The 57,347-nt window shown below is 71.9% G+C and carries 49 protein-coding genes (2 of these 49 cut by a window edge); 30 read left to right on the forward strand and 19 right to left on the reverse strand.

Annotated elements, in window-relative coordinates:
• Window positions 1-641 carry the end of an aminotransferase-like domain-containing protein gene (locus C503_RS0108475; RefSeq protein WP_018681759.1) on the forward strand. Its footprint begins 691 nt before the window's first position, so 641 of the gene's 1,332 nt are visible here — the last part of the coding sequence; its start codon lies off the left edge, out of view; it ends in the stop codon at window positions 639-641.
• A 66-nt stretch (window positions 642-707) separates the two neighbouring features.
• On the opposite strand, the gene C503_RS0108480 is transcribed toward C503_RS0108475, so the two are convergent.
• A complete protein-coding gene (locus C503_RS0108480; protein WP_018681760.1) occupies window positions 708-1,781 on the reverse strand; it encodes an alpha-hydroxy acid oxidase in 1,074 nt (357 codons plus the stop codon).
• 328 nt (window positions 1,782-2,109) lie between these two features.
• Between C503_RS0108480 and C503_RS0108485 the strand changes: the two genes are divergently transcribed.
• From C503_RS0108485 to C503_RS0108525, 9 genes are read left to right on the forward strand one after another with little or no spacing between them, the layout of a single operon-like run.
• Window positions 2,110-3,540: a class I adenylate-forming enzyme family protein gene (locus C503_RS0108485; RefSeq protein WP_018681761.1), complete on the forward strand. Its 1,431-nt coding sequence runs from the start codon at window positions 2,110-2,112 to the stop codon at window positions 3,538-3,540.
• 7 nt (window positions 3,541-3,547) lie between these two features.
• Window positions 3,548-3,823, forward strand: coding sequence for an acyl carrier protein (locus C503_RS0108490; RefSeq protein WP_018681762.1), 276 nt, complete (start codon window positions 3,548-3,550; stop codon window positions 3,821-3,823).
• 1 nt (window position 3,824) lies between these two features.
• Window positions 3,825-4,073 carry a hypothetical protein gene (locus tag C503_RS0108495; protein ID WP_026316095.1) on the forward strand — a complete coding sequence of 83 codons (249 nt, stop codon included), beginning with the start codon at window positions 3,825-3,827 and terminating at the stop codon, window positions 4,071-4,073.
• Window positions 4,066-5,118 carry a beta-ketoacyl synthase N-terminal-like domain-containing protein gene (locus C503_RS0108500; RefSeq protein WP_018681764.1) on the forward strand — a complete coding sequence of 351 codons (1,053 nt, stop codon included), beginning with the start codon at window positions 4,066-4,068 and terminating at the stop codon, window positions 5,116-5,118. The genes C503_RS0108495 and C503_RS0108500 overlap by 8 nt, the downstream gene beginning before the upstream one ends.
• On the forward strand, window positions 5,115-5,762 hold the full coding sequence (locus tag C503_RS0108505) for a beta-ketoacyl synthase chain length factor (protein WP_018681765.1): 648 nt from the start codon (window positions 5,115-5,117) through the stop codon (window positions 5,760-5,762). The genes C503_RS0108500 and C503_RS0108505 overlap by 4 nt, the downstream gene beginning before the upstream one ends.
• Window positions 5,759-7,366: a class I adenylate-forming enzyme family protein gene (locus tag C503_RS0108510; RefSeq protein WP_018681766.1), complete on the forward strand. Its 1,608-nt coding sequence runs from the start codon at window positions 5,759-5,761 to the stop codon at window positions 7,364-7,366. Before C503_RS0108505 ends, C503_RS0108510 begins: the two co-directional genes overlap by 4 nt.
• A complete protein-coding gene (locus tag C503_RS38635) occupies window positions 7,363-8,631 on the forward strand; it encodes a beta-ketoacyl-[acyl-carrier-protein] synthase family protein (protein ID WP_018681767.1) in 1,269 nt (422 codons plus the stop codon). The genes C503_RS0108510 and C503_RS38635 overlap by 4 nt, the downstream gene beginning before the upstream one ends.
• A gap of 31 nt (window positions 8,632-8,662) precedes the next feature.
• Window positions 8,663-9,691 (forward strand): 4-hydroxyphenylpyruvate dioxygenase, encoded by a 1,029-nt coding sequence (hppD, locus tag C503_RS0108520; protein WP_018681768.1) that lies wholly within the window; start codon window positions 8,663-8,665, stop codon window positions 9,689-9,691.
• Window positions 9,688-10,593: a phytanoyl-CoA dioxygenase family protein gene (locus tag C503_RS0108525; RefSeq protein ID WP_018681769.1), complete on the forward strand. Its 906-nt coding sequence runs from the start codon at window positions 9,688-9,690 to the stop codon at window positions 10,591-10,593. The genes hppD and C503_RS0108525 overlap by 4 nt, the downstream gene beginning before the upstream one ends.
• A 527-nt stretch (window positions 10,594-11,120) precedes the next feature.
• Here C503_RS0108525 and C503_RS0108530 read toward each other — a convergent pair.
• Genes C503_RS0108530 through C503_RS0108545 form a run of 4 tightly spaced genes read right to left on the reverse strand, consistent with a single transcriptional unit; the run spans window position 11,121 to window position 14,289 of the window.
• The gene (locus C503_RS0108530; protein WP_018681770.1) at window positions 11,121-11,885 is read right to left on the reverse strand and encodes an ABC transporter permease; all 765 of its coding nucleotides are present in this window, start codon (window positions 11,883-11,885) and stop codon (window positions 11,121-11,123) included.
• 12 nt (window positions 11,886-11,897) lie between these two features.
• The gene (locus tag C503_RS0108535; RefSeq protein WP_018681771.1) at window positions 11,898-12,851 is read right to left on the reverse strand and encodes a daunorubicin resistance protein DrrA family ABC transporter ATP-binding protein; all 954 of its coding nucleotides are present in this window, start codon (window positions 12,849-12,851) and stop codon (window positions 11,898-11,900) included.
• On the reverse strand, window positions 12,848-14,017 hold the full coding sequence (locus C503_RS0108540) for a glycosyltransferase (RefSeq protein ID WP_018681772.1): 1,170 nt from the start codon (window positions 14,015-14,017) through the stop codon (window positions 12,848-12,850). Before C503_RS0108540 ends, C503_RS0108535 begins: the two co-directional genes overlap by 4 nt.
• On the reverse strand, window positions 14,014-14,289 hold the full coding sequence (locus C503_RS0108545) for an acyl carrier protein (RefSeq protein ID WP_018681773.1): 276 nt from the start codon (window positions 14,287-14,289) through the stop codon (window positions 14,014-14,016). The genes C503_RS0108540 and C503_RS0108545 overlap by 4 nt, the downstream gene beginning before the upstream one ends.
• A 179-nt stretch (window positions 14,290-14,468) precedes the next feature.
• Between C503_RS0108545 and C503_RS0108550 the strand changes: the two genes are divergently transcribed.
• The 11 genes from C503_RS0108550 to C503_RS0108600 all read left to right on the forward strand — a co-directional run bounded on the left by C503_RS0108550 (window position 14,469) and on the right by C503_RS0108600 (window position 26,288).
• Window positions 14,469-15,833, forward strand: a complete 1,365-nt coding sequence (locus C503_RS0108550) for a condensation domain-containing protein (protein ID WP_018681774.1) — start codon at window positions 14,469-14,471, stop codon at window positions 15,831-15,833.
• Entirely contained in the window at window positions 15,830-16,762 is a 933-nt protein-coding gene (locus tag C503_RS0108555) for a 3-oxoacyl-[acyl-carrier-protein] synthase III C-terminal domain-containing protein (RefSeq protein WP_018681775.1), read from the forward strand. Before C503_RS0108550 ends, C503_RS0108555 begins: the two co-directional genes overlap by 4 nt.
• Before the next feature lie 17 nt (window positions 16,763-16,779).
• Window positions 16,780-17,094 carry a phosphopantetheine-binding protein gene (locus C503_RS0108560; RefSeq protein ID WP_169514515.1) on the forward strand — a complete coding sequence of 105 codons (315 nt, stop codon included), beginning with the start codon at window positions 16,780-16,782 and terminating at the stop codon, window positions 17,092-17,094.
• Entirely contained in the window at window positions 17,094-17,972 is an 879-nt protein-coding gene (locus tag C503_RS42660) for a hypothetical protein (protein ID WP_018681777.1), read from the forward strand. The genes C503_RS0108560 and C503_RS42660 overlap by 1 nt, the downstream gene beginning before the upstream one ends.
• Window positions 17,969-18,640, forward strand: a complete 672-nt coding sequence (locus C503_RS38640; protein ID WP_018681778.1) for a 4'-phosphopantetheinyl transferase family protein — start codon at window positions 17,969-17,971, stop codon at window positions 18,638-18,640. The genes C503_RS42660 and C503_RS38640 overlap by 4 nt, the downstream gene beginning before the upstream one ends.
• Entirely contained in the window at window positions 18,634-19,515 is an 882-nt protein-coding gene (locus C503_RS0108575; RefSeq protein ID WP_018681779.1) for a class-II aminoacyl-tRNA synthetase family protein, read from the forward strand. Before C503_RS38640 ends, C503_RS0108575 begins: the two co-directional genes overlap by 7 nt.
• Complete coding sequence (locus tag C503_RS0108580) at window positions 19,512-20,486, forward strand: thiamine pyrophosphate-dependent dehydrogenase E1 component subunit alpha (protein WP_018681780.1); 975 nt, start codon at window positions 19,512-19,514, stop codon at window positions 20,484-20,486. The genes C503_RS0108575 and C503_RS0108580 overlap by 4 nt, the downstream gene beginning before the upstream one ends.
• 28 nt (window positions 20,487-20,514) lie before the next feature.
• Window positions 20,515-21,492, forward strand: coding sequence for an alpha-ketoacid dehydrogenase subunit beta (locus tag C503_RS0108585; protein ID WP_018681781.1), 978 nt, complete (start codon window positions 20,515-20,517; stop codon window positions 21,490-21,492).
• Window positions 21,486-22,913 (forward strand): condensation domain-containing protein, encoded by a 1,428-nt coding sequence (locus C503_RS38645; RefSeq protein WP_018681782.1) that lies wholly within the window; start codon window positions 21,486-21,488, stop codon window positions 22,911-22,913. Before C503_RS0108585 ends, C503_RS38645 begins: the two co-directional genes overlap by 7 nt.
• A 114-nt stretch (window positions 22,914-23,027) precedes the next feature.
• The gene (locus C503_RS0108595) at window positions 23,028-24,851 is read left to right on the forward strand and encodes an FAD/NAD(P)-binding protein (RefSeq protein WP_018681783.1); all 1,824 of its coding nucleotides are present in this window, start codon (window positions 23,028-23,030) and stop codon (window positions 24,849-24,851) included.
• A 105-nt stretch (window positions 24,852-24,956) separates the two neighbouring features.
• Window positions 24,957-26,288 (forward strand): class-II fumarase/aspartase family protein, encoded by a 1,332-nt coding sequence (locus C503_RS0108600; RefSeq protein WP_018681784.1) that lies wholly within the window; start codon window positions 24,957-24,959, stop codon window positions 26,286-26,288.
• 41 nt (window positions 26,289-26,329) lie between these two features.
• Here the strand turns inward: C503_RS0108600 and C503_RS0108605 are convergent, their stop codons facing one another.
• From C503_RS0108605 to lanKC, 4 genes are all read right to left on the reverse strand, one after another.
• Window positions 26,330-27,505, reverse strand: a complete 1,176-nt coding sequence (locus C503_RS0108605; RefSeq protein WP_018681785.1) for a GNAT family N-acetyltransferase — start codon at window positions 27,503-27,505, stop codon at window positions 26,330-26,332.
• 71 nt (window positions 27,506-27,576) lie between these two features.
• Window positions 27,577-27,708: a hypothetical protein gene (locus C503_RS48455; protein ID WP_018681786.1), complete on the reverse strand. Its 132-nt coding sequence runs from the start codon at window positions 27,706-27,708 to the stop codon at window positions 27,577-27,579.
• A 30-nt stretch (window positions 27,709-27,738) separates the two neighbouring features.
• Complete coding sequence (locus C503_RS0108615) at window positions 27,739-28,929, reverse strand: MFS transporter (RefSeq protein ID WP_018681787.1); 1,191 nt, start codon at window positions 28,927-28,929, stop codon at window positions 27,739-27,741.
• A gap of 3 nt (window positions 28,930-28,932) precedes the next feature.
• Window positions 28,933-31,680: a class III lanthionine synthetase LanKC gene (lanKC, locus tag C503_RS38650; protein WP_018681788.1), complete on the reverse strand. Its 2,748-nt coding sequence runs from the start codon at window positions 31,678-31,680 to the stop codon at window positions 28,933-28,935.
• A gap of 190 nt (window positions 31,681-31,870) precedes the next feature.
• On the opposite strand from lanKC, the gene C503_RS0108625 reads away from it, so the two are divergent.
• Genes C503_RS0108625 through C503_RS0108635 form a run of 3 tightly spaced genes read left to right on the forward strand, consistent with a single transcriptional unit; the run spans window position 31,871 to window position 36,426 of the window.
• Complete coding sequence (locus tag C503_RS0108625; protein WP_018681789.1) at window positions 31,871-34,651, forward strand: AfsR/SARP family transcriptional regulator; 2,781 nt, start codon at window positions 31,871-31,873, stop codon at window positions 34,649-34,651.
• A 54-nt stretch (window positions 34,652-34,705) separates the two neighbouring features.
• The gene (locus C503_RS43130; RefSeq protein ID WP_018681790.1) at window positions 34,706-35,392 is read left to right on the forward strand and encodes a helix-turn-helix domain-containing protein; all 687 of its coding nucleotides are present in this window, start codon (window positions 34,706-34,708) and stop codon (window positions 35,390-35,392) included.
• Window positions 35,377-36,426, forward strand: coding sequence for a trypsin-like serine peptidase (locus C503_RS0108635; protein ID WP_018681791.1), 1,050 nt, complete (start codon window positions 35,377-35,379; stop codon window positions 36,424-36,426). Before C503_RS43130 ends, C503_RS0108635 begins: the two co-directional genes overlap by 16 nt.
• A gap of 35 nt (window positions 36,427-36,461) precedes the next feature.
• Here the strand turns inward: C503_RS0108635 and C503_RS0108640 are convergent, their stop codons facing one another.
• From C503_RS0108640 to C503_RS0108665, 6 genes are all read right to left on the reverse strand, one after another.
• Window positions 36,462-39,200: an NACHT domain-containing protein gene (locus tag C503_RS0108640; protein ID WP_020608206.1), complete on the reverse strand. Its 2,739-nt coding sequence runs from the start codon at window positions 39,198-39,200 to the stop codon at window positions 36,462-36,464.
• Between the two features lie 141 nt (window positions 39,201-39,341).
• Complete coding sequence (locus tag C503_RS0108645) at window positions 39,342-42,122, reverse strand: NACHT domain-containing protein (RefSeq protein ID WP_156893082.1); 2,781 nt, start codon at window positions 42,120-42,122, stop codon at window positions 39,342-39,344.
• Window positions 42,123-42,403: 281 nt separating this feature from the next.
• Window positions 42,404-43,327, reverse strand: coding sequence for a TAXI family TRAP transporter solute-binding subunit (locus C503_RS0108650; RefSeq protein WP_018681792.1), 924 nt, complete (start codon window positions 43,325-43,327; stop codon window positions 42,404-42,406).
• Window positions 43,324-44,688, reverse strand: coding sequence for a sensor histidine kinase (locus C503_RS0108655; protein WP_018681793.1), 1,365 nt, complete (start codon window positions 44,686-44,688; stop codon window positions 43,324-43,326). Before C503_RS0108655 ends, C503_RS0108650 begins: the two co-directional genes overlap by 4 nt.
• Before the next feature lie 3 nt (window positions 44,689-44,691).
• Window positions 44,692-45,351, reverse strand: coding sequence for a response regulator transcription factor (locus C503_RS0108660; RefSeq protein ID WP_018681794.1), 660 nt, complete (start codon window positions 45,349-45,351; stop codon window positions 44,692-44,694).
• Between the two features lie 2 nt (window positions 45,352-45,353).
• The gene (locus C503_RS0108665; protein ID WP_018681795.1) at window positions 45,354-46,643 is read right to left on the reverse strand and encodes an MFS transporter; all 1,290 of its coding nucleotides are present in this window, start codon (window positions 46,641-46,643) and stop codon (window positions 45,354-45,356) included.
• Window positions 46,644-46,804: 161 nt separating this feature from the next.
• Here C503_RS0108665 and C503_RS38660 point away from each other — a divergent pair, with 161 nt between their 5' ends.
• Window positions 46,805-47,305, forward strand: coding sequence for a DUF3995 domain-containing protein (locus C503_RS38660; protein WP_018681796.1), 501 nt, complete (start codon window positions 46,805-46,807; stop codon window positions 47,303-47,305).
• A gap of 52 nt (window positions 47,306-47,357) precedes the next feature.
• On the opposite strand, the gene C503_RS0108675 is transcribed toward C503_RS38660, so the two are convergent.
• A complete protein-coding gene (locus tag C503_RS0108675; protein ID WP_018681797.1) occupies window positions 47,358-47,573 on the reverse strand; it encodes a hypothetical protein in 216 nt (71 codons plus the stop codon).
• Between the two features lie 310 nt (window positions 47,574-47,883).
• Here C503_RS0108675 and C503_RS38665 point away from each other — a divergent pair, with 310 nt between their 5' ends.
• Entirely contained in the window at window positions 47,884-49,068 is a 1,185-nt protein-coding gene (locus C503_RS38665; protein ID WP_169514516.1) for a helix-turn-helix domain-containing protein, read from the forward strand.
• Window positions 49,065-49,577, forward strand: coding sequence for a flavoprotein (locus C503_RS0108685; protein ID WP_156893083.1), 513 nt, complete (start codon window positions 49,065-49,067; stop codon window positions 49,575-49,577). The genes C503_RS38665 and C503_RS0108685 overlap by 4 nt, the downstream gene beginning before the upstream one ends.
• Before the next feature lie 13 nt (window positions 49,578-49,590).
• Here C503_RS0108685 and C503_RS0108690 read toward each other — a convergent pair whose 3' ends face one another.
• A complete protein-coding gene (locus tag C503_RS0108690) occupies window positions 49,591-52,182 on the reverse strand; it encodes a LuxR C-terminal-related transcriptional regulator (RefSeq protein WP_018681800.1) in 2,592 nt (863 codons plus the stop codon).
• 106 nt (window positions 52,183-52,288) lie between these two features.
• A complete protein-coding gene (locus tag C503_RS0108695; RefSeq protein ID WP_018681801.1) occupies window positions 52,289-53,974 on the reverse strand; it encodes a condensation domain-containing protein in 1,686 nt (561 codons plus the stop codon).
• 404 nt (window positions 53,975-54,378) lie between these two features.
• Here C503_RS0108695 and C503_RS0108700 point away from each other — a divergent pair, with 404 nt between their 5' ends.
• Window positions 54,379-55,275, forward strand: a complete 897-nt coding sequence (locus C503_RS0108700) for a pentapeptide repeat-containing protein (RefSeq protein WP_018681802.1) — start codon at window positions 54,379-54,381, stop codon at window positions 55,273-55,275.
• Here the strand turns inward: C503_RS0108700 and C503_RS48460 are convergent.
• The gene (locus tag C503_RS48460; RefSeq protein ID WP_018681803.1) at window positions 55,166-56,263 is read right to left on the reverse strand and encodes a hypothetical protein; all 1,098 of its coding nucleotides are present in this window, start codon (window positions 56,261-56,263) and stop codon (window positions 55,166-55,168) included. The two genes, C503_RS0108700 and C503_RS48460, sit on opposite strands and share 110 nt — an antisense overlap.
• On the opposite strand from C503_RS48460, the gene C503_RS0108710 reads away from it, so the two are divergent.
• Complete coding sequence (locus C503_RS0108710; protein ID WP_018681804.1) at window positions 56,262-57,173, forward strand: HipA family kinase; 912 nt, start codon at window positions 56,262-56,264, stop codon at window positions 57,171-57,173. The genes C503_RS48460 and C503_RS0108710 overlap by 2 nt on opposite strands.
• A protein-coding gene (locus tag C503_RS0108715; protein WP_018681805.1) for a DUF3037 domain-containing protein crosses the window boundary here: on the forward strand, window positions 57,157-57,347 show its 5' end (the start). 205 nt of this gene lie beyond the right edge of the window; only the first 191 of its 396 coding nucleotides appear in the window; it begins with the start codon at window positions 57,157-57,159; its stop codon lies off the right edge, out of view. The genes C503_RS0108710 and C503_RS0108715 overlap by 17 nt, the downstream gene beginning before the upstream one ends.

Genomic DNA, 57,347 nt, shown 5'->3' on the forward strand with positions numbered 1-57,347 from the left:
GCTACGTCATCGAGGACAACCCGTACGGGCTGTTCACCACCGAGGACGTGCTCACCCCGACCCTGAAGTCCCTTGACACCGCCGGTGTCGTCATCTACATCGGCTCGTTCGCCAAGTCCTGTTTCCCCGGCGCGCGCGTCGGTTACGTGCTCGCCGACCAGGACGTCGTCACCCGGGACGGGCACACCGAGCCGCTCGCCGAGTCGCTCGCCAAGATCAAGAGCATGACCACGGTGAACACCTCCGCGCTCAGCCAGGCCGCGATCGGCGGGATGCTGGTGCGGTCCGGGTGCGCGTTGCGCGCGGCGAACCGGGACACGATCGCGTTCTACCGGAACAACATGAAACTCATGCTGGCCGAGCTGTCCCAGCACTTTCCGCCCGGTTCCGGTGTCCGGTGGAACAGCCCGACCGGCGGGTTCTTCGTGGTGGTCACCGTCCCCTTCGTCGCCGACGACGCCGCGCTGGAACGGTCCGCGCGGGAGTTCGGTGTGCTCTGGACCCCGATGAGCACCTTCTACCTGGACGGCGGCGGGCTCGACCAGCTCCGCCTGTCGTGCAGCTACGTCGAACCGGAGCGCCTGCGCGAGGGCGTGCGCCGGTTCGCCGGGTTCGTCGCCGCCCACACCGCCCGGGAGTGAGTGGTCCCGGGCGGCGTGGTCGGTTCGGTTCGCACAGTGGAAGAGTCAGCGTTGGGTGTTCGTTCGTCAGGCCAGGATCGTGCGGTCCACCCGGGCCAGTGCGGTCCTGCCGGTCAGGGCCATGGCCTCCGTCAGTTCGTCGCGCAGCAGGGTGAGGACGTCCAGCGCGCCCTCGGCCCCCGAATGTGCCAGTCCGTAGAGGACCGGACGGCCGATCAGGACCGTGTCGGCGCCCAGCGCCAGCGCCTTGAGCACGTCCGTCCCGGTGCGCACGCCGCCGTCGACCAGCACGGGCATCCGGCCGTGCACCGCGTCGACGATGCCGGGCAGCACCTCGACGGTCGCGGGCGCGCCGTCGAGCTGGCGGCCGCCGTGGTTGGACACGACGATCCCGTCCACGCCGTGCTCGACGGCCAGCTCGGCGTCCTCGGCCGTCATGATTCCCTTCAGCACCAGCGGAAGCGTGCTGCGCTCGCGCAGCCAGGACAGGTCCGACCAGGTGATCGTGGGATCGAACCGCTCCCGCGAGTGCCGTTCGATCGCGGACGTGCCCGCCTCCGTGACATGGCTGGCGGCCATCAGCGCGGGGTCGACATTGACCGCGCGGACGTCCGGCGGCAGGGTGAAACCGCTGCGCAGGTCACGGAACCGCCGCGCCACCCTGGGCGTGTCGACGGTCAGTACCAGCGCGCCGTAGCCCGCGGCCTCCGCCCGGCCCACGAGATCCAGCAGCGCGCCCCGGTCGCGCAGCCAGTAGAGCTGCATCCACAGTGGACCGGTCGCGGCCGCCGCGATCTCGGCGAGGTCGGTGCTGGCGAACATGCCTGCCACGAACAACGCCCCGGCGGCTCCGGCCGCACGGACGGTCGCGAGTTCACCGTCCGGATGGACAAGCCGGTGGTAGGCCATCGGGGCCACCCCGAGCGGCGCGGCCAGATCGGTGCCGAGCAGCGTGGTCCCGGTGGCGCAGTGCTCGACGTCCACCAGCGCGCGCGGCCGCAGCCGCAGGTCGGCGTAGGCCGTGTGGTTGCGGCGCAGTGTCCACTCCGCGCCAGAACCGCCTGCCACATATCCCAGGACATCGCCCGCGAGGGTGGATTCCGCCAGTTCGATGTAGTCCGCCACGCGTACCGGTTTCACGCTGGTCCCTTCTGTTTGGTCCATTCGGTGGAATGCCGCCGCGATATCCTGTCATCCGCTGACCATGATTTCCAATAGCTAGCCCGCAAACCGCGCAACGATCACCACCCGGTCGCCGTACCGCTCTGTCCTCATGCGTCCACTCACGGTATACCCGCAGGTGGCGGCCCTGCTGAAGAGTCGGCACGAGTGTGCGTAATTAGCCCTTTCGGCCGACCTTGACGCTCTTCGCTCCATATGCGATTGTTTCGGTCAGTCAGCAAGAGGAAATGACATCAATACGGCGATCGGCGTAGCCGAAGTCTCCGGTGCAAATGCGAAGGAACCGATGACCGGCGTGGATCTTTCCTGGGCGAATGCGCCCGGCGACGGCCGGGCCCTGGTCGACGACCTGCTGCTCGCGGGCCAGGACGACGAGGTCTGCCTGCGCTTCGAGGACCCGGTCCGCCGGTCCGCGTTGCGCGCCCTGGTGGCCGAGCGCGAGGCGGAGCTGCGGGCCGCGGGCCTGGTCGCGGGCGGGACTGTCGCATTGCGACTCCCGCCGTCCCTTGCCTATGTCGGCTACCTGCTGGCGGGCTGGCGGATCGGCGCGCAGGTGAGCCTGCTCGACCACCGGCTCACCCGGCACGAGGTCGACGGCGCGCTCGACCGCATCGGCGCGCAGTACCTGGTCGACGCCGTCGAGATCACCGGGCACCGGCTGTGCGGCTACGCGCAGGTGGTCACCGAGGTGTCCGCGTGTCCGGGCGGCCGGGCCGCGACCACCGCGCATTCGTTGGTGCAGTTCAGTTCCGGCTCCACCGGCGCGTCCAAGGTGATCGCCCGGACGGCCGCCGACCTGGCGTACGAACTGGACCGCTACGACCGCCTTTCGGACTTCCCCCGCGCGGGGGAGCGGGTGGTGCTGCTGGCGTCCATCGTGCACGTGCTCGGCCTGGTGGGCGGTCTGCTCAACGCCCTGCACGCGCACGCCGAGCTGGTGTTCCCGCGCAGACTGACCGCGGACGGCATCCTCGCCGCGGTCGCCGCGGGCGACACCCCGGCGACCGTGCTGGGCGTCCCGTTCCACGCCGAGTTGCTGACGTCGTCCACCGACCCGACGCCGCTTCCGCAGCTGCGCCGCATGATCGTGGCGGGCGAGCTGGTCCGTCCCGGTGTTCCGGAGAAGTTCCGGGACAGGTTCGGCGTTCCGCTGGGGACCATGTACGGGATGACCGAGATCGGGGTCATCGCGACCGACCTGTCCGGCGGGTTGCGTCCCGCGGTCGAACCGACGCACGGCATGCGGTTCCAGCTCCGCGAGGGCGAGCTGTGGATCGCCATGCCCGCCTCGCCGTACGTCGGGCTCGCGGACCCGACGCGGTTCGTGGATGGCTGGCTGTGCACGAAGGACGCCGCCGACCTGGACCCCGACACCGGCCGTGTGACCATCCGCGGTCGGCTGGACTCGCAGGTGTCGATCGGCGGGCTGAAGGTCGACCTCACCGAGGTCGAGCAGACCATCGCCGGGCTGGCCGCGGTCCGCGAGGCCGTCGTGCTGCACGACGCAGGCGTCCGGGCGTACCTGAGCCTGGTCGACGGCGGCACGGTGGACGAGGTCAAGGCCGCGCTGGCCGAGCAGCTCGCACCGTTCAAACGACCGCGCGAGCTGGTCGTGCTGCCGGTGCTGCCCCGCACGGCCACGGGGAAGATCGTGCGCGTTCCCGCCGTGCTCGCGGATGCCGCGAGCGGGGCCGCGCGGAACAACGGAGAAGGGTGAGGCGGCCATGCAGGAGCAGTTGCGGGAGTTCGTGCTCGACGCGTTGCGCGAGATGAACTACGACGTCAGCGAGGTCACCGGGGACACCGACCTCGGTCCGGCCGGGCTGGACCTGGAGTCGCTGGCGCTGGCCGACCTGGCGGTGCAGATCGAGGACGCCTACCACATCAAGTTCGGCGACGACGACATGGAGTCGCTGGCGCTGATGACGCTGGACGAGTTCGTCGGGGCGCTCGCCGCTCGGCTGTCCACTGTGGAGTCGACGGCCGAGGTCGCGTCCTGAGATGGGCGGGCCAACCCCACCGGACCGCCACCAGGTGGTCGCCATGCTCGCCGGGTTCGGCGACCGCGGCCCGGACCAGGTCGGCGAGGTGCTCGACTCGCTGGAGCTGACCTGGCTGGTCGCCCAGGTCGAGCAGCGCTACGGCGTGGAGCTGGAGCTGTCGGACGAGGTGTTCGCGGGCATGGGCACGGTCACCGGCGCGGTCGACACCCTGGCCACCGCGCTGGACCGGGCGCGCGGCGATGGCTGACGCAGCGGTCGCGGTCACCGGCATGGCGGCGCGCACGGCCTTCGGCCGCGACGAGATCGCCCTGCTGGGGGACGCGTTCGCCGGGGTGCCCGCGTTCGCCCCGGTCACCCGGTTCGGCACGGACGGCCGCCGCACCACGCACGCCGCCACCCTGGCGGGTGACCCGGTGCTCGCCGACGAGCTGGTCGCGGTGATCGAGGAGGCACGCGGCGGCCTGCCGTCGGTGCCGCTGCTGCTCGCCGCGCACGCCGACGCGGGCAACGCCGCGCTGGCCGCCGAGGTGGCCACGCGGACCGGTGTGTCCGGTGTCGCCCGCGTCTACACCGGCGCCTGCGTCGCGGCCTCCTCCGCGCTCGCGGACGCGGCGACGATGATCGTGACCGGGCGTTGCGACCGGGTCCTGGTCGCCGCCGGGTACCTGGTGGAACCGGCCACGTTCGCCATGTTCGACGCGGGCCGCGCACTGGCCCGCGATGGTCGGGTGCGGCCGTTCAGCGCGGGCAGGCAGGGCATGGTGCTCGGCGACGGTGTCGCGGCCGTGCTGCTGGAGTCCACATCGGTCGCCACCGGGCGGCCGCTGGCCCGGCTGGCGGGCTGGGCCCGGGGCGGCGACGCTTACCACGTGTGCAAGCCGAAACCCGACGGCACCGGGCTCGCCAGGGCGATCGGCACCGCCCTGTCCCGTGCCGGGGTGACGGCCGCGGAAGTCGGCTACGTCAACGCGAACGGCACCGGAACGGAATTCAACGACGCCGCCGAGGTCGCCGCACTGCGGCTGGTGGGGCTCGACTCGGTTCCGGTCAGCTCGACCAAGTCCACGCACGGACACGCGCTGGAGGCGTCCGGCCTGGTGGAGTTCGTGGTCACCGCGCACGCCCTGCGCTCGGGCACGCTGCCGGTGAACTCGGGCTACCTGGGCGCGGATCCGGAGTGCGCGCTGGACCTGGTGATCGACCAACCCCGGTTCACCCGACCGGATTACGCCCTGACGGTGAACGCGGCCTTCGGCGGGGCCAACACGGCGTTGTTGCTGGAGGCGGCATGAGCACCACCCTGTCTCCCGGCGAATCCACCGCACAGGTCACCCCGGGTCCCCGGGCCGAAGCGATTCCGCTCGGGGCGGGGGCGAGTGCGCGGCTGGCCGTGGTCACCGTGCCCACGGTGCCCACCGTGCCGACTGTGGACGACGGGCCGACCGTGCTTGCGAGCGCGCGGTGGCCGGAGTCCGATGAGGACACACTGCCCGCGATCGCCGGGTTCGTCGTGTCCACGTTCAACCCCTTGGTCGCCGAGGTCGCCGAACGCTGCCTCCGCGGCTACTACGGTGCACCGCCCGCCACGATCGGGCGGACCGCCGTCGTGCTGGCGAGCGTGCGCGGGGACGTCACGACCGCGGACACCGTGGCCGCGGCGCTCGCGGCGGGCAAACGGGTGCCGCCGTTGTTGTTCTTCCAGTCCAACCCCAACGCCGTGGTCGGGTATGTGACCTCGCGGTGGGGGATGACCGGTCCGGTGGTGTGCACCAGCCCCACCGGAGAACCGATGGCGGACGCCATGGCGTCCGCCGGGCTGTTGTTCGCCGCGGACGAGGCGGACGCGGCGCTGGTGATCGTCGCCGAGCAGGCGAGCGGGGCAAGTGACAGCGACCGGGCGGCGGCCGTCCTGGTCACGGCGAGGGGACGGGCATGACCGCCAGCAACATCCGGGCCCGACTGGCCCGCGACCCCGACCTGGGCGCGGGCAACGTCCTGACCACCCTGATGGGACTCGACTCCGGCCACGACCGGCCCGCGTTCACCTTCGACACCCCGGTGGAGCACATCCCCGCGTGGACCGCGCTCACCGTGCGGCAGCTGGACGAACGCGTCCGCGCCCGCGCCGCCGCGCTGCACGCGCTCGGCATCGGCAGGCGCGACCCGGTCGCGGTCACCGCCACCGGTGCCGCCGACAACATCCTCACCTTCCTCGCCCTGGCCCGGCTCGGTGCCATCCCCGCGCTGATCAACGCCAGGCTGGCGCCCGAGATCACCGCGCTGTACGTGACCAGGCTCAAGGCGGTCGGCGTGCTCGCCGACGCCGCCCGCCGGGAAGCACTGGCGCCGCACGGGCTCACGCTGCTCGCCCCGATCGAGGATCTCGGCGCGGCGAACCCGGACGACGCTCCCGAGCCGTACCGGTTCTTCCGGGACGACCCGGTCGCGATCACGCACTCGTCCGGGACGACCGGTGTGCCGAAGGCCGTGTTGCACTCGCACGCCAGCCTCTACGCGGCCATCCACCACCGGCTGCGCATGCCCAAGGCACAGGGCACCGACCGCATCCTGTCGGTGCTGCCCGCCCCGCACGCGGCCACGCTCATCGCGCTCAACCTGGCGCTGTCCAGCGAGAGCGAGCTGCTGGCGATCTCCACCCAGACCGGCCCGGCGGTGGTCGACGCGATCGAGCGCTGGCGCCCGGCCTGCGTGCTCGGCTTCGCCGCCACCTGGTCGGAGATGGCCAAGACCGACCTGCGCGGCCGCGACCTTGACTCGGTGTCGCTATGGTGGAACACCGGCGACTGCGCGCACGAGGCGCACATCCGCCGCCTCATCTCGCACGGCTACCGCACCGTGTCCACAAGGGAGGGACGGGTCCGCAGGCCGGGCTCGGCGTTCATCGACGGCCTGGGCTCCAGCGAGATGGGCCACTCGCACTTCTTCATCACGCACACCACCGACACCGACCGCTACGGCCGTTGCATCGGCCGCGCGCACGCGTTCGCCGAGCCGGTGGTGCTCGACCCCGACGGCAACGAGCTGCCCGCCGGACAGGTGGGTGAGCTGGGCACGCGGTCGCCCACCCTGTCGCCGGGGTACTGGAACGACTCGGTGACGACCCACCGGACCAGGGTGCGCGGCTACTTTCTCACCGGCGACCTGGTCTACCGCGATGAGGAAGGCTACTTCTACCACGTCGACCGCCTCGTCGACTCGGTGGACCTCGGCGGCGGCAAACGGCTGCACACCGCGCTGTCCGAGGAACGCGTGCTCAACGCCTGCCCCGACGTCGCCGACTGCACCGTGGTCGCGGTCCGTACCGACGACGGCGTGGTCACCGACGTGCTGCTGCAACTCGACCCGGCCGCCGACCCCGGCGCCGACCGCGCGGAGGCGATCCGGACCGCGCTCGGCCCGGACGTGGCCGCGACCCTGCGGGAGATCGTCGTGGTCGACGAGGAGCGCATTCCGTTGGGTCCCACCGGGAAGGTCCGCAAGGTCGCCCTGCGGGAGCAGTACCTGCAGGCGGCGCGATGAGACCCGCCGCCGCGATCACCGGCATCGGCCTGGTCACGCCGCTGGGCCGCAAGCCGGGCGACGTGTTCGACGCGCTGTGCGTCGGACGGTCGGGCCTGGTCACCCCGCCAGCGGGACACCCGCTGGCCGGGCTGCTGGACGTCGCGGGCATCGCGCCGGACATCGACCCGACCGAGGTGCTCGACGCCAAGCAGGCCCGCGCGGTCGACCGGTTCGTGCTGTTCGCCCTGGCCGCCGCCGACGACGCGCTGGCCGACGCGCGGATCACCGTGGGCACCGACGTCGACCCAGAACGGGTCGCGGTCGTCGTGTCCTCCGGCGGTGCGGGCCTGGAGACCTACGAGCAGTACGCGGCGCTGCGGCGGGCGAGCGGCCGGGCGAAGGTCAGCCCGTATCTACTGCCCGGGATGCTGTCGAACATGGCGGCCGCGCGGATCGCCATCAAGCACGGCATCCGCGGCTACAGCTCGGCCATCGCCACCGCCTGCGCGGCGGGCGCGCAGTCCATCGCGGAGGGACTGCGGCTCATCCGCGGCGGCGAGGCGGATGTGGTGGTGTGCGGGGGAAGCGACACGGCCCTGCACCCGACGGTGGCCGCCGCGTTCGCCAATGCCTGGGCGCTGGCGCGGAAGTGGGCCGACCCGACCGCCGCGAGCAGGCCGTTCGACAAGCGGCGCAACGGTTTCGTGCTCGGCGAGGGTGCGGGCGTGCTGGTGCTGGAACGCGCCGAGTTCGCCGACGCCCGCGGCGCCGCGGGCTACGCGAGCCTGAGCGGCTGGGGCATGACCACCGACGCGCACCACCCGACGACCCCGCGTCCGGACGGCGCGGGCGCGATCGCCTCGATGCGCCGGGCGATCACCGATGCCGGACTGGCACCGTCCGATGTAGACTATGTGAACGCGCACGGCACCTCGACGCCGCTCGGCGACGCCGCCGAAGCCGTCGCCGTCCGGTCCGTGTTCGGCGCCGACACCCCGGCGGTCAGCTCGATCAAGGCCCTGACCGGGCACATGCTCGGCGGTTCCGGCGCGGTGGAGGCCGCGGTCACCGCCCTGTCGGTCACGGCGAATCTCTTACCCCCCACGCACAACCTGGACGACCCGGACCCGGAGTGCGCGCTCGACCACGTGCGCGGCGCGGCCCGACCGGGACCCGTCCGCGCCGCCCTGTCGAACTCGTTCGCCTTCGGCGGCCACAACGTCAGCCTGCTCATCGGCGCGCCAGGCACCCGACTGACCCGTACCACCACCCCGGCGGCGTAACCGCCAACCACCGGCATCCCAGAGGTCCACAATGCACGTTCACGCGATTGACCACGTCGAGTTCTACGTCGGCGACGCCGACGCGGTGTCCGCCAGGCTGCGCGCCGAGTACGGCTTCCGGCTGCACGGGCACCTGCGCGAGCACCCCGGCGCCCGCTCGGTGCTGCTCAGCCAGGGCGACATCCGGCTGGTGGTGACCTCCGCCCTGGACGACTCGCACCCGGCCGCGGGCTACGTCGTGGAGCACGGCGACGGCCTGGCCACCATCGCACTGTCCACCGACGACCCGGCGGCCGCGCTGGCCGAGGCGGTCACCCGCGGCGCGGTCGTGACCGACGGCCGGGTCGGTGGCTTCGGCGATGTCGGGCATGTCTTCGTCCGGCCCGGCGAGCTGTTCGCGGGTGCGGACGTGTCCGAAGCGGGGAAGGACACGGCTGAGGACACCTTGTCCCTTTTGGACGCGATCGACCATGTGGCGGCGGTGGTCGGCGGCGGCGAGCTGGACCCGACGGTCGACTACTACGAGAACGTGCTGGGCTTCAAGCAGATCTTCGAGGAGCGCATCGAGATCGGCGGCCAGGCGATGAACTCCAAGGTGGTGCAGAGCATCTCCAAGGAGGTCACGCTGACCCTGTTCGAGCCGGACACCGACGCCGAGCCCGGCCAGATCGACGACTTCCTGGCCGCCCACCACGGTTCCGGCGTGCAGCACCTGGCGTTCCGCACCGACGACATCGCCACCGCGGTCCGTACCCTGTCCGACCGCGGCGTCACCTTCCTGACCACCCCGGCAGGCTACTACGACGCCCTCGCCGAGCGGGTCGACCACGTCGCCGTGCCGATCCCGACGCTGCGCGAGCTCAACGTGCTGGTCGACCAGGACAACGAGGGCGAGTTGTTCCAGATCTTCACCCAGACCACCCACCCCCGCCGGACCATCTTCTTCGAGCTCATCGAGCGCCTTGGCGCGCTCACCTTCGGCAGCGCCAACATCAAGGCGCTGTACCAGGCCGTCGAGCGCGAGCGGACCCGGGCCAAGGCAGAGGAGCCCGCCCAGTGACCGTCACCGACCAGTTCGTCCTCACCGAGGCCGAGCACGCGCTGTTACCCACCGACGCCGAGGTCGCCGAGTACGCCGCCCGCGGCTGGTACCTGTCGCGCAAGCTGTTCACCGACGACGAGATCGACGCGTTGCAGGAGGCGACCGAGCGGTTCTACGCGGGCCACCGTGACCGCCGCTTACCGTTGCGCCCGCCGAACCTGGCGTACTGGACCCCGGAGAAGGGGGATGTCCAGCGGCACAACGACTACGTGCACTACGAGAGCGACGAGATCGCCGCGATCCTGCGCAAGCCGCTGCTCGGCGCGGTCGCGGCGCGGCTGGCGCGGGCGGACGAGATCCGGATCTGGCAGAGCACCCTGATCTACAAGCCGCCGCGCCCGGAGGAGGAGTCCAACCAGGTCCCCTGGCACATGGACCGGCACTACTGGCAGACCTGTACGTCCGAGCGCATGCTGACCGCGTTCCTGCCGTTCCACGACTGCGACGTCCGCATGGGCACGATCACCATGGTCGACGGCAGTCACGCCTGGGGCGAGATCCCCGGCGACGACTCGACGCGGCACTTCGCCCAGCGGGACCGGGCGGAGCTGGAGGACCTGCTGGCGGCCAACGCGGCGCACAACGGGGCGAGCGTGTCGAAGATCCCGATGAACATCCCCAAGGGGCACGTGAGCTTCCACCACTGCAAGACCTACCACGGCAGCGGCGCGAACCTGGCGGACCTGCCGCGACGGGCGATCTCGCTGCACCTGCAGGACGGGGACAACCGGTTCCGGCCGTACCTGAAGTCGGACGGCACACCCGTTTTCTACAACCATGACGTGCTGGTCCGTCGAAACGACGATGGCCTGCCCGACTACACCGACCCCACCTACTGCCCGGTGCTCTGGCGCACCTGATCCATATCTGATCCGGACCTGATCCGAAAACGGAAGAGCCCGGCGCCCCAGCGGCGTCCGGGCCATTTCCGCTACCCATTTCTTCCGCCGATTCCGACCACTTTCCAGACCCCGCCCACCCAGGGGGCTGACCCCGATTAAGCCTAGTCCATTCGGCGGCTTGTCAAGAGGGGGTGGTCGGGGTCTGTGGATGATTCCGGCCGGTTGTGGATAACCCGGCGCGGCTCCCCACGGCCGGGTGAACCTCAGCCGGGCGATCCCGCGATCATGCCCCTGACCTGCTGATCCAGGTTGTCCACAACCACCCGGAACCATCCACACCCCCAGGCCACCCCCTCTTGACAAGCCGCAAGATCCACTAGGCTGTAAAGGGGTCGTCCCCCCGGGATGGGCGGGGGTCTGTGTGGGTGGCGGTCGTGGAGATCGACTTCGGGGTTCCGGGGCGGTGGGGGTGCGCTGAGCAGGGAGAACGTAGGAAACGGGCCCCCGACCCGAGGAGGTCGAGGGCCCGTTTGGCGGGGTAAGGATCACCGCACCTGGCGGGCGAACATCCTCGTGGCCCACGTGACCGTCAGGGCCGCCAGCGCGACCACCACGATCATGCCGATCCACACCGCCGAGTCCCCGGGGTTGCCGGTGAACAGCGCCCGGGTCCCGTTCGTCGTCCAGTAGATCGGGTTCCACTCGGCGATCGTCACCAGCCACCCCGGCGCCAGCGTCAGCGGCAGCAGCACGCCGGAGAGCAGCGACAACGGCTGCGAAACGCTGTTGATCAACGGGCCGAGCGCGGCGGGCGAGGGGATCAGCATCGCCATCGCGTACGACAGCGCGCACGCCATCAGGGCCATCAACGCGAGCATCACGTAGGCCAGCAGCAGCCAGCCGATATGCACCGTCAGGCCGAACGGCAGCGCCACCAGGGTGATCACCACCGCCTGCCCCATCAGCGTCGTGACCTCGGAGAACGCCCGGCCCAGGATGAGCGCGACCCGGTTGACCGGGGTCACCCTGGACCGCTCGATCACCCCCGACCGCAGCTCCGCCAGCAGGCCGAACCCGGCGAAGAAGCCGCTGAGCAGCACCAACACCACCAGCAGACCCGGCACATAGATCCGGTACGCGTCCGCGTAGGTCTGCGCGCCCGTCGGGGCCAGGGCCTGCTTGAGCAGGGGGGCGAACAGCACCAGGTACGCGATGGGCTGCACGAAACCGATCACCAACCGGGCCGGGGTGCGCCAGACCAGCAGCATCTGGCGCTGGTAGACCAGCCACGTGTCACGGAGGAACTTCATGTCCGGGGTCTCCTACTTGTCCCGCAGCGAGCGGCCGGTCTTGATCAGGAACACATCGTCGAGGCTGGGCCGGTGCAGCTCGACGGTGTCGAAGGTGATCTCGCCGCCGTCCAGGGCGCGCATGATCTGCGGCATGGCGGTGGTGCCGTCGTCGACGTAGAGCCGCAGGCCCTCCGGCGCGATCTCCAGTTTGCGCACGTAGTCGCGGCCGTCGAGCAGCTCGGCGGCGCGCGGGGCGGCGCCGTTCAGGCCGACGGTGACCACGTCACCGGCCACCCCGTGCTTGAGCTCGGTCGGCGTGCCGAGGGCGACGATCTCGCCGTGGTCGATGATCGCGATGCGGTCGCACAGCGCGTCGGCCTCCTCCAGGTAGTGCGTGGTGAGGAAGACGGTCATGCCGCCGTCGCGCAGCCGCCGGACCTCGTCCCACAGGTGGGCGCGGGACTGCGGGTCCAGGCCGGTGGTGGGCTCGTCCAGGAACAGCACCTTGGGCTCGTGGATGATGCCCATGGCGATGTCGACCCGGCGCCGCTGGCCGCCGGAGTAGGTGCGGCACTGGCGGTCGGCGAACTCGGTCAGCTCGAACGCGGCCAGCGCCTTCTCGGTGCGCTCGACCGCCTCCGCCTTGTGGATGCCGTGCATTCGGGCCTGGAGCACCAGTTCCTCGCGCGCGGTCACCTCGTCCGTCGTCGTCCCGCCCTGCGGCACGTAGCCGACCCGTGCGCGCACGCCCGCCGGGTCTTTCCGCAGGTCGGCGCCCGCGATGACGGCGTCGCCGTCGTCCGGGTCGAGCAGTGTGCACAGGATGCGGGCGGTGGTGGTCTTGCCCGCGCCGTTCGGGCCGAGGAAGCCGAAGATCTCCCCCTCGGCCACCGACAGGTCGACGCCGCGGACGGCCTCGACGGTGCGGGTCTTGCGCCGTTTGCCCAGCGTGAAGGACTTGCGCAGTCCCTTGACCTCGATCATGACGTGCTCCTGCTCAGGCCGGTGCTGACCGGCTCCTCGGTGACCAGACCGGCGAGTGCCGCGGCCGCGGCGGCGGCGCCGCCCGCCTCGGCGAAGGACTCCCGGACGCGTGCGGCGGCGACCCGGTAGCCCGGACCGCCCAGTACCTCGGTGATCGCGGCGCGCAGCAGGCCCGCGTCGGCGCGGGCGAACCCCACCCGCACGCCCGCGCCCGCGGCGACCACCTGGTTGGCGTTGATCGGCTGGTCGTGCCGGATCGGCGCGACGACCAGCGGGACCCCGTGCGCCAGCGACTCGCACACGGTGTTCAGACCGCCGTGCGTGACGACCAGGTCCATCCGCGGCAGCAGGTCCAACATCGGGACCCGGGGCAGCGCGATCAGGTGTCCGGGCAGGTCGGGCAGGTTCTCGGCGACGAACACCGCCTGCACGTCCAGCGGCGTCAGTGCCGCGACCGCCTCGCTCAGGAACCGCTCGGACACGTCGTCGGCGAGGGTGCCGACCGAGACCAGCACGTGCGGCCGGTCGGGGTCGAGCCACTCCCACGGGAAGTCCGGCTGGTTGGGGCGCTCGGCCAGCATCGGCCCGACGAACCGGAACCGGTCCGGGAATCCGGAACCGGCCAGCGCGGCGGTGGTGCTGGCGAGTACGAGATGGGGGGAGAACCGCAGGTCGAGGTACTCGTCGGCCGGGAGTCCCGCTTTGTCCCACAGATGTTGCACGCGCCCGGTGAGCCAGGCGTGCACCCGCGGCAGGTCGGTGAGCGGCTCGCCGAGGTCCATGGTCGAGCAGGCCAGGGTCGCCCAGGTCAGGCCCAGCCGGTGGGCGGCGATCGCGCCCGCGGGGGAGTGCTGGTCGACCACCAGCACGTCCGGCCGGAACTCGGTCGCGGCGCGTTCCACCGCGGGCAGGCTGAACTTGGCGAACGGGACGATGAACCGGTCCCAGACCGACCGGATGGCGGCCAGGCCGTGGTCGGACTGCGGGCGGTGCAGCCGCGTGCCGGTGGGGAAGACCAGGGCGTTCTCGCCCAACAGCGGGCGCAGGTGCATCTCCGGGCCGACGTAGGCGACCTCGTGACCGGCCCGGAGCAACGCCTGGCCCACGCCGTGCGCGGGGTTGACGTGCCCGGCGAGCGGCGGGACGACGAACAGGAACCGGCTCATGCGGACACCGTCGAGCGGTCGGCCACGTACTCCACGACCTGCCCCACGGTGAATCCGATGATCTCGTCGAGCCCCAGCCCGCGCACGTGCCCGGCCAGGTCCACCGCCGGGCCGAACCGCCGGGCCAGCGCCGCGCTCGCGGCGGTCAGATCCAGGCTGTCGAACCGCAGATCGCCCTCCAGGGTGGCATTCGGCGTAATTTCCGGCGGGCATCCGCCGCACGGGCCGACCACCTCTCGGAGTATTCCGGCGATCTCTTCGAAAAGCGCCATCGCGCGACCTCCACAACACCGGTTGCGCGCCAAGGTACCGCACCGCCCGCACCCCGTCACGAACAATCTCGGCGAACCGGTGGTCGGATGAAAGAGGGTGCCGAGTGGAGTATTGACACTCCCGTTTCGCGCTGCCGACAATGCCCCGGAGACCTACATTCCGGCGGGGAGACAGCAGCATGACGGACAGGATCCTCGTCGATTTCCGCGGCCCCGGCTCGGGCGTCGGCGAGCTGACCTGGGGACAGCGCACCGTGTGGCGGGTGGTGGTCAAGACCGGCCGCTCGGAGACCATGGGCGGCGTCGTTCCGCTGCCCGCGGGGTCCACGGTGGACGACTCGGTCGCCGTGCTGCGCTACGTGATGGGCAGGCACCAGTCCCTGCGCACCCGGCTCAGCTTCGACGGCGCGGACGGCGGACCCCGGCAGCGGGTGTCCGAGTCCGGGCAGATCGCCCTGGAGGTGGTGGACGCCGGGATCGACGACCCGGCCGAGGTGGCCGAGCAGGTCCGGCGCCGCTACGCGGACACCGACTTCGACTACGAGCACGAGTGGCCGGTGCGGATGGCCGTCGTGGTCGCAGGCGCCGACCGGGCCGCGACGCACTCGGTGGCGGTGTACAACCACCTGGCCATCGACGCGCACGGGATGGAGGCCATGATCGCCGATCTGTCCACTATGGACCACAAGACCGGCGGGCCGACCATGCCGCTGGACTGCACCCAGCCGTTGGAGCTGGCCGAGCAGCAGCGCAAGCCCAACGTGCTGCGCAACAGCGAGGCCGCGCTGCGCTACTGGGAGCGGGTCCTGCGCGCCGTCGCGCCAAGACGGGTCGACGGTGAGTCGGACGACCGGCGCGAACCGCGCTGGGGCACCCTGTCGCTGGAGTCGCCCGCCGCGCTGCTGGCCACCCAGGCCATCGCCGCCCGGCTGGGCACCGACACCTCGCCCGTGCTCCTCGCAGGCTACGCGTCCGCGCTGGCCCGCACGGTCGGCAACAACCCGGTCGTGCTCCAGATCGCGGTCAACAACCGGTTCCGGCAGTCCCTGCTCGGCTCGGTGAGCACGATGGCGCAGACCTGCCCGCTCATGGTCGACCTGGCCGAGGTGCCGTTCGACGAAGCCGTGCACCGCGCCCGGCAGGCCACCATGGTCACCTACAAGTACGCCTACTACGACCCGGAGCGGCGTGCCGCCATGGTCGAGGCGGTGGCCGCGGACCTGGGCGGCCCGGTCGAGATGGACACCTACTTCAACGACCGTCGCCCGCCCGGCCGCGAGGAGCGCTTCCTGGTCGCGCCGGAGCCGGAGGAGATCCTGGCCGCGCGCGAACGGACCACCCACGAGTGGGTGAGCTGGACCGATGTGGACAACCCGTTGCTCTATCTGGACGTCGACGAGGAGCCCGCCGCGGTCCGCTTCAGCCTCACCGCCGACACCCACCGGGTGGCGCCCGCCGACGCGCTCGGGCTGCTCACCGAGGTGGAGACCGTCCTGGTCGCCGCGGCGCTGGACCCGGCGGCCACCACCGGCGTGTCGGCATGACCGCGCTGGCCGAGGTCTCGACGTACCTGCCGCCCGATCTCGTCCCGTTGGAGGAGCTCGCCGACCGGGTCGGCCTGACCGAACGCCAGGTGCGCCTGTTCCGCCGTTTCCACGGCCTGGACAGGATCTGCCTGGACCGCGACGGCACCGTGCTGGACCTGCTGCTGGCGGCCGCTTCCGGCCTGGAAACCTTGCGCGGCAACGAACACCGCGTGCGGTACGTGATCTACGCGCGCGGGATGCCCGCCGCCGTGCCATACCCGTACGACCCGCTGCGGGAGCTGTGCGGGAAGCTCGGCCTCGACCACGCGCTGTCGTTCACCGTCACCCACCAGGCGTGTGCCACCGGGTTGCTGGCGATCGACGTGGCGGGCCGGATGCTGGCCGACGACCCCGATCCGGACGCGCTGGCGCTGGTGGTGTCGGGGGAGAAGACGTTCACCCCGGACGCCATGCTGGTCCCGGAGACGGCCGTCTTCGGCGAGGGCGCCGCCGCCGCGCTGATCAGCGCGGACGGCCCACGCGACCGTCTGGTCTCCTACACCACCAGCATCCGCGGCGACTTCGACGGCAGGCTGGTCGTCGACCCGACACTGGCCCTCCGCTTCCAGAACGAGTACCCGGCGCTGCTGTCCGAGGTGCTGCTGGCCGCGGTGGAACGGTCCGGGACGCCGCTGGCCGAGATGGCGGTCCTGTTGCCGCACAACGTGAACGCGGTCTCCTGGCGGCGGGTGGCCAAACGCATCGGCTACCCGGTGGAGCGGGTGGTGCTGGACAACGTGCCGGTCACCGGGCACAGCTTCGCCGCCGACCCGTTCCTCAACTACCGCACCGCCCTGGACCGGGGGCTGCTGCGGCCGGGGGACCGGTACCTGGTGGGCGCCGCGGGACTGGGCGCCACGTTCTCCGCGATGGTCTTCGAGCACTAGTTCTGATGGGAGGACCCGTGGGGTCTGTGGAGATAGTCGAGTCCGATGTCACAGCCGAGACCGCCGATGTCACCGCGTTGCGGGACAGGGTGACCGCGAGCATGAGCGAGCTGCTGCCGCGCGTGCTCAAGCGGGACGTCCCGGAACTGAACGCGGACACGACGCTGTTCGCCGGGCTCGGCCTGAGCTCGGCCAGCACCCTGGAGCTGCTGCTGGAGCTGGAGGACGAGCTGGAGATCCAGATCGACGTCGAGGAGATCGACCAGGGCGACCTGGAGACCGTCGGCACCCTGGCCCGCTACATCGCCACGCACACCGTCGCGGACGAGTGATGTTCGGCTCCGGCCCGCCCGGCGCGCCCGCCCCACCGGCCCGGTTGGTCGGCGCGCTGTCCCGGGTGTTCGACGAGACCTCGCCGACCGCGCTGGACCCGGCGCTGCGCCCGTTCCTGGCGGACCTGGTCCGCCCGTACGGGACGGCGCTGCGCGAGGACCTGCTGGCCGCGGGCGTCGGGCACTCGTTCGGCGAGATGGCCGAGCGGCTGCTGCCCGCGGTCGTGGGCCCGGACGAGCCGGTGGACCTGCTGATCGTTGCGTTCGCCATGCACGACCTGAGACTGGGCCGTGCCACCGCGTGCTACCTGAGCGACCGGTGTCCGGGCAAGCCCAACGCGTTCGCCGTGTGCGACCAGGGCTCGGGCGCGGCGTTCACCGCGTTGCGACTGGCCGGGTCCTATCTGGGCACACCGGACTGCTCGCGGGCGCTGGTGTTCGTGGTGGAACAGTCCGCTTTGCACTACGAACCGCTCGCGCCCGCGCCGATACCCGACCGGCACACCGCTGTCGTGTTACGCCTGGAGTCCGGTTCGGACGGTGCGCCGGTCGCCGGTCGTCAGCACACCGGGGTGGACGCCAAGCGGCTGCCTGGCCTGTTATTGGCGGAGATCGGCCGGGTGTCCGGCGATCGCGAGGACGTCACGGTCGTCGGCTCGGCCCGGTTGGCCGCCGCCGCGCCCGGCCTGGTCGACGTCGTGACCGACGCCGGTCAGCCCTATACCGGGATCTGGGCGGACCTGGCCGGGCGCGCCGACGGGCTGGTCGTGCTCGCCGACCACGAGCCGTCGCACGGTCTGCTTTGTCTATCCACAGTGGACTTCAAGAGTGCTGCGAAATCCACTATGGACGCGGATCCGGTCGGGGTGGCAGCATGAGCGAGGCCGACACCGTGTGCGTCTGGCTGGTCGACTCGGCGCTGCCCCCGGTGCTGATGAGCGAGCTGGCAGCCTCCCTGGACGAGGGCGAGCGGCGCCGCGCGGACGAGATGGACCCGCTGCGGCGGCGGGAGTTCGTGGCCGCGCACGGGGCCGCGCGGCTGCTCACCGGTCGGGTGCTCGGCATGGCGCCCGACCGGGTCCGCTGGCGGATCGGCAGGCACGGCAAGCCCGAGGTCGACGGGCTGCGGGTGAGCCTGTCCCGCTCGTCCGGGCTGGCCATGTTCGCCTGCACCGCCCGCCGCGCGATCGGCGTCGACCTGCAGCGGGTCGACGAAGGCCTGGACGTCGGCCGCACCGCCGACCGCTACTACCCGGCCGACGAGGCCAGGCACGTGGCCGACTGCCCGCCGCACGAGCGGCCCACCCGTTTCACCGGGCTGCTCACCCGCAAGGAGGCGTGCGTGAAGGCCGCGGGCGGGCGGCTGTTCCCCGGGCTGCGGCTGCCGGTGCACGGGCGGGCGGTGGTCCGCCAGGCCGACGGCCCTTACCGGGTGCGGGACCTGCCCGCGCCCACCGGCTACGCGGCCGCGGTCGCGCTGGCCGGGATCGACGACTACCGGGTCCGCGCGCACCGCTGGCCCGACGAAGGAGTACGACCATGGTGAACCTCGGCGAGACGGACCTCCCGCTCGGCACCGGCGTCCCCGGGGTCTACCTGTCCCCGCCCGGGTTCGAGCGGGTGATCGACCTGTTGCGCTCGGGTGTCGCCGCGCTGGCCGCGGACGAGCCGTTCCAGCGCCTGGTGATCCCGCCGGTGATCTCCCGGCAGACCATCGAGCGCGCCGGGTACGTGCAGGCGTTCCCGAACCTGCTCGGCACCGTGCACGGCTACGGCGGCACTCCCAGCGGTTGGGCCCGGCTCAAGCCGCTGGTCGAGGAGGGCGGCGAGTGGTACGCGCAGCAGCAGATCGGTGACCTGGTGCTGCTGCCCGCCGCCTGCTACCCCGTCTACGCCACGCTCGCCGACCGGACTCTCGACGAGCCTGCGAAGGTGTCCGTGGAGGCGTCCTGCTTCCGGCAGGAGGCGACCAGCGAACCGGGACGGCTGCGCTCGTTCCGGATGCTGGAGCTGGTCACCGTGGCCACCGACGAGGACTGTCTCAAGTGGCGGGCCGCGCGGCTGGAACAGGTGGAGGGCTGGTTCACCGAGCTGGGCCTGGCGGTGTCGGTGGAGGTCGCCGACGACCCGTTCTTCGGTCCCGGCCGCAAGGTCTACCAGGCGGCGCAACGCATGCAGGAGCTCAAGTGGGAGCTGCGCGTGCCGCTGGCGGACGGCACGGTCCAGGCCGTGGCCTCGGCCAACTACCACAAGGAACACTTCGGCGAGACCTTCGGCATCACCGCGGGCGGCGCCCCCGCGCACACCTCATGTGTCGCGTTCGGACTCGAACGACTGGCCATGGCGCTGATCAACCGGCACGGCAAGGACTCCACGCGGTGGCCCGGCGACGTGCTGGCCGCGCTCGGGGGCGCCCGATGACCGCGCCGGACAGCGTCGCGCTGTACCGGATGATCCGGTTCATCCGGCGGTTCGAGGAACGGTCGGTCGACCTGGTCAAGTCCGGGGAGATCGTCAGCGGGGTGCACCCGTGCATCGGCCAGGAGGCCGTGTCCGCCGGGGCCTGCGCGACCCTGGAACCCGACGACATCGTGCTGTCCAGCCACCGCGGCCACGGGCATCTGCTGGCCAAGGGCTGCGACCCGGCCAGGGTGATGGCCGAGATGGCCGGGCGCGTCACCGGGATCGACAAGGGGCGCGGCGGCTCGTTCCATCCCTCGGACTTCTCCGCGAACGTCTACAACGCGACCGGTACGGTGGGACACGGTTCCGGCATCGCGGCCGGGATCGCCTGGGCGGCGGTGAAAGCCGGGAAGTCCACTGTGGTCATGAGCTTCTTCGGCGACGGCGCGGTCACCCAGGGTGCGCTGCTGGAGGGCTTCAACCTGGCCGGGCTGTGGAACCTGCCGGTGGTCTATATTTGCGAGAACAACGGATACGCCACGACACTTCCCGTTCAGACCGCGGTTTCCGGTACGATCACAGGGCGCGGCGAGGCGTTCGGCATCCCGTCCTCCACAGTGGATGGACAGGACGCGGAGACCGTCTTCGCGGCGGTGTCCGAGGCGGTCGAGCGCGCTCGCTCCGGTGGCGGTCCCTCGCTGCTGGAGATGCGCACCTACCGCTACCACGGGCACCACACGTTCGAGCTCAAGACCCGGCTGAAGTACCGGGAGCAGGCCGAGATCGACGAGTGGCGGCTGCGCGACCCGCTCGACATCCAGGCCGCCCGGGTGGCCGCGGACGTCCGCGCGCGCATCGACGACGAGGTGGAGCGCGAGCTGGACGAGGTCGTCCGGTTCGCGGTCGAGAGCCCGCGGCCGGACCCGGCCGACGCCACCGACCACATGTACGCCGACGGGTTCCGACCCCGCGCGGGCGTCTCGCTGTAGCACTCCGCACACGGGGAAAGGGGGAGGAATGCCCAAGCTGTCCTACCTGAAGGCGCTCAACCGCGCCCTCGGCGACGAGATGACCCGGGACGAGTCGGTCTTCGTCCTCGGCGAGGACATGAACTTCGCGCTCACCAACGTGACCGCCGGGTTCCTGGACCGCTTCGGCCCCGACCGGGTGGTGGAGGTGCCGCTCACCGAGCAGGGCTTCACCAACTTCGCCACCGGCGCGGCGCTGGCCGGTCGCCGTCCCGTGGTGGAGTTCCAGATCCCGTTCCTGTTGCTGCTGGTGTTCGAGCAGATCACCAACCAGGCCAACAAGTTCCTGCTGATGAGCGGCGGCCAGCGCAGCGTCCCGGTCACCTACCTGATGCCCGCCGCGGGCTGGCGGCCCGGGTGGGGCGCGCAGCACTCCGACCAGCCGTACAGCCTGTTCGCGCACATGGGCGTGAAGACCGTGCTGCCCGCCACCCCCACCGACGCCTACGGACTGTTGACCACGGCCATCCGCGACGACGACCCGGTGGTGTTCTTCGGGCCGCTGGCGTCGCTGACCGTGCGCGAGGACGTCGACTACGCCGATCTCGGACCGATCCCGCTGGGTTCCGGCCGGGTGCACCGGGCCGGAACCGACGTCACGGTCGTGGCGTTGGGCCACCTGGTGCACGAGGCGCTCGCGGTGGCGGACGAGCTGGCCGCCGAGGCGTCGATCGAGGTGTGGGACCCGCGGTCGGTGTACCCGTTCGACTGGACCGGGCTGGCCGAGTCGGTGGCGCGCACCGGGCGGCTGGTCGTGTTCGACGACTCCAACCGGTCCTGCGGCATGGGCGCGGAGATCCTGGCCACGGCGGCGGAGGAGATGCGGCTGACCGCGCCGCCGCGCCGGGTGACCAGACCGGACGGGGCGATAGTGGGCGCCGTCCCGGAACTGGACGTGGTGTTGCAGCCGACCCGGGCGCAGCTGGCGGAAGCCGTGCGCGCGGTGCTCAAGAGCCCCGGATGGTGAGCCCCGTCCCCGACCCGGTCGAGCGCGTGTCCGTCCCGTTCCACGGCCGGGGTTCGGGTGAGGCCGAGCTGACCTGGGGACAGATCGGGATCTGGCAGGCGATCGAGCGGTCCGGCGAGTCCCGGACCATGGGCGGGACGACGGCCCTGCCGCCCGGGATCGAGGTGGAATCGGTCGCGGGCGTGCTGGGCGCGCTGGTGGGACGGCACCAGGCGTTGCGGACCCGGCTGGTGCTCACGCCGGGACGGCCCCGGCAGCGGGTGTCGACCTCGGGCGAGCTGACGCTGGAGGTCTTCGAGTCGTCGTCGCCCGCGGCCGTCGCGGCGGCCGTGCAGGAGCGGTACGCGTCGGTGCCGTTCGACTACGAGCACGAGTGGCCGGTGCGGGCGGCCGTGGTCCGGCGGGACGGCGTGTCGACCCACATGGTCGTGGTGTATCTGCACCTGTCGCTGGACGCGGGCGGGCTGGAGGTGCTGATCGGCGAACTGGGACAGGACCCGGCGACCCTGCCGCCGGTCACGGCCGTGCAACCGCTGGAACAGGCGCGGTCCCAGCGGGAACCGGCGGCGTTGCGGCAGTCGGCGAACTCGTTGCGATATCTGGAACACGTGTTGCGAACCGTCTCACCCCTGCGTTTCGGGCCGCCCCGGGAGGACCGGGATCCCACTTTCCGGATGGTCCGGTTCCGCTCGCCCGCCACCCGGCTGGCCGTGGACGCGATCGCTCGCCGGGCCGGGATCAGCACCTCCCCGGTGCTGCTGGCGTGCTTCGCGGTGGCGCTGGCGCGGGCCGGGGCGAGCAATCCGGTGATGGCGATGCTGATGGTGAGCAACCGGTTCCGGCCGGGCTTCGCCGACTCGGTGAGCACGATCGTGCAGATCAGCCCCTACCTGATCGACGTGGCCGACGTGACGCTGGGTGAGGCCGTGGCGCGGGCCGCGCGCAGCACCATGAACGCCTACAAGCACGCCTACTACGACCCGGACGCGCAGGACGAGGTGGTCGACCGGGTGATCGCCTCGCGCGGCGAGGCGGTGGACTTCTCCTGCTTCTACAACGACCGCCGCAAGTCCGATCGCGCGCCTGCCGTGGGTCTTGACCCGACGGTGGCGGAGCTGGCGTCCGCTGTGGACCGGTCCGAAGTGCACTGGGAAGACGAGCCGGGGATGCCTCGGCAGAAGCTGTACCTGCACGTCGACAACACAGTCGACCCGCTGGGCGATCCTGCGATCGAGTTCACCATGTCGGTGGACACCCGTTACTTCACCGCGGACGAGACCGAGGCCGTGGTGCGCGGCTTCGAGTCGGTCGCGGTGAGCACCGCCCTCGACCCCGACACGCCCACCGGCGTGTGGGTCGAGACCAGGTTCCCGGCGACCGCCGGAGCCGGGGCGGACACTGGCGAGGGAGGTGCTCCATGATCGAGATCAAGTGACCTCCGCGGTAGCGCGGAGCAACCTCCACGCATCGGGACAGACGGAGCGCGGGGGTCGGGACGACCCGGCCCCCGCGCCCCCTTACCACCGGGAAGTGGCATGCACGGGTTCCCCGCCGTCCACGAGGTCTGCGTCGTCGGCGCGGGCCCGCGCGGCCTGAGCGTGGTGGAGCGGCTCTGCGCCAACGCGACCGGGCCGCTGGTGATCCACCTGGTCGACCCGTACGCCGGGCGGGGGAGTCGGGTGTGGTCGGTCGACCAGCCGGGTTCGCTGCTGATGAACACCATCGCCTGCCAGGTGTCGATGTTCACCGACGCGAGCGTGGCGTGCACGGGGCCGATCGTGCCGGGTCCGTCGCTGTACGAGTGGGCGCAGGGGGTCACCGATCCCCGGTTCGAGGCCGAGGCGCGCTCGTTGACACCGAACTCGTACCCGACGCGGGCGTTCTACGGGCATTACCTGGACTGGGTGCTCGACCGGGTGTGTCGGACGGCGCCCGCGGGGGTGTCCGTGCGGGTGCACCGGCGGACGGCGGTGGAGCTGGTCGAGGCGCCGGACGGCGGCCAGGCCGTGCTGCTGGACGACGGATCCGCTGTGGATGGTCTGGCGGCGGTGGTCCTGGCGCAGGGGCATGTGCAGATGCCGTTGGGTGCGGGGGAGCGGGTGCTCGCGGATCTCGCGGTGGCGCAGGGGCTGTGGTACTGGGGTCCGGGGAACCCGGCGGAGATGAACCTGGGCGCGCTGATGCCCGCGGAGCCGGTGGCGGTGCGCGGGTTGGGGCTGGCGTTCTTCGACGTGTTGACGTTGTTGACGGTGGATCGGGGCGGGCGGTTCGCCCGTCGATCCGATGGTTCGCTGGCCTATGTACCGTCCGGTCGGGAGCCGTCGATCGTGGCCGGTTCACGGCGTGGGGTGCCGTATCACGCGCGGGGCGAGAACGAGAAGGGCGCGTTCGGACGGCATGAGCCGCGTTTCCTGACCCCCTCGGTGATCGAGTCGCTGCGTTCCCGGCCCGCGGTGTCGTTCCGGGACGACATCTGGCCGTTGATCGCCCGCGAGGTGGAGCTGGTCTATTACACAGCGCTCGTGGGTGCTGAACCTGCTGCGCGGTTCATGGCGGGAGAAGTGGAACTCCCGGTTCCTCGGTGGGACTGGTCGACTATCGCCTGTCCGCACGAGGGCCGCCGGTTCGATTCCCCGGCCTCCTTCGATTCCTGGCTGTTGGATCTGCTGCGCGCGGATGTGGTGCGCGCGTATGGCGGGAATGTCGGCGATCCGGTCAAGGCCGCGCTGGATGTCCTGCGCGACCTGCGCAACGAGATCCGGTTGGCGGTCGACCACGGCGGCGTGACCGGCTCGTCCTATCGGTCCGATCTGGACGGTTGGTACACGCCGCTCAACGCCTTCCTGTCCATCGGGCCACCGGCGAGTCGGGTGGCCGAGCTGGTGGCGTTGATCGAGGCGGGCGTGGTGCGGATCGTCGGTCCCGGGATGCGGGTCGTGGTGGGGGATGGCGGGTTCGAGGTGAGCTCGCCGGTGGTGGCGGGCTCGGCGGTGGTGACCGAGGCGTTGATCGAGGCCCGGCTGCCCGAGGTCGACATCCGGCGCACCGGCGACCCGTTGCTCACCCGCCTGCGCGAGTCCGGCGACTGCGCTCCTTATCGGCTCGCGGATCCGGACGGTCCGGTGGAGACCGGCGGCCTGGCGATCACCGAACGGCCGTACCACCTGCTCGACGCGGCGGGGCGGGCCCATCCCCGGCGGTTCGCGTTCGGCGTGCCCACGGAGTCGGTCCACTGGGTCACGGCGGCGGGGATCCGGCCCGGGGTGAACTCGGTGATCCTGGCCGACGCGGACGCGATCGCCCGCGCTTCGCTGGCGGTTCCGGCGGTCACGCGCGCCGTCGTGGGCCGACCGGCTTGAGCGTTTCGCCACACGGTCGACGTGGACCGCTCACGGCAGGCAGACCCGTTGGTAGCCACTAGGATGAGCAGCGGGATTGATCGACGATCGGTGTGAGGGAGACTCGTGGTCGGGACGGACAGTGGGCTGTTGGCGCCGGTGTGGGCTGGGACCGAGGTGTCCGAGATCGTGACCGACGAGGCCTGGGTCGTCGCGATGGTCGAGGTCGAGGTCGCGCTTGCTCGGGCGCAGGCGGAGCTGGGAGTGATCCCGGCGGAGGCCGCCGCCGCGATCGGTGAAGCGGTCGCCGAGCTTGATGTCGTCGACTTGGCGGTGAAAGCCCGGGGCGGGGCGAACCCGGTGGTGGCGTTCGTGACCGCGTTCACCGCGTGCGTGCCCGGCGAGGCCGCCGAGTACGTGCACCGGGGCAGCACGAGCCAGGACATCCTGGACTCGGCCGCCATGCTCATCACCTCGCGCGCTTTCGCCCTCATCGACCGCGACCTCGTCAACACCGCCGAAGCCCTGGCCCGGCTCGCCGACCGGTACCGGGACGCGGTGATGGCCGGGCGGACCCTCACCCAGCACGCCGTCCCGGTCACCTTCGGGCTCAAGGCGGCGGGCTGGCTCACCCTCGTGGTCGACGCTCTGTCCCGGCTGCGCGCGGTGGTGTTGCCCGCCCAGCTCGGTGGGGCGGCGGGCACCTTGGCGTCCTATGTGGAGTACTCCGGCGATCCCGGCCACGGGCCCCGGCTCAGCGCCGAGTTCGCTCGGCGGCTCGGGCTGGTGGAGGCTGTCGTTCCCTGGCACGCGTTGCGCACGCCGTATGCCGACATCGGGGGTGTGTGCTCGATCATCACCGGGGCGTTGGGCAAGATCGCGCTCGACGTGCAGGGCATGTCCCGCACCGAGGTCGCCGAGGTGGTCGAACCCTCCGCCGAGGGGCGGGGCGTGTCGTCGGCGATGCCGCAGAAGCGCAACCCGGTCCTGGCCACCCTCGTCATGTCCGCTGCCCGCCAGGTCCCCCTCCAGGCGACGATCCTCACCCAGTCCATGATCGCCGAGGACGAGCGCGCGCCGGGCGCTTGGCACGCGGAGTGGCAGCCGCTCCGCGAGATTCTCCGTCTGACCGGTGGGGCTGCGGCCACGGCCGCCGAACTGGCGGCGGGCCTGGAGGTCTTCCCCGATCGCCTCCGCGAGAACCTGGCCATCACCGGTGGCACGATCGTCTCCGAACGGCTCAACGTCGCTCTCGCGCCGGTGTTGGGGAAGGCCGAGGCCAAGAAGCTTCTCGGCAGGCTTTCTCGTGAACCCGACTTCGCCGAGGCTCTGCGCGCTGCCCCCGAACTGTCCTCGGTGGACGTCGACGCGCTGCTCGATCCGGCGGGCTACCTCGGGGCGACCGATGCGCTCATCGAGCGTGCCCTTGCCTACCATCGTGAGGTCGTTGGCCACTAGGGTCCCTCCCGCCTCGATCGCGTCCTGCCTGGGGCGCACCACTAGATATACGTGCCGCACCACGGTGTCGTCTCCGTGGCGAACAGGCGGTCGGCGGTGGCCAGGACGTCGCGGTGGACGGTGATGTGGCCGGTGGCGGCCAGGGCGGAGGGACGGGCGCCGCCCAGGTAGAGGGCCGCGAGGGTGTCGACGGCCATGGTCAGGTGGGCGGGCTCGGTGGTGCGGCACGCGCCCGCCCGGCTGATCAGGTAGTGGCCGGAGTTGGCGGGCAGCAGCGGGTCCCGTACGTCGATCACCACCGGGTTCTCGCCGTGGTAGCCGCGGATCGCCAGGGCGGCGGGGACGTCGACGAGGCGGAGCCAGAGTTCGGGGCGGACGCGGTCGGTCCGGCAGGCCCGAAGGTCCGGGCAGAGCCATCGGATCGGCTCGTCCAGCGGGCGGGCCCGGAGGATCACCTGGTCCACGAGCGGGACGGCCAGCAGGTACCGGGTCAGGCCTGCCCAGCCCGGGGCGGAGGCGCTGTGCAGGTCCGCCACGTCCAGGACGGTCCGGTCCGCCTGTGCTTGCACGGAATACAGTGCGAACGCGTCCTCGCTCGATGCTCCGGAGTGGACGGCCAGGAGCAGTCGCGGGTCGGATCGGGCGGTCAGGCGGTACAGGGCGGCGAGGTGGTCGGGGCGGTCGACCATGCCCGGACGGGTGCGCATGCGCCGATACAGCTCGGGTACCGACTCCGCGTCCGTTTCCAGTTCGCTGATCCGGACCCGGCCTGCCGCGTTGGCGGTAGCCTGTGGACTGTCCACTTCGATGTCCCGGCACCACGTCGCGATGCCGAAGCCGAGACGCCGATACAGGGTGTCCGCGCTCGACCGCAGGATCACCACGGGTTCGACGACCGACCGCAGGAGATCTCCGAGCAGTTCGGTGGCAACACCCCGCCGCGTGTGGGTCGGGTGCACCGCCATCCGTCCGACGGCGCGAGCCGGGAGTCGGCCGCCGGGGACATGGACGTGGTTGGGTGTGCTGTGGCAGGTGCCGACCAGCTCGCCGCCGGTGTACGCGCCCAGTGTGCCGTCCGGGTCGATGGTGCCCGCGAGCACCGACCACTCCTCGTCGCCGGTCGGTGGACCGTGTGTGGCCAACCGGAACAGGTCGACGGATCGGCGGTGCTCCTCGGTGGGGACCGGGCGCACGGACACCGGCTCTCGCTCGCTCATACGGCACTCCAGCGGTGACGGGGTCGCGGCGGGTGGTCGTGGCCGACGGTGCGTCGGCCACGACCGTCAGGTCACTCCGCGATCGGGGCGAAGAGGGTCTTGCCGGAGGTGCAGCGCACGCTGACACCGCTGGTGGCCAGCAGTCCCAGCTCCTCGTCGGCGTTCTCGACGGGCAGGTTCTGCAGGTCCAGGATCTCGTTCATCGTCGTTCTCCTTGTCCTCTCGTGCTCCGGTCATCCGTTGACCGGACATCTCCGGGGCCGCGCGCCGAACGCGGCGAACCCGGCCAGCAGCAGGCCGAAGCCCAGGACCACGACCTCGGCGGGCAACCGGTCCAGCAGGAACGCGCCGACCAGCGGCCCGAGCGCGGGCACCACCTGCGGCACGACCTGGTAGACCAGCTGCACGCGGCCGGTCAGTGCGGGCGGCGTGACCCGCAGCAGGGTCGTCTGGGTCACCGTCTGGGCGGGTGGGCCGCCCAGACCGCAGATCCCGATCAGGGCGCAGACCCACGCGACGTCGCCGAGCGCGACCGGCAGTGACAACACCGCCGCGGCCCAGACGACGGTCACGCCCAGTACCAGGGTGCGGGCGGGTACGCGCCGGACCGCGGGACCGGTGAGGGCCGAGCCCGCCAGGTTCGCCAGTGCACCGACCGCCAGCACCACGCCGGTCTGCGCGCCCCGACCCTGGTCCTGGAACACCGCCAGCAGCACCAGCACCACGCCGCCGAACACGAAGTTGCCGACGACCGCCGCGCTCACCAGGTATCTCGGCAGCGGCGCGGTCCACAGGAACCGCCACCCGGCCACTGCCTCCCCGGGCCGGATCCGGTCCGGTCGCGATTCGCGGGCCAGGCGCAGGGGTGCCACGCACGCCGCCGACACCAGGAAGGACACGGTGTCGAGCAGGAACGGCAACGGCGGTGACCACGCGTAGCAGGCCGCGCCGACCAGTGGCCCGACGATGCTCGCCACCGCGAACCGCGCCTGGTTGACCGACAGCGCGGCGGTCAGCCGGTCCGGGGGCACGACCTGTCGGAACGCGGCCGTGCTCGCCGCCGCGAACACCACTCCCAGCGCGCTGGTGACCGCCGCGGTGCCGAACAACGCCGCCGGTCCGAGCCGGTGCGCCCATACCATCCAGACCAGCAGCCCGGACACCGCCGCGCGCGCCAGGTCCGCGACGACCATGACCGGCCGCGGGCCGAGCCGGTCGATCACCAGCCCGGCCGCGGGCACGACCGCGACCGCGGCCGCCGCCTCGACGAAGGTGGTCAGCCCGACGGCCGACGCGCTGTGCAGCTCACCGAGCACCACCAGCGGCAGCGCCACCATCGACGCCAGGGAACCGACGGTGGACAGCGCCTGGGCCAGCCAGAGCCGCAGATACCCGCGGTCGCGGTAGTGGGTGAGGACGCCCATCGCTCACCCGACCGCGGGCAGGCCGATGGCGTCGGACAACGCCGTGGTCGCGCTGGTCTGCTCGGGCGAGGTCCTCGGACCGCCCCGCCTGCCCCGCGCCGGGTCGGTCGCACCTCGCACCGTGACCGGTGCGTCGGGTACGGGCGCCGGTCCGCGCGGTGCGGGTGTGTTTGGCGTGCGACGGGCCCGCGTGGCCGTGTGCAGGGCGAGTAGGACGCCCGCGGAACCCGTGGCGAGGTCCATCGACAGGCGCAGCAGCCAGCGCCCGGGAAACGCGATGCCCTGCCGGTGGCGCACGGCCTGCCAGCTCAGCCTGCGGATGTGCGGGGCGGTCACATGCGACCCGGGGCAGGCGACGGCCAGGGCGGTGAGCAGCCCGGCCCGGCCGAGGAAGAGCCCGGGTTCCACGGTCAGCGGCGCTCGGCACGCGGCGAGGATGCCCGCGTGCACCTCGGACCACGGGCCGCTCGGGCGGTGGCGCAGGTACCGCCCGAGCGGTTCGAGCAGGCCGGCGCCGCCCACCGCGAGGTGGCCCAGGGCCAGCGTGCCGTCGGTGAGCACCACGTCGCCGCGGTCGGTCCGGCGGCTGCCCGCCAGGTCCGCGGCCAGGGCCCGGCCCGCGAGGTCGAGCAGGGCCGGGTCGGCGGTGTCGTCGTGCCGCCGCAGGCAGAACACCGCGACACCGGTCCAGCCGGGCATCAGACCCGCCCGTGCGGCGCCCGGTCCGCGTTTCGCGGGACTGTGCCTGCCTGTCCCGTGTCGTTCCGGGAGCTGCGGTGGCGGCGCGGTCGCCGGATCGGTGCCGGGCGGGAGGTGGAGACCACTCCCCGGGGTGGTCGAGCGGGTGACGACGCGATCGGTGACGGCGTCCAGCGCGTCACGCCAGTAGGTGTCGGCGGTGCGTGCGGCGAAGTACCGCAGGGCGAGGCCGATACCGGGCAGTCCGCCGAACAGGCCGGGCGTCTCCGGGTCGGGCAACTCGACCAGTCGCCGCATGATGCGGTATGCGTCGTCCTCCCTGCCCAGCGCGTGCAGGACCACGGCGGCGCCGTGCATGCCGTTGTACAGCCCGGCCTGCGGCTCCGCGCGGTGCACCGCGGCGGCCAGCCAGTCGACGTGGTCCTCGGGCACCGGTTGCCCGGTCGTGTGCAGCGCGTACAAGACGCCTGCCGCGCCGTGGGCGAGGTTGTAGCCGCCGTCGCGCAGACCGGCGGGATCCCCCGGGTACAGCCGGTCGAGGCGGTGTGGGGTCGCGGAGGCGAGGATCGACTCCGCCACCGCGTCGCGAGCGTCGGCGGAGTCGCCCGCGAACAGTTCCGCGGTGCGGGGGCGGGGGCACGGTGTGGTCCGTCGGTCGGCCGGACGCCGCAGACCTGTCCGGATCTCGGCGATCAGGTCGGCCGGGACCGGGAAGAGTTCGGCGACCGCGTCGACCAGTTCGTCCACCTTGTCCGGAGCCAGATCCAGCATGGGGGTCAGCGGGAGGAAGATCGCCAACCGGAGGCAGTTCAGCGCGTACCGGTCCCGTTCCGGACCGGCGAGCGCGTGCGCCGCGACGAACCCGGGCGCGCCGATGGTCGGCGCGGGTTGGCTGTCCGGCCGGTAGGCGATCTCGAAGTCCACCAACGCGACCCGGCCGTCCGGCCGCACGATCACGTTGCCCGGGTGCAGGTCGGCGAACACGTAACCGCGCTCGTGCAACCGGTCCAGGGCCTGTTCCACCCCGGCCAGCACGGCCAGCGCGGACTCGGTGTACGCGGCGACCGCGGCGGCGTCCGGACTCCCGCCGGTCAGCGGGTTGCGGGTGGCGATGAAGGACAGCAGCGTCTCTCCATCGATGTACTCCTCGGCCAGGAACTCGTGTTCCCACCGGCGGAAGCGGCCCAGGTTGCCGGGCACGAAGTCCAGATCGGACAGTTCGGCGAGCACGCGGGCCTCGTGCCGCAGCCGGGCCACCGCGTCCCGGCCCGTCGCGTCCAGTCCGGCGTGCGGCCGTGCCTCGCGCAACACCACCCGGTCCCGCGGGTCCGTGCCCCGGGCCAGGTAGACGCCGCCCCCGTTGGAGAAATGCAGTGCCTTCTCGACCGCGTAGGGGATCCCGTTCCCGTTCCGTTCCGCCATCGCGATCCGGTCGGTGATGAACTCGGGCGGGCGCACCCAGTCGGGCACGGTGAACCCGGGGCCGCGCACGTCCGGGACGAGCGTCCCGTCCGGTCGACGGATCGCGGGGACCCGGTGCCCCTGCTCGTCGGTGCAGTACATCATGCGGAAACCGCCGAACCGCAGGAACAACGGCCCGCGACCCCACCGCAGATCGCTGAGGATGTACGGCCCCGGGCGGGTGCCGAGCAGGACGGAAAGTTCGGCCAGCGTGCGGCGCAACTCGTCCGCCCGCGGGTAGACGGTGATCAGTTTCCCGCTGCCGCCGCGCGGCGCGTACTTGCTGTTCGCCAGCAGGTGCGTGCGCGGCGAAACGAGGAACTTGACGGCGATCCGCCCGGACAGGCAGTGCCCGGTGACGAGGTCGATGACCTCCTCGGCCTGGCCCGCGGTCACCGAGACGTGCAGTTTCCACCCCTGCTCGGGCAGCTCGTGCCCGTCCGGGGTGAGGTAGACCCAATGACCGTCGGATTCCCGGGTCCAGCCGTCGGGCAGCGGTCGTTCCGCCGCGCCGAAGCGCGGGTCGGGACCGGCCGACGGGTGGTCGTAGAAGTCCGGATCGGCCTGGCAGTACTGGAGGTAGTCGTCCACGGGGCCACTTGTCCTGGTTCGGATCGAGACCTGATGGGGGAGTGGCGCCGACTTTATGGCCGTGTGACGGGGAATCCGCGTCCCGCGGCCAGTGGCAGGCATGTTCATGCCAAGGTGCGGCAAAGCTGGGAATACCGGGACCGGGCGGGACAGGGCGGGACAGGGCGTGGGACCACTACACTCGTACAGCGTGCGCTTCGTCCTGTTGGGGCCCATCCGAGCGTGGCGGGGCGAGGTCGAGGCGGACCTGGGACCACCCACCCGGCGGGCCGTGCTCGCCGTCCTGCTGGCCCACGCCGGGACCCCGGTCCCGCTGGACCGGATCATCGACATACTCTGGGCCGATGACCCGCCGGACAGCGCGGCCAACATCGTGCACCGGCACATCGGCCACCTGCGCCGTCTGGTCTCGCCGGAGCAGGCCCTCACCGGCGGGGCGGGCGGCTACCTGCTGCCGGTCGACGCGGAAACCCTCGACCTGGTGCGGTTCCGCGAATGCGGCGCGGCGGCGACGGCGGCCACCGACCAAGGCGCGGCCTGGGACCACCTCGCCGAGGCGCTCGCCCTGTGCCAGGGGCCGACCGTCGCGGGTGTCCCGGCCCGGGTCCGGACCCACCCCGTGTTCACCGCGATCGACCAGGAGCGGCTCGCCGTCCTGCGCCGGGCCGCGGACACCGCGCTCGCCGCGGGCCACCCGGACCGGGTCCTGCGCGCGCTGACCGCCGCCGGGGCCGAGCACCCGCTGGACGAGGCGGTGCAGGCCGGGCTGGTCCGGGTGCTGGCGGCGACCGGGCGGCAGGCCGAGGCGCTGTCCACCTACCAGGCCGTGCGTGCCCGCCTGGCCGACGAGCTGGGCGTGGACCCCGGGCCGGACCTGCGCGCCGCGCACGCCCAGGTGCTCGACCAGACCGTGCCCACCCCGACGCCCGTGGCCGCCCGGCCCGCGTTCGGCCCCGCCCAGCTGCCCACGGACCTGCCGACGTTCACCGGTCGCGCGGTCGAGCTGGCGCGGATCCGGGAACTGGCGGCGGGGGAGGGGATCGGGGTGCTGATCACCGTCATCAGCGGCATGGCGGGGGTGGGCAAGAGCACCCTGGCCGTGCGCGCCGCGCACACGCTCGCCGCTCGGTTCCCGGACGGGCAGCTCTACCTCGACCTGCGCGGCTTCGACCGCACCGGCGCGGTGGTGTCCACGGGCGAGGCGATCCGCACCCTGCTGGAGACGCTGGGCGTGCCGCCGTCGGACATCCCGGTCGGCACCGACGCGCAGACCGCGCGCTACCGCGCCCTGCTCGCGGGCCGCCGGGCGGTGGTGGTGCTGGACAACGCGGGGGACGCCGAGCAGGTCCGCCCGCTGCTGCCCGGTTCGCCCGGCTGCCTGGTCCTGGTGACCAGCCGGGACCGGCTGCGCGGACTGGTCGCCACGCACGGCGCCCAGTCGATCACCCTGGCCGTGCCCGGCCCGGCCGATGCCCGGGAGTCGTTGCGCCGCAGGCTCGGCGCGGCCAGGGTGGCCGCCGAGCCCGGCGCGGTCGGCGAGATCCTGGACCGGTGCGGGCGGTTGCCGCTGGCGTTGGCGGTGGTCGCGGCCCGCGCGGCCACCCACCCGGGCTTCTCCCTCGCCACCATCGCCGCCGAGCTGCGGCGGAGCGCGGGCAGCCTGGACGCGTTCACCGACACCGACCCGGTGGCCGACGCGCGGGCGGTGTTCTCCTGGTCCTACCGGGTGCTGAGCCCGCAGGCGGCTCGCCTGTTCCGGTTGCTCCCGGGACATCCCGGGACAGCCGCGTCGGTGGCCGCTGTCGCCAGCCTCGCGGGTGTCGGTCCAGGCGCGGCGCGGACCCTGCTGCGCGAACTGGGCGACAACCATCTGGTCGAGGAATCCGCGCCGGACAGCCACACCTGCCACGATCTGCTGCGCGCCTACGCCGCCGAGCTCGCCGCCACGCACGACCCGGCAGCCGCGCTCGCGGACGCCCGCCGTCGACTCGACGACCACTACCTGCACTCCGCGGAGGCGGCCGCCACGACCCTGCACCCCTACCGGGAACGTCTCCTGCCGTCGACCGAACCCGCCGACGGCGTCGTGCTCGCCGACGTCGCCGACCATGACGCGGCCGAGTCCTGGCTGCGCGAACAGCGCGCGGTGCTGGTGGCGATCGTCGAACGCGCGGCGCACGAGGGGTCCGGCGACCACGGCTGGCGGTTGGCCCGCGCGCTGGAGCTGTTCCTCGATCGCCTGGGCAGCAGGCAGGACCAGCTGACCGTGCACCGCGCGGCGCTGGCGATCGCGGATCGGCTCGGCGAACCGTTGCGGCTGGCCGACGCCCATCGGGCGGTCGGGTTCGCGCTGCTGCGGGTGGACCGCCATGACGAGGCCGGGCACCACCTCGACCAGGCCCTGCGCCGGTTCGGCGACCTCGGTCACCACGCGGGCCGGGCCCGCACCCGACGAGCGCTGGCCTTCCAGGCCAACATCCTCGGCGACCACGCCGCCGCCCTGGCCCACTACGATCACGCGCTGGCCGACTACGACGCGACGGCGAGCAGCGCGGGCAGGGCCCGGGTGCTCAACGAGATCGGCTGGACGGACGTGCTGCTCGGCGACCACGCCCGCGCGCTGACCCGGTGCCGGGAGTCGCTCGGGCTGCACCGACGGACCGGCGACCGCAACGGCGAGGCCGCCGCGCTGGACAGCCTCGGGTACGCCTACCACCACCTGGGCCGCCACGAGCGGGCGATCGACTGCTACCGGCGCGCGGCGCACATCTATCGGGAGATCAGCGACCGCTTCCTGGAGGCCGACACGCTCGCGCACCTCGGCGACAGCCAGGACGCCAGCGGCGACCGGGACGCGGCCGGGATGGCGTGGCAGGAGGCGTTGCGGTTGCTGGAGATGTTGCGCCATCCCGGGACGGAACGCCTGCGCGACAAGCTGGACCGACTCCGGGTGGTCGCGCGCCGCGCCTGACGCGGGCACGAAACAGGCACCGGATGGTCACCACCGCTGCCTAGCGTCGTCCCCGTGTCGATCGAACCGCCGCTCGATGTGGCCGCCGCGCTGGACATCCTCGCCGGGACCGACCGGTGCACGGCGCTGCTGCCGCACTTCCACGGCCCGCTGCTGCGCGCCGTCGGGCGGACCCTCACCCGCGTCACGGCCCGGGGCGGTCACACCGATGTGATCTACCCGAACGAGATGTACCGACACCCGCCGTGGCTGGCACTGGCCCGCGCGCAGGCACGGACCGGTACGGCCGTGCTGGTCTCCGGAACACCGTTCCCGCCGTTGCTGATCGGCCCCGGCATCGCGGTGCTGACCGATCGCGGCGCGAGCAGGCCGGAGCTGTTCCGGGACATCGGACTCACGTCCACATTGGACCTGTTCGTCCGGGCCGTGCGCGGGCGTGCGGTGGAACTGGGTGGGTTCGATGTCCACAACGGACTGGCCGAGCGTGAGGCCGAACTGCTCGCGCTGCTCGGCGGTGGCCTCACGGACGCGGCCGCAGGCAAGCGGATGGGGTACTCGGCGCGCACCGTGGCCAGGGTGATGGCCGACATCATGACCCGCCTTGACGCGGCCAGCCGGTTCGAGGCAGGCGTCCGCGCCGCCCGGCTCGGCTGGCTGCCCCCGGGCGGCGCGTACCGAGACGTCCCGAAGACCGGGATGCCGGGGAGAACCAGGAAAGGATCATCATGCACAAGGGTGTGAAGGCACTCGCGATAGGGGTGGTACTGGCCGCGGGGGCGACCGCCGCGGCGGCCATGTCGTCGCCCGCCACCGCGGCCGACCAGGCGGTCGTGTACCGGGACGACGAGGACGCCGCCGCGGTCCGGGCCTACTGGACCCCGGAACGCATGCGCCAGGCCATCGACCTGGACCGGCCGGGGACCGCGGCCCTGCCCGGCGGTCCCCGGCTCGCGGGTGGCCCGGATCGGGGGCCCGGCACGACCGGCGGTCCGGACTGGGAGCCGCGTACGGCAGGCGGTCCAGGCGGGAGTCCCGCCGCGATCGGGAACGCTGTGAACGCTCGCCCGGCAGGCGGCCCGGACTGGGCACCCGGCGCGGCCGAACCCGTCGCGTATGCCGGATCGAACGCGGGCCGCGCGGTGGCCGCCGCCGATCGGCGGGTGGGTCGGATGTTCGCCGTCTACGCCAACCAGCCCTTCACCTGCACGGCCGCCGGCGTGCCCGCCGCGGCGGGCAAGGGTGGTCTGATCGTGACCGCCGCGCACTGCGTGAAGCAGCCGAACGGGTTCGCCACCCGTGTCCTGTACCTGCCCGGCTTCGAGAACGGCAGTGGCCAGTCGGGCACGTTCGTCGGCAGCACCTACACCATCGACTCCGGCTTCACCCCGGTGTTCCCGGGTTCCCCGGTCGGAGCTTTCGACATGGCGTTCGTGTCCGTGGGACCCAACGAGTCCGGCAAGCGGCTGAGCGAGGTCGGCGGCGAGTTCCAGGTCGCGTTCGACCACGCCAAGACCGGGCTGGGCACGGCCGTGCACTACTCGGGCGACACCCAGACCTCGTGCCTGGGGATCATCACGCCGTCCTCGATCCCGACGAACTGGGTCACCACCTGCCCGGGGGCGTCCGGCTCCAGCGGTGGGGCGCTGGTCCAGGAGAACATCGACGGAATACCCACCATCGTGGGCGTCATCGGCGGGGCCGACGCGGTCCGGATGGAAGGGCACTTCTTCGAGGCCAGGTCCCGCGGTCTCTACCTGTACGCGCGCACCCTGTAGCGCGCCCGGGGCTCCCCGGCCGCGGTCGGGGAGCCCTACCAGCCCGCCAGCCGGTCGCGCAGGTGCTCGGGTAGGGCCCCGACGGCCCGGCGCACCCGGTCGATGTCGGTCTCGGTGGCGGTCGGCGGCGGCGCGGGCAGCCGGGCCGGGTCGGTGTGCGTGCCGACGAGCAGGCCCGCCAGCCAGGCCAGGGTGGACTCGGCCCAGTGCTCGCGGTCGATGATCAGCTCGCCGGTCACGGCCAGGCCGAGGCAGAGCACCCGGGCGTGGACGGGGCGCATACCGAGGTTGGCCAGGCTCAGGTCGGCGTAGCCATCGGTCATCTGCCAGTGCGCGCCGAACAGGCCCTGGATGGTCAGCTCCTCGGTCACCGTGAAGTGGCCGAGGGTCGCCCGCCAGGAGTCCGGGTCGAGGCTCTCCCACAGCGACAGCGTCGACCGCCACGCCCGCAGCGCCTCGGCCGGTGTGCCGCCGAACATGTCCATCAGCGTCAGGTCGGAGCCGTTGAACACGACCAGCAACGTGGCCAGGTTGGCCAGGTACACGACCGGGGCGCGTACCAGGTCCGGGGCCGTCGGCCGGTAGTCGTTCGGTGCGCGGTGGCGGGTGCGGTAGGTGCGGATCAGCGCCGTGAGGGTCCGCCGCACGTGGTCCTGTTCGGCCGCGGGCAACTGCTCGAAGTACTCCTCGGCGAAGTCGACGACGGGTTGCCGGGTGGACCACACCTGGTGCGAGAGCAGCGTGTACAGGCGGGTGTCGTCCTCGGGGTCGGTCGCCCGCAGCGTGTCCACCCCGTAGCGGGCGACCAGGTACTCGCCGAAGGTGGCGTGCAGGAACTCGTAGGCGCGGTGCGGGGTCCGGGCCAGCACGGCCTCCGCCGCGTGGATGAAGAAAAACCGGCCGAGTACCCGGTCCCTGGGGTCCCCGCTCTGTCCGATGAGGACGGACAGGTCGGCGCGCAGGTCGTCCTCGCGAACGTACTGCGCGCGCCGGTTGAACATGGCCAGCGCGGCCACCGCCAGTCGTTCCCGCTGCTCGGCGACGGCCGAGCGCCGGTCCTCGGCGCGTGCCGGGCGCCGCTTGCCGACCTCGCGCCTGGTGAAGTCGTCGAAGACGCGTTCGTACAGGGCGAACCGGGACAGGTCGGCGTCCAGCGCGGGCGCGGCCGGGTCGGCCGCGTGCAGGGCCAGCATCAGCAACAACAGCGGCAGCCGGGTGAGGTTGTGGTGCAACAGCGCCTCGTCCCGGGACAGCGGCCGCACCCGCCCGGCGTCGATGCCCGCCCGGTTGGCCGACACCCACCGCGTCAGCCACTCCGCGACCTGGGCCTCGTCGAAGTCCTCCAGCTTGACCACGACGGCCTGCTCGGGCACCTCGATCCGGTCGGCCACCAGCGTCCGGGACGTCACCACGACCACCACCGGCCGTTCCTGTTCCAGTTCCACCCGTTGGAACTCGACGACCTCACGCAGATAGTCGCTCCGGTCCTCGCCGGTGGCCTGCAACAGCTCGTCCAGTCCGTCGAGCAGGACGACCCGGATCGTGTCGGTGCTCCGGTCGGCCAGCCGCGCCCACGGGATCTCCTGGTGCGTGGTGTGCAGCAGCGCCTGCCGCACCTGGGTGACGATCGGTGCGTCGGCGGCCACCTCGCGCAGCGGGACGTGCACCACGGTGTAGGAGTCGGCGGGCAGCCGGGCGGCGATCACCCTGGTCAGCATGGACTTGCCCGCGCCGGGGTGGCCGAGCACGAGCAGCGGCGCCCGGGTGGCCCGCCACGACCTGACGTGTGCACAGAGCGCCAGGTAGAGATTCCGCCGGACCGGTCGGGTCAGCCACCAGTCCTCGTCGGCCAGGCGCGGATCCGGCGCGCCGTGCGAGGTCCGGTAGTGCGGTTCGACGAAGGCGGCGTCCACGGTCGGGAAGGTGACCCATTGATGTTGCGGTTCGCCCGGGAGCACGAGATGGGACAGCCGCGCCCGATTGGCCCGCCGCAACGCGATGAGCGCCTCGTCCTGGTCGGCCGCGCCCGGCTCGGTGAGCAGACGTTCCAGCCGGTCGAGTGCCCCGCCGTGGCTGTCCAGCACGCCACGCAACTCGCCCATCAGCTCGACCACCACGGCCCGGGTGCCTGCGTGATCGCCGAGCTGCGACCAGACGTAGAACTCCGGGACCTCGCTCGCCAACCGCAGGAAGTAGGACTCGTAGCGGCGTTCGACCCGCCGCGCGAACTCCCGGCCGGTCATCCCGACGGGGACGCCGATCCCGTCGAACAGCCCGCGGGCCCATTCCCGCACCCAGCCCAGGTTCTCCGTGAATCCACGAGTGGCGTCGAGCGGCTGGATATCCGAATGGTAAAGCCCGTGGAATATCACCCCCGCCGAGACCGTCAGTCGATCGGGCCGCGCCTCGATCGCCGAGCGCACGCCGGGGCCGAGATTCTCCTCCAGAATCTCCAGGAAAGCCGCCGCCACGATCACCCCGTGCGCGGCCTCGACCAATTCCCGCCGTTCCCGCCCACGGCTTCTCGACACCCGCCGGGACAGGCCGGACACCAGGTCCCGCAACAACCCCATGGCCTGGTTCTTCTGATCCACCCACCCCCACACCAGCGCGAACACCACCACCGGCGGCGCTGTCGCAGGCAACGCCGCCAACCCGACCCCGGCCGCGAGAATGGCGGCACCGAACGCCCGATCGAGCCGTTCGAGCGCCCTTCCATCATGGTGCCCGAGAATCCGCAGCGCGGCGGAGAAAGTCGGCCGATGATCCCGCATCCACTGAACTGTAGCCGGCGACGGACAGTGAAGATCGTCGGGCAGCACTGGAACCGCTCCCGATTGCCGACCTGTCGAAGAATCGCGACCCATGACACGGGAAAGGACGCTCGGTTCGCCCGCCGAGTCGTCTGGACGTCTTCAGCGGCAGTGTCCAGGCTCATCGTCGGGCGCGGGTGGGCTGAGACGCTCATAAATCGCGTCGGGCAGGTCCTCGATGGCCCGGGCGACCCGGTCGGCGTCCTCGGGGGACGCGGTCGGTGGCGGCATCGGCAATCCGGAGGTACCGGAATGGAGACCCGCTCGCAGGCCCGCGATCCAAGCCAGGGCCGAGTCGACCCAGTGCTGCTGGTCGTCGACCACCTGACCCGTCACGGCCAGCCCGAGACCGAGCAGGCGGGCTCGCTCGCGGCGCAGGCCGACATTGGCCAGGCTGAGGTCCGCGTAGCCCTCGGTCATCTGCCAGCGGGCACCGAACAACCCCCGCACGGCCAGGTCCTCCGTCACCGTGAACTGCCCGAGCACCGTCCGCCACGAGCCCTCCTCCAGGCTCTCCCATAGCGACAGCGTCGACCGCCACGTCCGCAGGGCCGCCGTGGGCGTCCCGCCGAACACTTCCGTCAGGGTCAGGGTGTCGCTGAACGCGACCAACAGGGTCATCAGGTTCACCGAGTACACGGCCGTGGCACGGACGAAGTCCGGCTTGGTGGGCCGGTACCTGCCTGGAGTGCGGACGCGCGTGCGGTATGTGCGGATCAACTCCACCAGGGTGAGCCGCGTGAGGGTTCGCTCGTCCTCGGGCAGCTGCTCGAAATACTCCCCGGCGAAGTCCACAACGGGTTGTCGAGTGGCCCACACCTGGTGCGAGAGCAGTGCGTGCAACCGCTCGTCGTCATCGGCCGACATGACGCGCAGGACATCCAGCACGTACCGGGCGGCGAGGTAGTCGCCGAAGGTGGTGTGCAGGAACTCGTATGCGCGTCGGGTCGTCCCCACGAGCGCCTCGGCGGTGTGCACGAAGAAGAACCGGCCGAGCACGCGCTTGCCAGGGTCCACCGGCTCGCCGACCAGGACGTCGAGGTCGTCGCGCACCGCGTCCTCGTGGATGTACTGGGTGCCCCGGTTGACCATGGCCAGCGCGGCCACCGCGAGCCGGGCCAGCTGCGCGGCGACCTCCGATGCCACGGTCCGGCCGGGCGGGATCCGTCCCTTGTGCACCTCGCGCCGGGTGAAGTTGTCGAGGACCTGCTCGTAGAGCGCGGACTTCGACAGCTCGGCGCCGAGCGGGGGCGTGCCCGGGTCGGCTGCGTGCAGGGCGAGCATCAGCAGCAACAGCGGTAGTCGGGCCAGATCGTGGTGGACCACGGCCTCGTTCTCGGTCAGCCCGCGCACCCGCCCCGCGGCGATCGACGCTCGGTTGGCCTCCGCCCACCGCGCCAGCCAGGCCGCGATCTGAGCTTGGTCGAAGTCCTCCAGTTTGACCACGACCGAGCGAACCGGGATGGCGACCCGGTCGGCCAGCAGGGTCCGCGAGGTCACGATGACCACCACCGGACGCTCCTGCTCGTGCTCGACCCGCTGGAACCGCTCGATCTCGTGCAGGTAGTCGACTCGGTCGTGCCCCGACGCCTGTAACAGTTCGTCCAAGCCGTCGAGCAGCACGACCCGGATCGTGTCCGCGCTGTCCTCGGCCAGCCGTGCCCACGGGATGTCGGAGTTCGTGGCGTGCAGCAGCGCCTGCTGGATCTGCGTGGCGATCGGCGCGTCCGCGGCCACTACTCGCAGCGGTACCCGGACCACGGTGTAGGACTCGGTGGGCAACCGGGCCGCGATCACTTTCGTCAGCAACGACTTCCCGGCACCCGGGTGCCCGAGTATCAGCAGCGGGGTCCGGGCGGCCTCCGGCATGGTGATGTGCCCGACGAGCATGAGGTCGAGGTCGTCGCGCACCGGATGGTCGCGCCACCAGTCCTCGTCCGCCGGTCGGAAATCCCGTGACCACAGGGCGGTCCGGTAACGCGGTCGGATGAAGGCCCGGTCGACGGTGGGGAACACGATGCCCGCGCCGTAGTGCTCCGGGTCCGCGGGCACGACCGGGCGCGTCAGCAGGGCGCGATTGGCCCGCTGCAGGGCGGCGAGCGAGCCGGTCGTGTCGTCGAGGTCGGGAACCGCGAGCAGGCGTTCCAGGCGGTCCAGCGCCCCGCCCTGGGAGTCCAGCCGGTCGCGCAGTTCGGCCGCGATGTCGGTGATCGCCGCCCGGGTCGTGGCGTGTTCGCCCAGCAGGGACCAGATCAGGAACTCGGGGACTTCCCGCGCCAGGACCAGGTAGTGCGTCTGGTAGCGGTCCAGGACCCGCTTCGCGAACGGCGGGTCCTCAGGCGTCGTGTCGAGTCCGGCGAACATGGTGAACATGTCGAGGGCGTGCTCGACCCACTCCTCGATCGGCTGGAGATTCTCGCGAAAGCCCCGCCGCACATCGGGGGCGGGGATCTCGGAACGGTACAGCTGGCGGAACGTGGTCTCGCTGCTGAGCAACAGCTGCTCGCGTCGTTTCTCGACGGCTGCCCTGGCTTTCCGGCCGATGGTCTCCGCCAGCACCTCAAGGAAGGCCGCGACCACGATCACGCTGTGCGCGGCCTCGATCAGGTCGCGTCGTTCCCGCCCCCGGGTCCGCCCCAACCGGCGGGACAGTCCCGAGACGAGGTCCCGCAACAAGGCCACGGCCTGGTTCTTCTGGTCCACCCAGCCCCACACCAATGCGAACATCACCAGCGGCGGCGCCGTCGCCGGAACGGTCGCCAACCCGACGCCTGCGGCGAGGATGGTCGCGCCGAGGGCCTGATCAAGCCGTTCGAGCAGTCTCGACTCGTGTTTGCCCAGGATCCGCAACGCGGTGGAGAACGTCAGAGGTGGACCTGCCACTCCGTACACTGTAGTGCTCGTTCAGCCGATCCCGGCGGACCACAACGGCGACTACGTGCACCGGATTCGTACGGTGTCGATCCCACTCCACCCGTACCCCCACCACCCCTACCCCCACTCCACCCCTTACCCCTCAACCTGACTACCCCCAACTTGCCCACTATGCGGGATCGCGCCGGTCTCTTCCCACCCGATCGCGTTCGGCCCCCGGGCCGCACGTGATCGGGTGGGAAGAGACCGGCTGAAGGCGATCCCGCCGCCTCGGCGAAGCCGAGGCCGAGTTACCGCAGTTCGCGGTAGGCCGCCGCGGCCGCCGGGTGCAGGGGGATCGGGGCGGTGTCGATCAGCGAGCGGACGTCCAGGTACTGGGTGCCCAGGGCCTGTTGTGGGACGAGGTGGGTGGCGCGTTCCACCAGGACCCGGACCACCGTGCGGATCACCGGGTCGGGCAGGCCGGGGGCGGGGACCAGCATGTTCGGCACGCCCACCGTGGTCATCTCGGTGGTGTCCCGGTATGTCCCGGGAGGGATGGTGACCGCGTCGTAGACCGGGCCGTGGGCGGCGCGCAGGCCGGGGACGAATGCGCCGAGGTCCAGGAGGCGGATGCCGGTTTCGGCGTCCAGGCCGGTCAGGGCCGGGGTGGGCAGGCCGCCGGACCAGAGGAGGGCGCGGACGCGGCCGTCGCGTAGGGCGGTGACGGCGTCGGCGAGGGGGTGGTGGTCGACGGCGACGGAGACGTTCGCGGTGGTCAGGAGGCGGTCGCCGAAGAGGGCCGCGCCGGAGCCCGCGGCGCCGACCGAGACCGGCTGGCCCGCGAGTTCGGGCAGGGCGTGGATCGGGCTGTCGGCGCGTACGACGAGTTGCATGTAGTTCTCGTAGACCCGGCCCAGCGCGGTCAGCGGGAGGGGCTGGGGGAACGGGGTGGCGCCCGCGCGGGCGGCGGCGAGGGTGTCGGCGAGGACGAGGGCGAGGTCGGCCCGGCCGGTGGCGACCTGCTCGACGTTCATGACGCTGCCGAGCGTCTCCACCACCTCGGTGCGGGTGGCCGGGTCGGCCGCGTTCACCTCCGCCGCGAGCAGGCGGGCGAACTCGACGTAGAAGCCGCCCGACTCGCCCGCCGCGACGCGCACGGTCCTGGTCGGGGTGGTGTAGGCGCAGCCCGCGGTGGCCAGGGCGGCGAGCAGGAACAGGCGTCGGGTGATCATGCGCGGGCTCCCGGGAGGTCGATGGTGACCGCCAGGCCGCGCGGCTCGCGGCGGGTGATCAGCAGGCCGCCGTCGTGCGCGGTGCTCAGCCGTTCGGCGATCGCCAGGCCCAGGCCGGTGCCGGTGGTGCCGTTGCCCGCGCGCCAGAAGCGTTCGGTGAGCCGGGGCAGGTCGTGTTCCGGGACGCCCGGACCGTCGTCGTGCACGATGATCTCGCCGCGGTCGCCCGCGCGCCGGGTGGTGATCGTGACCGTGCCACCGGGGGCGTACTTGATGGCGTTGTCCAGCAGCACGTCCAGGATCTGCGCCAGGTCCGAGTCCGGGCAGGCCACCGCGGCGGGCGCGCAGTCCTCCACGATGGACACATCGGCCCGGTCGGCCGCGCCGTACCAGGCGTCGACCCGTTCCCTGGCCACGGTCGCCGCGTCGCATCCCGTCCCGGAACGGGTCCCGGCGACGAGTTCCGTCGCCACCGTGTCGGCCGATGCCAGCGTCATCAGCGCGTCCAGCAGCGATTCCAGCCGTTCCAGTTCGGCGACCATCGACGAGTACGTCTCCCGTGCGCTCCCGGGCACCCGGTCGGCCAGCAGGTCCATTCGCAACCGCAACGCCGCCAACGGGTTCCGCAACTGGTGGGACGTGTCCGCAACAAGCGCGCGCTGCCGTTGCGCCGACTCGGCCACGGCGTCCGACATCCGGTTGAACGACGTCGCCAACCCGCGCAGCTCCGGTGGTCCCAGTTCGGGGGAGACGTGCGTGCCCACGCTCGGGCCGCCGCCGACCGCCCGCACGCCGCGTTCCAGTTCCGCGACGGGACGCAACACCCAGCGGGACAACAGCAACGCCAACGCAACAAACGCAACAGCCGCGCCCAGCACGCCCAGCAGCACGAACGACCACCGCGTCCCGACATCGGCCGCTGCCCGGTCCACGGCGGAACGCAACGCGACAGCCCCGGTGACCCTTGTCCCACTCCCGACCGGTCGGGCGAACAACACCTCGCCCGACGACCACGGCCGGATGTCCGGCGGCACCTCGGCGGGCTGGTTGCGCAACGCCGCGTCCAACGCCGCCCGCACCGCCGGTTCGTCGGCCCGCATCCCGGACTCCAGCACCGGCGAGCGCCGCGCGTCCACGACCACCACCGCGTCGCCGTAGAGGTCCACGTGCGCGCGGACCTCGGCCCACAATCGATCCCGGCTCGTGCCCGCCAGCTCGGCGAACCGGTCCAGGTCGGCGGTCCGGCTGATCACGAACCGCTGGGTGCGCTCCGCCGACGTGCTGTGCAGCAACGGGAACGCGAACCCGGCCAGCGCCGCCAGCGACAGTCCGAGCAGCACCAGCAGCAGGCGCCTGCGCACGGGTCAGCCCTCCAGGCGGTAGCCGAAACCGCGGATCGTGCGCACCAGCCCCGGCCTGCCCAGCTTCGCCCGCAACTGTGCCATGTGCACGTCCAGCGACCGCGACACCGCCAGGTACGCGTCGCCCCACACCTCGTCCAAGAGCTGTTGCCTGCTGACCGCCACCCCGAGGTGACGCGCCAGCACCGCGAGGATGTCGAACTCCAGCCGGGTCAACGCGACCACCGCGCCGCTCGCGGTCACCGCGCGCGCGTCCAGGTCCACCACCACGTCGGCGACGGTCACCACCCCGGGCCGCCCGGCCGTGCCCGCGCGGGCCCGCCGGGTGACGGCCTCCACGCGGGCCAGCAGCTCGATCAGCCGCACGGGTTTGACCAGGTAGTCATCGGCGCCCAGGCGCAGGCCGCGCACCACGCTGCGCTCGTCGCCGCGCGCGGTCAGCACCACCACCGGGGTCGGGGCGACCTTGCGCAGCCTGCGCAGCACGTCCAGGCCGTCGATGTCGGGCAGGCCGAGATCGAGCAGCACCACGTCGGCGTCCCGGTGCCGGATCAGCGCGTCCGCGCCCCGGGTCACCCGGCACACCGGGTAGCCGTGCGCGGCGAGCACCTCGCCGACCGCGCCCGCGACCCCGTCGTCGTCCTCGACCAGCAGCACACGCATGGTTAGTCCCGGTCTTCGAGCGGGGAGTCGTGCGACGTCTCGGTCATGACGAAGTAGACCACGAGGGACACCAGCACACAGCCCGCAACGTAGTAGTAGAAGAGGGATTCATGTCCGGCTTGTTTCAACCACAGGGCGATGTACTCGGCCGTGCCGCCGAAGATGGCGACGGTGAGCGCATACGGTAGACCGACGCCGAGCGCGCGCACCCGTGCCGGGAACAGTTCCGCCTTCACCACCGCGTTGATGGAGGTGTAGCCGGTGACGACTATCAGCGCGCCCAGCATGAGCAGGAACGCGAGCACCGGTTCGCGTGTACCCGCGAGCAGTGTCAACAGCGGCACGGTGACCAGGGTGCCGAGAACGCCGAATCCCAGGAGCAGCGGCCTGCGCCCGATCCGGTCCGACAGCGCGCCCGCGATCGGTTGCAGGATCACGAACACGACCAGGGCCAGGAAGTTGATCCAGGCGACGGTGCTCTTCGGGATGTGGCTGGTGTTGACCATGAACTTCTGCAAGTAGGTCGTATAGGTGTAGAACGCGACCGTGCCGCCGAGGGTGAGGCCCACGACCAGCAGGCACGAGCGCGGGTGCCGCATGAGCGCCTTGAGCGTGCCGCGCGCCGCGTTCGTCTTCTCGGCCTCGAAGCTGGGGGACTCGTCCATCGTGCGCCGCAGGTACATCACGATGATCGCCCCGGTCGCGCCGACGAGGAACGCGATCCGCCAGCCCCAGCTCTCCATCTGGGCGGTGGTCAACAGGTTCTGCAACACGATCTGCAACGCCAACGCGACAAGCTGACCGGCGGTGAGCGTCACGTACTGGAAGCTGGAGTAGAAGCCGCGCCGCCCGGTCGAGGCCATCTCGGAGAGGTAGGTGGCGGAGGTGGCGTACTCGCCGCCGACGGAGAGGCCTTGCAACAGCCGTGCCAACACGAGCAATACGGGTGCGGATACTCCGATCGTCCCGTAGCCCGGGGTCAGGGCAATGAGCAGCGACCCGAACGCCATGAGCGTCACCGACAGCGTGAGCGCCGTCCGCCTGCCGAACCGGTCCGCGAACCGGCCCAACAGCCACCCGCCGATCGGCCGCATCAGGAACCCCACCGCGAACACGGCGGCGGTGTTGAGCCACTGTGCGGTCTGGTCGCCGTTGGGGAAGAAGGTGGCCGCGAAGTACACCGAGAAGGCGGTGTAGGCGTACCAGTCGTACCACTCGATGAGGTTCCCGATCGACCCCTTGGCGATGTTCGCCACCACCCGCCGCTCGCGGGCGTCCGCCAGGACAGCCATTGCGCTCCTCCGATCGTCGGTGATCGGAACCACAGTGCGGGCGGTGTCGGCTGGGTCACAAGACGTGGCGACGCAACCTAACATTCCCTTAGGGATGCCGGACGTGGTCGGCGGCCGGATTGCCCCGGAACCCGCCGCGCGCCTGGCACGTTGCTCCGATCGTGCTGATCACTTCGCGCCACTGGGGGCACGCGGCGGCGACCTGGTGCACCGTCTTCGCCCTCCTGCACCTCTACTGGGCCCTCGGCGGCTCTCTGGGTCTCGCCGTCTCGGCAGGCCCGACCCTCGCTGCCAACCGGCCGACGTGGTTCGTCCTGGCGGGTCTCTGGGGCGTGGCCGCATTGCTGCTCTTGGGCGCGGTGTTCACTCTCGCTCTGTCCCACTGGCGCCCTCGGGGTTATCTCCGCCGCGCGGCCACATTGCTCGGCTACCTGATCGGCGGATTGCTCCTGCTCCGGGGAGTGCTGATCGAACTGGCACTCGCCACCAACCTGGGCGGCGTCGCGACGGAGACGGGTCCGGCACAAACCCGGTGGAGCCTCTACCTCTGGAACCCCTGGTTCATCCTCGGCGGCGCCCTCATCCTCCTGGCCACCCGCCACTTCACCCGTTTCGCCGCCAACCGAGATCCGACCGGGCAGCTGTGCGATCACCCCGGTTGACGCGCGACACGGCATCGGGATGTTCGCGCGTCGACCGGGGTGCGTCGGGGAGTCAGCTCGCCTGGCCGCGCAGGTACTCCTGTTCGGCTTGCGCGAGTTCGGCCAAGGCTTTCTCGCCGGTGCCGATGAGCTCGCGCAGGGCACCGCCCTCGATGATCAGCGTGCTGCCGTCCTGCGATGTGCCGAAAGTGAACTCGACGTCATCGACATTATTGATCTTGTACGAGATGTCGCAGCCGGAGCCGATCGTGGTGTAGACGTCGACCATGGGGTTTTGCAACAAGGCTGGCCTCTCTGTGGTTCGGAGGATGTAGCGGAATGTCGTGGTAACGCGAACGATCCAAGTCGACAGGGTCGGCCAAGTCGAGTCTCGTCCCGTATCGCGCCCGCTACGTTCGCCGTGCTGACCTGCTTGTTTCCCGCGATCGGATCACTCGAAAGGGCTATGGGCGCGGCCATTTTCCATCAGTTCGGGTGCGGTTTGTCGAAAGCATCACAAAAGCATCGTTTGTGCGGCACGTCCTCGGTTGCCTTGTCTGCTGCCCATTCATCGGTTGCGATGTGCCACACTGGGCCGCGTGTCCGCAGGTAAGAGCAGGCTGGCTCAGGTGCGCTCGGCGAATGGCTACACACAAGAGAAACTCGCCAGGGCCCTGGGAGTGACCCGGTTGACCGTCCAGCGGTGGGAACACGGTCGGTTCTCGCCGCGTCCCGACCTGCGCCTCAGGACGGCAGCACTGCTCAAGGTCGGCCCGGATGAGGTGGGCGGTTGGTTCACGCAGGCGGCTGAGGCACACGTGCCGACGTCAGCCCCGTCACCCTCCGCGCCGGGGCCTGAAACGCTGTCACGACTACGTGCGGTGATCTTCGGTGGTGGGGCGCGGCCTGCCGACATGGCGTCGGTTGATTCGGGGAAGGCTGTCCTGCGGGCGCATCGGCTCTACCAGCATGCCGACTACGACGGAGTCTGCCGGATCCTGCCGGGCGTCATCGCCGGGTTCGACGAACGATCGACCGGTGCGGCACGGCGAGCGGCGGGCTATATCGCGGCGGCCAAGCTCGCGACAAAGGTCGGCGATACTCATCTGGCCTGGGTGACCGCCGACCGCGCGCATCGGGCGGCGTGCGAGGTCGGGAATCCGGCGTTGATCGGCGTCGCCCGGTATCAGGTTGCCGCCGCGTTGCATCGCAGCGGCAACACCGACCACGCCCAAGCTGTCGCCGCCGAGGCAGCTGACGACCTTGCCCGCAACGTCGAGAAACATCCGCACAACGTCTCGGCGCGTGGTGCGCTGGTATTGCTGTCGGCGGTCATGTTCGCGCGCAGCGGTGCGACGAGCACGGCCCAGGCATTGCTGGCCGAGGCGCGAGCATTGGCCGAGGAACTGCGGGTCGACGCGAACCACCTGTGGACCGGTTTCGGCCCGACCAACGTCGCCATCCATGAACTGTCCGTCGCCGCGCAGTCGGGCAGTGTCGAGCACGCGCGGTCCCTCGGGGCGGTGATCGACACGGATCGGATGCCCGCCGTGCTGGTCGGTCGACGTGCGCAGGTCCACCTCGACCTCGGCCGGACGGCGGTCACGGCGCGGGATGACTCGGTTGCGGTGCTGCACCTGCTCGAAGCGGAACGGGTCGCAAACCAGGCTGTGTCTCGCAACATCGTCGCCCGGGGGTTGATCGGCACTCTGTTGTCCCGGGAACAGCATGGCACCACTCCCGGTCTCCGGGCGCTGGCCCGTCGTGCTGGGGTGGAGGCATGATGCTCTACCTGGTCGCCTGTGCCGCGCCGCCGGTCCGCGACTTGACCACGGCCGTCAATCTGTTGCGAGAACGCGAATGGGACGTGTGCGTCGTCCCCACACCGACCGCGTCCACCTGGATCGATTGCGGCGTACTCGCCGACCTGACCGGCCATCCGGTGCACAGCGCGCTCCGGCACCCGGACGACACCGCGAGCCTGCCGAGGGCCGACGCGGTGCTCGTGGTGCCCGCGACCTTCAACACGATCAACAAGTGGGTCACGGGCATCTCGGACACCTTCGCCCTCGGGATCCTCAACGAGTCGATCGGCCTCGGCCTACCCGTCCACGTCGCCCCCTATGCCAAGGCAACCCTCGCCGCGCATCCAGGCTTCGGCGAAAACCTCGCCAAGCTCGCCAGCTGGGGCGTGACCGTGTTGCCCAACGAACTCATCCGCCCCCCGACCAAAGGCCAACCCTTCCTCTGGCAGCGGTTGATGGACGCACTTCCCGTCGGGGCGGGTGGCTAGCAGCGACACGCTACTAGTGGGGTCGGGCGGCCAGGCGTTGGGCTACGCCGATGCGGGATTTGACGCCGAGTTTGGTGAAGACTCGGGCCAGGTGGCCTTCCACCGTTTTCCGGCTCAGGTACAACCGGGTGGCCACTTCGCGGTTGGTGAGGCCTGCGGCGACGAGTTCGGCGATTTCCAGTTCGCGGCCGGACAACGCCTCCACGCTGCCCAGGGGGCGGCGGGGGCGGGGGGCTCGGGCGCCCAGGCGGGCCTCGGTGGTGCGGATGCGGATCGAGAGCCAGGCGGCGGAGCAGGCCAGGTAGGCCTCCTTGGCTCGGCCCAGTTCGGCGCGGGCGGCGGTCAGTTCGCCCAGGCCTGCCAGGTGTTCGGCCAACAACTCGCGGACTCGGGCCATGCGTAGCGGTGTGCCGCGCAAGGCGAGTCGGGCAGCGTCGCGGGCGGCGGGGAGTTCGTCGAGTCGGGCCAGGACCAGGGAGCGGGCGTGGTGGGCGTGCGGGGCTCCGCCGGATCGGGAGACGGCGTCGTCGGCGATGGGCAGGGCCTCGTCCTCGCGGCCGGACTCGGCTAAGCCGACGGCCAGGTGGGCGGCCCACCGCGACCGGGCACCGCCGGAAGCGCCCGCCAGGTCCGAGCCCACCCGCCGACGGACATGGTCGACGCAGGCCGAAGCATCGCCCGTCGCCAGCAGACATTCCGCCACCGTCAGCCCGACTCGCTCGATCAGCCAGGCCGACCGAGGCTCCGGCAGCGAGGCCAACGCCTCCTCCGGCCCCATCTGCCACAGCACCGCGGGCAAGCCTGCCGTCGCGGCCAGCGAGACCAACTCGGGACTTCCCAGCTCCCGGGCGACCCGTGCCCCCTCGTCCGCGCTCACCCGCGCGCGATCCAGGTGCCCGGACCGGACCGCGAGCGCCGCGTCCGCCGCCAGCAGGGTCGGCAACGTCGACCGGCGTCCGGTGGCACGGGCGAAATCCAAGCCCCGCCGCAGATGTCGCCCGGCGTCCGACAGGCGATCGGATTCCAGCTCCAGCCACCCCAGCGCCGACAGGTGATCGCCGACCGACGCGTCCGGCAACCCGTCCACCAACCGCACCACCGCGCCCAGGTCCGGTGTGTCCGTGCCGCCCCGCACGGCCCCGAGCGCGCCGAGTACGTGGCCCGCGACCTCGTCGCCCTCGACCACCGCCTGCCGCGCCAGTCGTACGCACTCGCCGGTCTCGCCGGTCAACAACGCCACCGTCGCCCGCTCGGCCGCCAGGCCGCGAACCGGTTCCCGTTCCAGCAAAGCCTTCGCCTCGGCGTACCGCCCCAGCAACCGTTCCGTCCGCGCGCACGCCCGCACGGCATCCACTCTGCTCTGTCGCTTGTGGACCAATGGTTGCGTCGGCGCCTCGTCCACCATGGCCGGACCGGTCTCGACCATCGGTCGGCGCGGGTCGCCGTCGACCGCGTACGGGACGTCGAGGGCCAGGGCGGTGTGCAGGACGTCGCGGGCGCGGGGCAGGTCGCCGCACAGGCTGAGGGCGCGGCCGAGCAGGGGCAGCAGCTCGCCGACGCGGTCGTCCGGGAGGACCTCGACCGCCCGGCCGACCCAGGCCGCCGCGGTGGCGGGGGCGGTCTCCAGGACGGCCGCCGCGCCCGCCGCGAGGGTCTCGGCGGTCTCGATGTCGCCGTAGCCCGCCGTGCGGGCGGCGTGGAAGGCGCGCAGCGGGAGAGGGCCGCCGTGGGCGCGCAGGTACTCGCCTGCGCGGCGGTGGCCGAGGGTGCGCCAGCGCACGCCCGCGGCCTGGTAGGTGGCGGCGCGGACCAGCGGGTGGCGGAACGCCAGGCGGGAGCCGTGTGCCGTGACCAGGCCATACGCCACGAGTTCGTCCAACGCGCGCAGTGTCACCGACTCCGGCAGGCCCGCCACGCGCACCACGAGTTCGACGTCGGCGGGTGTTCCGGCGGTCGCCACCGCGAACGCGACCTCGCGCACCGCCTCCGGCAGTCGGTCCAGCTCGTCCGTCGCGACCGCGAGCACGTGGTCCGGCAGCGGGGTCTCGCCGAGCCTGCGCGGGTCGGTGATCGCGGACAGCACCTCGGTCCCGACCCGGCCCAGCGCGCGCAGGAACAGCGGGTTGCCCGCGCTCGCCGCCACCAACAGGGCCGCCTGATGGGTGGGCACGCCCGGCACGTCGGCCGGACCCAGCGGGCCGAGCGGCAGCCGGGTCACCGGCCACGGCGAGCGGGCCAGCGCGGCGGGCAGCCACAGGCAGCCGTCGCGGTAGGCGACGGCCAGCAGCACGGGTGCCGGGGGAGGGGCGCGCAGTACACCGTCCAGTCCGCTGGCGCCGTGCGCGTCGTCGACGGCGAGCACCGCGCCGGGAAGGTCGGTGGTCCGTTCATTCCACTGTCGAGACACTTCGGGGAAAAGTACTGGGATACCCCGCGAATCGGCCAGGGCGGCCAGTTCGGACAGCAGCCGGGTTTTCCCGATTCCCGGTTCACCGTGGATCGCGACGATCCCGGGTCGGCCTGCCGCGAGCGCGTCGAGTGACCGCCGCAGCGCGGAAAGTTCCTGCTCGCGACCGGTCAGACGCTCGCGGGTGGGCTCTCCCATCCGGACCCCCTGATTCGCGATCGAATGACGGGAATCGCCTGGGTGCGATTGTCGAGGACAGGTTACCGGCTTCCGCGCAAACCGTCAGCGACACGCTACTAGTGGCCTATCGGCCACTCCCTTCGGCCCGGATTGATCCGTCAGTGTCGTGGACCACATAGTGATGCGGCGCGAGCACGGCCGGGTGCCGGGGCAGCCGCGCCAGCATGGCCGCGTGCAGCCGTTCGGGGGTGCAGTCGGCGGCCACGTGCGCCACGATCCGACCGTCCTGGATGTCCACCCGCGCCCGCGCAGGCTCGGGCAGCTCGTTGAGCACCTGGTCCAGCAGCGCCCGCACGGCACCGGTGTCCACCCAGGACGAGTCGATGACCTGCCAGCGCTCGTCCCGCTCGACCGGCGCGAACCCGGTCAGCGTCGCCACGTCGCGCAGCCGCACGTCCCCGGTCGCCGCCGTCACCAGCAGGCGCTCCACGGCCAGCAGGATCCCGTCCACGTCCGGGAAGCGCGCGGTGTCCGCGTGCAGCCGCAGGTCGGCCTCGGCCTCGCCGACGCCGCCCAGGGTGAGCAGGAACGCGGTGGGCAGGATCCGGTCGGGCATCGGCTCCAGCCGGGTGTCGGCGAGCGCGGCCACCGCGTCCTCCGGCGCGTCCTCGGCGGCCCGGGTCCCGGCCGCGCCCAGGTCGTTGAACACCGCGTCGCGGTGGAAGTGGCTGCCCCGGTCGTGGCCGACGGCGCTGATGACCTCCCACAGCTGCACCGAGTCGAACTGGGCGTAGCGGTAGGCGTTGATCGTGGTCGCCTGCACCTGCCGCACCAGGTCGTCGAACAGCGCGTCGTCGTCCAGGGTGAACGGCACCAGCGCGTCCTGGGCCAGCGGGCCCACGTACTCCCGCCAGGCCGAGCGGAACCGGTTGCCGCAGATCGACACCATCGTCCCGGCCGGGGTCGCGGTGTACACGCCGAGCAGGGCGGCGGTGGCGGCCAGCACGACGGTGGAGTGGCTGGCGCCGGTGCGGCCCGCGAGCGTGCGCAGCGCGGACGCGACGGCGGTGGAGACCATCCGCCGTTCCACCTGTCCCGGGACGCCGCGCGGGTGCGGCGGGAGCGCGCACATCGCCTGCGGGACCTGGCGCAACCGGGTGTCCCAGTACTTGAGCGCGGACCGGGTGCGCCGCCTGCCGACCTCGGACTGCTCCCACTCGGCCTGGTCCAGCGGTTGGTGGCCGCGTTCCTCGGCCAAGTCGTCGCGGCCGTCGAGCAGGGCGCGCAGCTGCTCGCCGACGATCGCCGCCCCGGCCGCGTCCACCGCGGCGTGGCAGAACAGCAGCACGATCACGATCGGTGCGGCGTGCTCGGTCACCGCCAGCACCCGCAGCGGCAGCCCGTCCACCACGTCGAAGGGGACCGCGATCTGCCGCCACACCAGCTCGCCGATGAACGGCAGCCGCTCCCCGACGACCTCGTGCAGCTGCAGCTCGATCTCGCCGTCGACCTGCACCGATTGGACTGGACCATCGGGTCCGTCCAGCTCGAACCGGGTGCGCAGGGCCTCGTGCCGGGCCACCAGCACGCCGAGCGCGCCGATCACCTCGGCCAGCGTGTGCCCGGCGCGCAGCTCGATGAACACCGGCAGCACGTCCGAGCGGTCGCCGTCGGAGCCGAGCCAGCGCAGCACGTTGTGCTGCCCGAGGGTGACCGGTCCGCGCGCGCCGCGGGAGCCGCGGAAGCGGATCGGCAGTGTGGACAGTGGACGGTCGGCCACCCGGGGCGTCGACGACGGCGGCGCGGTCATGGCGGTCTCCCTCACGGTCCGGCGATGATCTCGGTTGGACCCTAGGCAGCCACCCGGCGTCGAGCATGGGGGAAAACCCTCAAAAACTGGGAATCGTCAGCCCGGTCCGGGGGCTGGACGCGGGGCGGGCGGCGTGTCCAGAGGCGCAAGTCCCCGGGGAGTCGTTGCCGGTCGCCGGGACCCGGGCCGCCCGGTCTGGACCACTTGGCCGCGGTCGGGTGTCGGGTCGCGTGTCCACGGTGTGGGAACGCCGGGTAGCGTGGGCGATTCCAGTGGTTTGTCGCCGGGGCGGGTTGGTGCCGTACCAGCTGTCGCCACGGTGTTTGTCGCTGTGGTGTTTGTCGCTTTAGCGGTTGTCGTCGTGGTTGTCGCAATGATGGTTTGTCCTGGTCGGAGGGGAACGGGTGACCGAGTTTGATCCGTTCGCCGAGCTGCGGGCCGACTGCGCGCGGTGTTTCGCGCTCTGCTGCGTGGTTCCCGCGTTCGCCGCCTCGGCCGACTTCGCCATCGACAAGCCCGCGGGGACGCCGTGCCCGAACCTGCTGGCCGACCACCGTTGCGGCGTGCACGACTCGCTTCGCGACCGCGGTTTCGCAGGCTGTACGGTCTACGACTGCTTCGGCGCGGGCCAGAAGGTCGCCCAGGACACGCTCGGCGGGCGGCCGTCACCGCGGGCGCGCGAGGTGTTCCCGGTCATGCGGGACCTGCACGAACTTCTTTACTACCTGACCGAGGCCGCCACTCTGGACGCCGCGCGACCGATCCACGCCGATCTGCGTGCCGCGCTCGCCGAGACCGAACGGCTGACCGGCGGCACCGTCGACGATCTCGCGCGGCTGGATGTGACCGAGCACCGCGAGGCCGTGAACTCCCTGTTGCGTCAGGCCAGCGAACTGGCACGTGCGGATATCGGACAGAAGGTCGATCGCCGAGGCGCCCTGCTGATCGGCGCGGACCTGCGCGGTGCCAAGCTGCGCGGCGCGAGCCTGCGCGGCGCCGTGCTCCTCGGCGCGGACTTGCGGAACGCGGACCTGAACCGAGCCGACCTCACCGGCGCGGACTTGCGGAACGCCCGGCTCGACGGCGCGGACCTGGCCACCGCACTGTTCCTCACCCAGTCCCAAGTGGACTCCGCGCGCGGCGGCCAGGACACCCGCCTGCCCGAGCGGCTGCGCCTGCCCGCGCACTGGCTCACGCGCCCGGCACGAACCGCCGCGGACCGATCAGCGCCGCGACGCCGGTCAACAGGTAGCCCGCGACCGGGCCGAACGCGCCGATACCGAGGTCGTGCAGGGAGCTGAAACCGCCCACCAGGTCGCTCAGCGCCACCACGTGCAGCACCGACAGTCCGATCAGCACCAGACCCGCCACCCGGCGGAACATCGTCACCGCCGACTTGAGCACGAACACCACCACGACCGCCGCCGCCACGGCCGCCAGTGCCACCACCACATCCCGGGTGGTGAAGTGCTTGTCGACGCCGAACATGCCGGTCACCGGGGCCAGGCCGTAGCGCAGCAGCAGATAGCCCACGCCGATGATCGCCAGGCCCGCCCAGACCACCTTCATCGCCACCGACTCCAGCACCGCCGCGAACGTCAGCAGCAGACCCAGGATCACCAGCGGGTAGCTGAACAACAGCAGGTACCAGTCGGCGAACCCGCGCGGCTGCCCGTCGGACAGCGCGTCCCACAGCTGCATGAGCGAGCGAGGGTCACCGCCCTGCGCGACCCAGGGCAGCACGGTGAGGCTGAGGACCTGCACGACGGTGCCGAGCAATGCCAGCACCAACCCGATACCGGGCACACGGAAGCCGCCACCGCCGCCGGAATCGCGATACTCCTCGGGAACCTGGGGGCGCACGTCCTGCGTGGACCGAGCGGGGGCCGCGCGCGGACGCTCCGGCTCCGGCCGATAGGGCTCACTGCCACGACCGGGCTGACCGTACTGCTCGGGAGCGCGGCTGTACTGCTCGGAACCACGGTCCGGGCCCCGGTTGCACTGCCCGGCCGCGCGCGGGTCCGTCCCGTACTGACCCTGTTGTCCGCCGTACGGATCCTGCCGGTACTGACCCTGGTTGTATTGCCCTTGGCCGTACGGGTCGTAGGCATCCTGACCGTACGGGTTTTCCCGGTAGTCGCCGTGCTCGCCCTGCTCGCCGTACGGCGCCTCGTACGGCCGCGTGTGGCCGTACTGCCGCGGTTCGCCCCCGCCCTGGTCAGGACGCCCCTGCTGCGGGTCGCGGGCACGCGGATCGCGCGGGTCACGGCGGTACGGCGGTTGCGACATGACCGCACCGTACAAGCCCGGGGCGGTCCCGCACAGTCCACTCGCCACCGATCGGCTCACGCGTTCGGGTGGCCCCCGGCGCGCCGCCGACCAGGGCGACACCGGCATGATGGGCGGTGTGTCGGAATCCCCGGTGGCGTCCCTGCGGGCGGTCGCGGCCACCCGCTATGTGACGCCGCTGCGCGAGGGCGGCTCGCTGCCCGGTCTGGTCGAGGCCGACGACCTGGGCATGTACGTGCTGAAGTTCCGCGGCGCCGGCCAGGGCCTCAAGGCGCTGGCCGCCGAGGTCGTCGTCGGCGAGCTGGCGCGTGCCCTCGGCCTGCGGGTGCCCGAGCTGGTGCTGGTCGATCTCGACCCCGATCTCGGCCGGGCCGAGCCGGACGAGGAGGTGCAGGGGCTGCTGCGCGCCAGCGGCGGCCGCAACCTCGGCTCCGACTACCTGCCCGGCTCCTTCGACTTCACCCCGGCCGTGCGCGATCCCGGCCCGGACCTGGCCGCCCGGGTGCTGTGGCTGGACGCGGTGACGCTCAACGTCGACCGCAGCTGGCGCAACCCGAACCTGCTGCTGTGGCACCGCGACGTGTGGCTGATCGACCACGGCGCCGCGCTGTACTTCCACCACCGCTTCGCGCCCGGCTGGGCGCCCGCCGCGACCTACCGCTGGGATCCGGCCGACCACGTCATGCTGCGCGCGGCGGGCCCGGTCGACGCCGCGCACGCGGAGCTGTCCGCGCGCGTGCCCGAGGCGGTCGACCGCGCGCTGTGGCTGGTCCCGGACGAGTGGCTGGACCCGGTGTTCGAGACGCCCGACGCGGCCCGCGCGGCCTACCGGGCCTACTTCGACGCCCGGCTGGCGGACGCGCCGCGCTGGCTGGCGGAGGTGGAGGCGGCCCGTGTCGCACGTGTTTGAGTACGCGCTGCTGCGCGCCGTCCCGCGGCAGGACCGCGGCGAGGCGCTCAACGTCGGCGTCCTGCTCTACTGCAAGGACCTGGACTACCTGGGCTGCCGCACGCACGTCGACCGCGGCAGGCTGCTGGCCCTGGACCCGGCGCTGGACCTGGACGTGCTCGCGGACACCCTGGC

Source organism: Actinokineospora enzanensis DSM 44649, from assembly GCF_000374445.1.
GTDB lineage: Bacteria > Actinomycetota > Actinomycetes > Mycobacteriales > Pseudonocardiaceae > Actinokineospora > Actinokineospora enzanensis.

What these genes read in the sequence shown, in the direction of transcription:
- C503_RS0108485 (WP_018681761.1), top strand. Translation starts at nt 2,110, where the DNA reads ATGACCGGCGTGGATCTTTCCTGGGCGAATGCGCCCGGCGACGGCCGG.
- C503_RS0108490 (WP_018681762.1), top strand. Translation starts at nt 3,548, where the DNA reads ATGCAGGAGCAGTTGCGGGAGTTCGTGCTCGACGCGTTGCGCGAGATG.
- C503_RS0108495 (WP_026316095.1), top strand. Translation starts at nt 3,825, where the DNA reads ATGGGCGGGCCAACCCCACCGGACCGCCACCAGGTGGTCGCCATGCTC.
- C503_RS0108500 (WP_018681764.1), top strand. Translation starts at nt 4,066, where the DNA reads ATGGCTGACGCAGCGGTCGCGGTCACCGGCATGGCGGCGCGCACGGCC.
- C503_RS0108505 (WP_018681765.1), top strand. Translation starts at nt 5,115, where the DNA reads ATGAGCACCACCCTGTCTCCCGGCGAATCCACCGCACAGGTCACCCCG.
- C503_RS0108510 (WP_018681766.1), top strand. Translation starts at nt 5,759, where the DNA reads ATGACCGCCAGCAACATCCGGGCCCGACTGGCCCGCGACCCCGACCTG.
- C503_RS38635 (WP_018681767.1), top strand. Translation starts at nt 7,363, where the DNA reads ATGAGACCCGCCGCCGCGATCACCGGCATCGGCCTGGTCACGCCGCTG.
- hppD (WP_018681768.1), top strand. Translation starts at nt 8,663, where the DNA reads ATGCACGTTCACGCGATTGACCACGTCGAGTTCTACGTCGGCGACGCC.
- C503_RS0108530 (WP_018681770.1), bottom strand. Translation starts at nt 11,885, where the DNA reads ATGAAGTTCCTCCGTGACACGTGGCTGGTCTACCAGCGCCAGATGCTG.
- C503_RS0108535 (WP_018681771.1), bottom strand. Translation starts at nt 12,851, where the DNA reads ATGATCGAGGTCAAGGGACTGCGCAAGTCCTTCACGCTGGGCAAACGG.
- C503_RS0108540 (WP_018681772.1), bottom strand. Translation starts at nt 14,017, where the DNA reads ATGAGCCGGTTCCTGTTCGTCGTCCCGCCGCTCGCCGGGCACGTCAAC.
- C503_RS0108545 (WP_018681773.1), bottom strand. Translation starts at nt 14,289, where the DNA reads ATGGCGCTTTTCGAAGAGATCGCCGGAATACTCCGAGAGGTGGTCGGC.
- C503_RS0108550 (WP_018681774.1), top strand. Translation starts at nt 14,469, where the DNA reads ATGACGGACAGGATCCTCGTCGATTTCCGCGGCCCCGGCTCGGGCGTC.
- C503_RS0108555 (WP_018681775.1), top strand. Translation starts at nt 15,830, where the DNA reads ATGACCGCGCTGGCCGAGGTCTCGACGTACCTGCCGCCCGATCTCGTC.
- C503_RS42660 (WP_018681777.1), top strand. Translation starts at nt 17,094, where the DNA reads ATGTTCGGCTCCGGCCCGCCCGGCGCGCCCGCCCCACCGGCCCGGTTG.
- C503_RS38640 (WP_018681778.1), top strand. Translation starts at nt 17,969, where the DNA reads ATGAGCGAGGCCGACACCGTGTGCGTCTGGCTGGTCGACTCGGCGCTG.
- C503_RS0108575 (WP_018681779.1), top strand. Translation starts at nt 18,634, where the DNA reads ATGGTGAACCTCGGCGAGACGGACCTCCCGCTCGGCACCGGCGTCCCC.
- C503_RS0108580 (WP_018681780.1), top strand. Translation starts at nt 19,512, where the DNA reads ATGACCGCGCCGGACAGCGTCGCGCTGTACCGGATGATCCGGTTCATC.
- C503_RS0108585 (WP_018681781.1), top strand. Translation starts at nt 20,515, where the DNA reads ATGCCCAAGCTGTCCTACCTGAAGGCGCTCAACCGCGCCCTCGGCGAC.
- C503_RS38645 (WP_018681782.1), top strand. Translation starts at nt 21,486, where the DNA reads ATGGTGAGCCCCGTCCCCGACCCGGTCGAGCGCGTGTCCGTCCCGTTC.
- C503_RS0108595 (WP_018681783.1), top strand. Translation starts at nt 23,028, where the DNA reads ATGCACGGGTTCCCCGCCGTCCACGAGGTCTGCGTCGTCGGCGCGGGC.
- C503_RS0108605 (WP_018681785.1), bottom strand. Translation starts at nt 27,505, where the DNA reads ATGAGCGAGCGAGAGCCGGTGTCCGTGCGCCCGGTCCCCACCGAGGAG.
- C503_RS48455 (WP_018681786.1), bottom strand. Translation starts at nt 27,708, where the DNA reads ATGAACGAGATCCTGGACCTGCAGAACCTGCCCGTCGAGAACGCCGAC.
- C503_RS0108615 (WP_018681787.1), bottom strand. Translation starts at nt 28,929, where the DNA reads ATGGGCGTCCTCACCCACTACCGCGACCGCGGGTATCTGCGGCTCTGG.
- C503_RS0108635 (WP_018681791.1), top strand. Translation starts at nt 35,377, where the DNA reads ATGCACAAGGGTGTGAAGGCACTCGCGATAGGGGTGGTACTGGCCGCG.
- C503_RS0108640 (WP_020608206.1), bottom strand. Translation starts at nt 39,200, where the DNA reads ATGCGGGATCATCGGCCGACTTTCTCCGCCGCGCTGCGGATTCTCGGG.
- C503_RS0108650 (WP_018681792.1), bottom strand. Translation starts at nt 43,327, where the DNA reads ATGATCACCCGACGCCTGTTCCTGCTCGCCGCCCTGGCCACCGCGGGC.
- C503_RS0108660 (WP_018681794.1), bottom strand. Translation starts at nt 45,351, where the DNA reads ATGCGTGTGCTGCTGGTCGAGGACGACGACGGGGTCGCGGGCGCGGTC.
- C503_RS0108665 (WP_018681795.1), bottom strand. Translation starts at nt 46,643, where the DNA reads ATGGCTGTCCTGGCGGACGCCCGCGAGCGGCGGGTGGTGGCGAACATC.
- C503_RS0108675 (WP_018681797.1), bottom strand. Translation starts at nt 47,573, where the DNA reads ATGGTCGACGTCTACACCACGATCGGCTCCGGCTGCGACATCTCGTAC.
- C503_RS0108685 (WP_156893083.1), top strand. Translation starts at nt 49,065, where the DNA reads ATGATGCTCTACCTGGTCGCCTGTGCCGCGCCGCCGGTCCGCGACTTG.
- C503_RS0108690 (WP_018681800.1), bottom strand. Translation starts at nt 52,182, where the DNA reads ATGGGAGAGCCCACCCGCGAGCGTCTGACCGGTCGCGAGCAGGAACTT.
- C503_RS0108695 (WP_018681801.1), bottom strand. Translation starts at nt 53,974, where the DNA reads ATGACCGCGCCGCCGTCGTCGACGCCCCGGGTGGCCGACCGTCCACTG.
- C503_RS0108710 (WP_018681804.1), top strand. Translation starts at nt 56,262, where the DNA reads ATGACCGCACCGTACAAGCCCGGGGCGGTCCCGCACAGTCCACTCGCC.
- C503_RS48460 (WP_018681803.1), bottom strand. Translation starts at nt 56,263, where the DNA reads ATGTCGCAACCGCCGTACCGCCGTGACCCGCGCGATCCGCGTGCCCGC.